Here is a 56,591-nt window from a genome sequence, read left to right as displayed (position 1 = left end):
GAGCAATTGCTTCGTATGCTCGGCGATTTCGCTCGCGCGGGGGGAAAGTTCCATATTCATCGGCAATAGGGCTGGATGGTGGAATACGCATGCAAGACATCGCTGATTCGGCTGCCGGGATGCTGTGCTTTGCATTCAACGTTTTGACCAATCTACTAGTTGGTCGGTTGTGTTGTCAAGGCTTTTCGCCCACCCGGCATGGGATGACGCGTGCGACAACGGGACGCCTATTCAGCGGCGTTGGCCGCCTCGCCGAGCTGGGGAGTGCCGGTTCCGCTCCCGATCCGCCACCTCGCGAGCCAACGCGAGGAATGCCTTCATGCCGGCGGAGTGATTGCGCCGGCCGGGGTAGTAGAGGCAAAGCCCCGGCAATGGCGGCGTCCAATCTGCCAGCACGCGAACCAGGCGTCCTGCCTCGATGTCGGCCAGCACGTCCTGCTCCATGAAAAAGCCCAGGCCGATACCCTCGATGACCGCGGCCCGCGCGAGGCTCGCTTCGTCGAGCGTGATCTGGCCGCGCACGTCCACCTGCACCGTCTCGCCGGCCTTCTCGAATCGCCACCGATACAGCGTCCCGTCGGGCAGCCGTACACGCACGCATTGGTGCTTCAGCAGATCGGGAGGGATGCGAGGCTTCCGATGATTCTCGAAGTACACGGGTGAACCCACGACGGCATAGCGTTGAGGCCGTCCGAGTGAAACGGCGATCATGTCGCTCGGCACGAGGTCGGCGACCCGCACGCCGAGATCGAAGCCTTCGGCGACGATATCCACCAATCGGCCTTCGGTGACCAGGTCGACGTTCATCTCCGGGTAGCGGCGGAGGAATTCCAACACCAGCGGGGAAATGATCTCCCGCGCTGCAAATGCGGCGGCATTGATCCGTAGCGTCCCGGCAGGCGTTTCGCGTTGCGAGCCCACGGCCGCCAACGCGCCCTGCATATCCTGCAGCACAGGCCCAACGTTGCCGACGAATTGCCGACCGGCATCCGTCAGCGAGACGCTGCGGGTAGTGCGATTGAACAGGCGAACGCCGAGATTCGCCTCGAGCTTGCCAATGGCATGGCTCAGCGCCGTCGTCGATATCCCGAGATCGATCGCGGCTGCGCGGAACGTTCCACGGCGCGCAATCGCGATGACGGCTTCCAGGTCTTGAAGGGAGGTCCGTTCCATTGTCCCGAATTTTTCATCATGGCATCCGGTTTTATCTTCTTTGTCTGCACAATGGTCAAGCCCTAAACTTCATCCCGAACTTTGCCAGCAAGCAGGAACAGGAGTGAAACGATGAATATTCCGGCCGTTGTGAACGCGTATTTCGAGGCGGACAGGGGCAACGATGCCGAGGCCATCGCACGGGCCTTCGCGACTGATGCGGTGCTTGAAGATGAGGGCACACGGCATCAGGGCGTCGGCGCGATACGCGCGTGGTGGCTGGCGGCCAAGGCGAAATATCGCCACGTCGCCGAGCCGATCGAGATGTCGCGCACAGGCGACGAGATCGCCGTCCGTGCGAGGGTGTCCGGCGAATTCCCGAACAGTCCGATTACGCTGGAATTTCTCTTTACCGTGGAGGGCGACAAGATCGTCGGGCTTCGGATTCATTGATGCCCGGGTTGCAGCGTTCACGTAGGAGCTGCGGGCGGAGCAGCGAAGAAACGGCCTCCCGGGAGGCCTTTTTATCCTCCTGCCGACTCGCTGCTGTCGGCGTACTCAGCCAACGAGAATAGAAGGGTGGCGAAATCGGACAGCCCGAGATCTCTCGTGGTCAGATCCACCATGGCGTCTTCGAGGTCATCGTTCTTCTGCACGGTGACGCCATGCAGTTCGAGAAACGTCAGGCATGTGACAAGACCTGTCCGCTTGTTGGCATCCACGAAGCAGTGCCCTTGGCCAATGGCCCTCGCATAGTGAGCCGCCAGATCGAAGAGGTCATCGACGCCTTCATAGAACTGTGCAGCGGCGACGCGATGGAGCGCACCTTCCAGATATCCCGGGTGCTCGCCGGCCAGCCCGATCTCGGTCTCGAGAATCAGGTCGTGAATCTCACGTACCTGATCTGCAGTGATCGAGATGAAACCTTTGTTCATCGCTTGGCGAGGCGCTTGATCACTTCGTGATGTTTCTGGATGACCTTGCGAGCGGCTTCCTGAACGGTGGATGAGTCAGCGTTCTCGATCACGACGATGCGCCCATCAAGCGAATGTTCGGTCTTCGTGCTTGGTGCGACCTTGTCGGGGCTGGGCGCGCTAGTGACCTTGATTCGTTCCTTGATAGGGACGTTGTATTTGGATAGGGAGACCTTGCTCATTTGAAGCTCCGTCGTATTGCCGGAGTATATCGGCACGATGCCTTCGCCGTGACGACACTACGAGGCCATATCGATGGGGGACGGAAGAAGTGAAGCATTCGCGCGGATTTCCTCAATTTGTTTGTGGAACCTTCACCACCGTCTCCCAAGCCCGCACCACCTCCCCATCCACCGACCGCGGCTCCATCGGAGCCAGCGGTTTTCCGGTGCGCTTGTCGACCAGCACCGAGCGCGCATCCCGCGATCCGAACAGATGCTGCTCGCCCCATTGGCGCAGGGCCACGATCACCGGAAATAGCCGCTCGCCCTTCGGGGTCAGCACATATTCCTGATACGACGTGCCGTCCGATGCCGGGCTGATCTCGAAGATGCCGGCTTCGACCAGCAGGCGCAGGCGATCGGCCAGGATGCTGCGTGCCACGCCGAGCCGCCGCTGGAATTCGCTGAAGCGGCGTACGCCATCGAAGGCGTCGCGCACGATCAGCAGGCACCAGCGATCGCCGACCAAATCCAGCGAGCGGGCAACCGGACAGGTTTCCGTCTGGTTGTCGCGACGTTTTGCCATGGGTACTCCTTCGGTAGGGGGCTGAGTCAGGTCATCTTTTCGTCTTGGTGGTTTCATTTTAAGACCAGTCTGCCTATAATCAAACCAGTCTTGATTTGAGACCACCTTGAGCGCACGTGGGAGGCCACCTTCGAGGCCACCTTCGAGGCCCCCTTCGAGGCCACGTTTGAAGCCAGGCTGGAAACCACGTTTGAACCCACCTCGACGAAAGGAGAAACCATGCCGGGCGAACCGCCGACAGGCCCTGTACCCACGCAACCAACGTCGTCCACGAGCCCGATGCCGAGCGCATTGGTGGCGCTGTTTGCCTGTGCCTGCGGGCTCAGCGTGGCCAACGTCTACTACGCGCAGCCCTTGCTCGACGCGCTCGGCGCGCAGTTCGCGCTGGACCATGCCGCGGTGGGCGGCGTGATCACGGCCACGCAGGTCGGCTGTGCCCTGGCCTTGTTGCTGCTGGTGCCGCTGGGCGATCGCATGGATCGGCGGCGCTTGATGCTGGGGCAGGCCGCTGCACTGGTGGGTGCGCTGATCGCGGTGGCCGCGGCCGGATCTGCGCCGGCTTTGCTGGCCGGCATGCTGGCCGTGGGCTTGCTCGGTACCGCGATGACGCAGGGTTTGATCGCCTACGCCGCGACCGCCGGCGCGCCATCGGAGCGCGGAAGGGTAGTGGGGGCCGCGCAGGGGGGCGTCGTGATCGGCCTGTTGCTGGCGCGCGTGCTCGCCGGCCTGATCGCCGATGTGGCCGGATGGCGCGGCGTGTATCTGTTCTCGGCGCTGGCGATGCTGGCGCTGTCTCTGATCCTGTGGCGTCGTCTGCCGGCACAGACGCCCGCGACAACGCGGCTGAGCTATCCACGACTGATCCTGTCGATGCTGACCTTGCTGCGTCAGGACCGCGTGCTGCAGATCCGGGGCGCGATCGCGATGCTGATGTTCGCCGCGTTCAGCGTGTTCTGGAGCGCGCTGGTCTTGCCGCTGAGCGCGCCGCCTTATGCGCTGTCGCACACGGCGATCGGGGCGTTCGGACTGGTCGGCGTGGTGGGCGCGCTGGCGGCCGCGCGTGCCGGCCGTCTCGCCGACCGTGGCATGGGTCAGCAGGTCACCGGCGGCGCGCTGCTGGTGCTGCTGCTCTCATGGCTGCCGCTGTGGTGGTTCGATTCGCACGGCCTGTGGTGGCTGGTGATCGGCATCGTTGCGCTAGACCTCGGCGGGCAGGCCATCCATGTCGCCAACCAGAGCATGATTTTCGCGGCGCAGCGCGACGCGCACAGCCGTCTCGTCGGCTGTTACATGCTGTTCTATTCGGTGGGCAGCGGGCTGGGCGCCATCGCATCGACATGGGTCTATGCGGCCGCGGGATGGCCGGCGGTCTGCCTGCTCGGCGGTGGGATCAGTGCCACGGCGCTGGCGTTCTGGGCGTTGACGCTGCGCCATATGCCACGGGCTTCGGCGGCCTGCGCGCAACCGGCCTAAGCTGAAGGTTTCGGAGAGGGCGCCGCAAAGGAAATCGCTACGCGTGGCGTCTTCTCCGGCCCACGGAAACGCAGCACACGCAGGACACGCACGCCACGCAGGAGGACGCCATGGACGACGACATCAAGACGATGAGCCGCGAGCAGCTGATCGAAGAAGTGAAGCGATTGCGAGCCGGCATCCGCCGCCATCGGGATGCCTCGGGCCACGACCTGTGCTGGCATCACCCCGACCTGTGGGCCTTGCTGCCCGATGCCGCCACGCATACGCCCGCGGTCCCGGACTGGCCGCAGTTCCTGCGCGGCTGCGTCAGGTACCGCGAGTCGCTGGACCGGCAGTGCCCGCAGGCGCCGCGCATCCAGCAGGAATTTGGCGAGTAGGCCGCGAGTCCGTCAGCACTGCGCCGATCCAAACCAGCGCGCCAGCAGCGTATTGACCTCGCGATGGCGCTCGTACTGGACCCAGTGTCCCGCGCCCGGAACGAGGCACCAGTCCCGATGCGTCGCGGTCCCGGTCAGCCGGCTGGCCGCATCGATCGGCGAGGCGGTGACATCGTGCTCGCCCCACATCAGCAGCGTGGGGCCATGGAACGCGTCCAGCGCGGTTTCCAGCAGCGCCTGCCGCGAGATCGCCTTGCTGCGAAAGCGCGTTGCGCGGCAGGCAAGCTCGTGCACCAGCATGGCGGTCTCGTCGATGCCGCCTTCCTCATGCAGCATCAGCGCGAGCAGGTTATGCCGCAGCGCGACTCGCATGGCGTGCGGATCGTCCTTGCGCCAGTCCATCATCTCCATGCGCTGGCGCCGCGTGCCGCCGTGTCCGGCAGGCCCCAGCAGGGCGAGCCGCGCCGTGCCGCCGCGCCTGGCCGCGACTTGGGCGGCCACCAGTCCGCCGAAGGAAAAGCCGGCGAGCGAGACGATCGCATCCGCACCGACCAGGCGGTCCAGCGTCGCGATGACGGTGCCGACCAGGCGATTGAGCCGATCGGCGGCGTGGGGATCTCCCGGCAGCGCATCGGACTGGCCGAAGCCCGGCAGATCGGGCACCCACAGCGTGTGGGTTGCCGACAAGGGCTCGATATTGCGGACCCAATGCATCCAGTTGCCATGGCCGCCATGGATCAGCACCAGCGGCGGCCCGCCGCCGAACTTGCGCCAGACCATCGCGCGGTCGGCATCGTGCACGACGCAGGTCTCGGCGCGTCGGTCCAGGCGGATCAGTTCGGCGTTCATCGCGGGGGCGAGGGGAAGGGCGGGGGAACTCACGATGTCAGCACGAGGGCATCGACGGCGAGCACACCTTGCCCCTCGGGCAGCACCATCATCGGGTTGACTTCGGCTTCGGCGATGCCGAGCTCCGGGCGCACCGCCAGCTGGGACAGCGCGCAGACGGCCCTGGCCAGCGCCTCGAGGTCGCCGCGGGCCTTGCCGCGCAGCCCCGACACCGTCTTCAGGGCCTTCACTTCGGCGACCATGTCGCGCGCGACCTCGACCGTCACCGGCGCCAGCCGGATGCTTCGATCGCGCGCCACCTCGGCCCAGATGCCGCCGGCGGCCAGCATGACGATCGGGCCGGCGTCCGGATCGATACGGTAGCCGACCAGCACCTCGGTCAGGCCCTTGGTCATCGGCTGCACCAGGACTTCATCGCATCGCACGGTCGGCGCGCGCTCGGCCACGTTGGTCTGCAGCGCCGCCAATGCGTTTTCCAGTTGACGGGCGTCCTGAATGCCGAGCACCACGCCGCCCACTTCGGTCTTGTGCGGAATCTCCGGCGAGCAGACCTTGGCGACCACCGGATAGCCGAAGGGCAGCGCCGGCACGGGGCCGTCGATCGGCAGCGTGATCGCCGGCGCGTACGGCACGCCGAGCCGTTCCAGCACGGCGTAGGCCTGCGCTTCGCTGAGCCCGCGCGGCGGCCGATTGCGCTTCGGTTGCGCCGCGGGTTGAATGCCGGGAGCGCGTCGTGCCAGCACCGCGGCAATGGCATCGGCACACGGTTCGGGCGAACGGAAGCATGGCACGCCGGCGGCCGTCAGCGCGGCCAGCGCCTCGGGTGCGTCGGGCACCAGCATCGCGGCCAGCGGCTTGGCGCTGTCGGCGCTGTCGATGATCGGCTTGACCGCGAGCTGCGGCTGGAAGCGCGCCGAGGAGCCGACGACGGCCAGCACGATATCGAACTCCGGTGCCTCGAACATGATGTCGAGCGCCGTCTTCATGACCTTGTAGTTGGTGCCGGCCAGCGTCAGGTCGAGCACGCGTCCCGGCGAGACCGCGATACCGGCTGCGGCCAGCTTGTCGAGCGTCGCCGGGGAGGCCGGTTCCACCACCACATCGCGGATACCGAGCTGATCGACGACCATCGCCGCGCCGCCGCCCGTGGTGGTGACCACGCCCACGCGGCGTGGCTGCGGGCGTGGCGGGCTGTGTGGCGGGCTGTGTGGCGTGCTGCGTGGCTGGCTGTGTCGCTCGCTGTGTGGCTCGCTGTGTGACGGCGTACCCGGCTGCGCCAACGGAATGCGCCGTGCCAGCGGAAACGCTTCCAGCAGCGCTTCCAGCACGCCGACGCGCGCAATGCCGAGATCCTTCAGGAAGGCATCGGCGATATCGTCCTCGCCGGCCAGCGCGCCGGTATGGGTCGCGGCCATTTCGGCGGCGGCGGCCGATCGCCCGAGCTTGTAGGCAATCACGGGTTTGCCGCGCCGGGCGGCCTCGATCGCGAAGGCACGCAGCTTGTCGCCGTGGCGCAGGCTCTCGAGAAACAGCAGGTAGCCGTCGATCGAAGGATCGTCCAGCGTGGCGGAGCAGATTTCGCCGATGCACAGGTCGGCCTCTCCGCCGACCGACACCAGTCCCGCAAAGCCGACGCCGCGCGCCTTGCCGCGCGAGACCAGCGAGCCGATCATGCTGCCGCTGTGCGAGGCGACGAACACCCGTCCCCGCGGCAGTTCCGGCTCGGCGAAGGCCGCATTGGCGGTCAGCACGACGCCGGCCCGCGGATGGATGACACCGAGGCTGCTGGGGCCGAGCACGCGGATGCCGGTCTGCCGGCTCAGGGCATGCAGTTCCGCTTCCCTGGCCGCGCCTTCGGGCCCCGACTCGGCAAAGCCGCTGGCGAGGATGGTCACCACCTTGACGCCGAGGCGGGCGCTCTCGCGCACCACATCGAGCACGGTCTCGGTCGGCGTCAGCACGAACACGTGGTCGGGCACCTGCGGCAGCGAAGCCAGGCTCGGGTAGGCGGTTTCGCCCTGCACCGTATCGCGATTCGGATTGATCGGATAGATCGTTCCGCGATAGCCGGCGGCACGCAGGAATTTCAACGGCCGTCCCGCGGTCTTGGCCGGGTCGTCGGAGGCGCCGAACAGCGCCACGCTGCGCGGAGACAGCAGCGCCTGCGCGAGGGCGGAGTCGATGTGGCCGGATGCTGCAGAGGTTGAATTCATCGCAACTGGAAACGGGGTATGAGGAAAGTCGGTGCGGTCGGCTGGCCTGCTCAGTTTGTGGCTGGCCTGGGCGGGCGCTGCGGGAACGATCGGCCGAACACGCCCTCGGCGATGCGATTTTTCAGCATCTCGATCGAGCCGCCGGCGATCATCCATCCGCGGATGCGGCGCAGGCAATATTCGACGATCGATTCCTGGCTGTAGCCCATGCCGCCCATGATCTGCAGCGCCTCGTTGGCGACGTCCCAGCCTGCCTGGTTGCAGGCCAGCTTGGCCATTGCCGTGCTATGCGCGGACGGCAGGCCGTGCTCGCCCTCCATGGCCGCGCGATACAGCAGAAGCTGGGCGGATTCGAGCTTCATAGCCATCTCCGCGAACTTCCATTGAATCCCCTGGAATTCGCACAATTCGCGACCGAACTGCTTGCGCACCATCGCATGTTCGCGCGCGACGTTGAAGCAGTGGCGGCCGAGCGCGAGGGCGCGCGACGAGTTGCCCAGCCGCTCGACGTTGAAGCCGGCGATCTGGCGCTTGAAGCCGCCTTCGCCAAGCAGCAGGTTGTCGGCGGGAATGCGGCAGTCCTCGAAATAGAGCTGGCACCATTGCTCGCCGCTCATGAATTTCGACGGCTCGCCGACCTGGAAGCCCGGCGCGCCGCGTTCCACCAGCACCGAACCGATGCCGTTGACGCCGGGGCCGAAGCGTACGTAGATCAGGAACAGCTCGGCCTCGGGGCTGTGCGTGGAGAAGATCTTGCTGCCGTCGATCACGTAGTGGTCGCCGTCGCGGCGCGCGGTGGTGCGCAGCTCGGTGACGGCGGAGCCGGCCTCCGGCTCGGTCATGCCGAGCGCGATCAGTTTGCGGCCGGCGAGCAGATCGGGCAGGAAGCGCGCCTTCTGTTCGGGCGTCGCGTATTCGACGAAGGTGCGGATCGGCCCGAAATTGCCGGCCTGCACGATGTCCGCGCTCTTCGGGCAGACCAGCGCGATTTCCTGGATCGCGATGACCGCGTGCATCAGCGTGCCGCCCTGGCCGCCGTCCTCTTCGGGGAAGGCGATGCCGAGCAATCCCTGCTCGGCCAGCATGCGTGCCGCGTCCCACGGGTACTGGGCGGAATGCGCGCGCTGCAGCGCGCCGGGCGCGAGCTTGTCCTGGGCGAACCGGCGCACCGATTCCGCAAATGCCTGATGCTCTTCGCTGAGTTCAAAGTTCATGTCGATGTCTCGGGATGGGGCGGAAGCCAGGCATCAGCTTCCGCTATCCCGAGACGGTTGTGAACTTCGTGTTTGGAGGGCAGGTAGAACTTATCGTCATACCTGGAGCCGCGTGCGGCCGCGTCGGGCGATGCGCGGCGCTCGACGCGCGTCCTTCATTTCGCCGCACGCTGTTCGCGCGCCACGGTGTCGAGCAGCCAGTCCCGGAATGCCGTCACCTTGCGGGACTCGCGCTGCACGGCCGGCCGGACCAGATAGTAGGACTTGCTGCGCACCAGCGGCCGCGCGAATGGCCGGATCAGGCGGCCGGAGGCCAGCTCGGCCTGCAGCATGGCCGCCTGTCCGATCGCGATGCCAAGCCCATCGAGGGCGGCCTGCCAGGTCAGCACCGAACTGCCGAAGCTCATGCGTTCGGTGCGCTCGGCCATCTCGGTCAGGCCCGCGAACGCCAGCCAATCATCCCAGTCGTTGCGGCGATAGTGCGACACCAGCAGGCGGTGGCGCAGGAGCGCTTCGGGCTTGCCCCGGCTGCCGCCGCGATGCGTGCGCAGGTACTCGGGCGTGCAGACCGGTTCGATCTCGTCGTGGAACAGGAAGTCGGCGCTGACCCGGGGCCAGCGGCCGTCGCCGAACTGGATGGCAAGATCGGCGGGATCGCGATCGAAGTCGACATCGGGAATCGCGTTGTCGATGCGCACTTCGACGCTGGGATACTGGGCCTGGAAGTCCGGCAGCCGCGGGATCAGCCATTTCGCCGCGAAGGTCGTGTAGGTGCGCACGCGCAGTGCGCCCTGCGAGGTGTTCTTCAGCAGCCGCGCCGTCGCGGTGGCAATGGCATCGAAGGCCGGGACGACCTCCTCGGCATAGGCCTGGCCGACGCGCGTCAGCGAGACGCCGTGGCGTTCTCGCCGAAACAGCTCGACGCCCAGGTAGCCCTCGAGTACCGCGATCTGCCGGCTGACCGCCGACTGGGAAACGTGCAGTTCCTGCGCGGCAACGGTCAGGTTCTGACTGCGTGCCACGACTTCGAAGACCCGCAGCGGGTTCAAGGGGGGAATACGCCGAGCCATGTTGTCGCGTCCGAGCAATGACTTTTCATTATATCTATGCCATCGGACGCACCATCCCCTCAGGGCAACGAGACCGCGCTGTCGAGCGCCCACAGCTGCCGCAGCAGCGTGCGCGTTCGGGCCGGGCCCAGCACCGGCTCCACCAGCTCGACGAACTTGTCGTCGAGGTCGGCATCGCTCAGCGGCTCTTCGGGATCGCCCTTGCGGTTCGGCTGCAGATGGGTCAGTTCGCGCCCATCGCGCAGGCGTACCGTGACGCGCGCCGCGCGTTGTCCCGGGAAGGCGGCATCGAGCTGGCCGTCGACCGACAGTTCGATGCGCGACATCAGGGCGCGGATCGCCGGATCGGCCAGCCGTTCCGCGGAGAACGCGGCCAGCCGCACGCTGCCATGGATCAGCGCCGAGGCCACGACAAACGGCACGCTGAAGCGGGCCTCGGCCGCGGTGCGCGGGTCGGGGTTGCCGGCAACATCGAGGGCCGGGCGATAGGTGCCGATCCGCACCGCGGCGATATCGTCGACGGAGAACCCATGCGCGCGCTGCAAGGCCTGGGCGCCGTCGATCGCGGCGAAGGTGTGGCCGCAGCAGGCGTGGTTCTTGAAGGTGATCTGCGTGATATGGAAATTGCGGCCCAGTGTTGCGGCGGCCGCCTGCCAATCCGGCCCGTCGCTCATCGCGCGTCCCAGGCCCGCTTCGCCGTCGATCACGTCGAGCGAACCGGTGACCCCGGCCTCGGCCGCCATCGCGGCCAACAGTCCCGCCTCGGCGGCCCGGCCCGAATGCAGCGGCTTGGACATCGAGTCCATGCGAAACGCCTGCTGCAGGCCCGCGGCGAAGGTGGCGCTGGTGGCAAGCGCATGCGCAAAGCGCGCGGCATCGAGCTGGAACAGGGCAGCGGCGGCCGCGGCGGCGCCAAAGGTGCCGACGGTGCCGGTGTTGTGCCAGTAACGGTAATGCGTGCGGCCAAGCGCCGCGCCGATCCGCGTCGAGATCTCGTAGCCGATCACCACCGCGTGCAGGAATGCCGCGCCGCTTGCCCGGCGTTGCTGGGCGGCGGCAAGCGCGGCCGCGATCGTGGGCGCGCCCGGATGGTAGATCGCGTGCTTGTAGATGTCGTCGACCTCCACCGTATGCGCGGCGGTGCCGTTGATCAGCGCCGCGGTTCGCGCGGTGGCCGGGCGCCCCAGGGCCAGGCGGGCATCGCCGCGATCGAGATCGTCGGCGCAGGCGCGCTCCAGCAGCGTGCAAGGCGCGACGACCGCGCCCGGCAGCAATGCCGCATACCAGTCGATCACCGCACGCTTGGCGTGGTGGATCACTTCGCTGGAGCGCGCGCCGGGGCCGGGCTGCTGGGCGAAGGCGGAAAAGGTCTCGATGATGGTCATGGGGTCCGTTCACGTTGGCAGGCTGGCGCCGATGCTCGTGCAGGGCGGTGCGGATGGCAACTTCCAATTGATCGTGCAGGTATGACATACAGGAATGCCAGGGCGGTGCGGGACCGGTGGCGCTGTATTGAGTTTTTCTCATGGCAGCGGGCCGAATCGGAAGTTCTCAGGGGCGAGCGGTTCACACACCATGGCGATGGTTCGACCGGACACGTGCGGTATGTCGCGGTTGCCATGCGGAAAACGGCGGGCACCAGCCGGTCGTTGCCGACGAACAGAGCGCAGCCATGCGGCAATGCGCCATCCCTGATGCCATGACGGAGACATCCATGAAGACATTCGGTCCGATCGCCGGCGCGCTCGCCGCCGGTGCGCTGATCCTTTCCTTTGCCACCGCGGCACATGCCACGCCGTCCGGCTATCCCACCAAGCCGATCCGCATCATCGTCGGCTACCAGGCCGGCGGCCCCACCGATCTGACGGCGCGCTTGCTGGCCGGCAAGCTGCAGGCGGGGCTGGGGCAGCCGGTCATCGTCGAGAACAAGGTGGGCGCGGGTTCCAACATCGCCTCCGACTATGTCGCGTCGGCGCCCCCGGATGGCTACACGCTGCTGCTGGCCGCGGCGCCGATCACGATGACCAAGTACCTTTACAAGGGGCTGAAGTTCGATGTGCTCAAGAGCTTCGAGCCGATCGCCAACGTGATGACGGCGCCGGCCGTGCTGGCGGTATCGACCAGGCTGCCGGCGCACGACCTGCGCTCGCTGATCGCACTGGCGAAGAAAAAGCCGGGGACCTTGACCTTCGGCTCGACCGGCGCCGGCGGATCGCAGCACCTGGCCGGCGAACTGCTGAAGCAGCGCGCGGGCATCGACATGCTGCATGTTCCTTACAAGGGAGCGTCGGCCGCGCTCACGGACCTGATGGCAGGCACCGTCGACATGGTGTTCATGACGTCGATGTCGGCGTTGCCCACGTTGAAGTCCGGCAATCCGCGCGCGATCGCGGTGGCATCGAAGAAGCGCATGCCGCAGATGCCGCAGCTGCCGACGATGGAGGAGGCGGGGCTGCCCGGATTCGAGGCCGATTCGTGGAACGGCCTGCTGGCGCCGGCGGGAACGCCCAGGGAAGTGCTCGACCGCCTGAACGCCGAAGTCAACAAGGCGCTGGCCTCGCCCGACGTGCGCGACACGCTGGTATCGCAGGGGGCCATTGTCGTCGGCGGCTCGCGCGAGCAGTTCCGGCAGTACCTGGTCGAAGAGGTCGATCGCTGGGGCAAGGTATTCCAGACGGTGCACATCTCGCTGCAATGAACGCGGGCCGACTGCGATGGCTGCGATGGCCAGGCGGATTGATCGATGTTTGACTATCTTGTCCGAAGGGACCGGGGAGGGGAAACACCCATCGAGGAGCAGACCCATGCGGCAAGACATCGAGCAGCTATTCGAGCGATACCAGCAGTGCTTCGTGCAGGGCCTGCGCGGTGAGGCTGACCTGGAAACGGTCGCCGGATTTTTTTGCCGAGAGTTTTATCACGGCGTGGCCCGGCGGCGTGATGACCGGCACCAACGACGAGCAACTACGCGGCGTGATGGGCAAGGGCTTCGATCACTACCGCGCGATGGGCATGCGCGATATGGCCGTCGACCATGTGGCGGTGCACCAGATCGACCCGATGCATGGCGTCGCCAGCGTGGCGTGGGCCTCCACCTTCGAGCGCCCCGGCGAGGCCCCTCGCGTGGTGCGGTTCAGCGTCCACTACCTGGTCCAGCTGCGCGAGGGCGATGCCAGGATCTTCGGCTGGATCGCCGGCGACGAGGAAGCGGAACTGCGCGCGCAGGGGATCACGTCATAGTGCTTCGCGGTTGAGCCGGTCTTGCCGCGGTGCCAACGCTGGCGCCTCGATAGGCGCCGACGAGCCGCGCGGTGGCGGAGACAGCGCCGCGATCTGCTGCGCGATCCACGCGTCGGCCAGGGCCTGCGCGCGCTCGAGACAGGCGGGGCCGCGCCGCAGATTGTCCAGCCGCAACACCGACAGGTCGTGCAGGCCGGCGGTGGCCAGCGCGTGACGCAGATACGGCGTCAGGAAATCCGGCTGCCCCTTGCCGTCATCGCCGAGCGGCCCGCCGCTGCCGACGATCAGATAGACCGGGCGGTCGGGCAGCATTCCCTTCTTGCCTTCCGGCGTGCGCGCGAAGGTGCGGCCGGGGCGCAGAATCTGATCGATCCAGGCCTTGAGCGTGGCCGGTACCGTGAAGTTGTGCATCGGCGTGGAGATCACGATGCGATCCGCGGCCCGCAATTCGGCGATCAGCGATGCCGAGAAGGCAAGCACGCCCGTATCGCTGGCCGCATCGGTAGACTCCGCCGCGAGGCTGGCATGCGCGAATGCGCCATCGACCAGGGGCGGCGGACGACGCGCCAGGTCACGCTCGACCACGCGCAGCGTTTCCCGCTGCCGCATCCGCTCGATCAACGCGGCGCCTGTGGCGCGGCTGGTCGACGCCTCCCCATTGGGGCTGGCGCTGACATGAAGCACGGTTTTCATCGTGGCTCCCGATGGTTTATGCCGCAGGTCAGCTCACCGCCTCGGAGAATCGCAGCCCGATGATCCCCACCACCGTCAGCGTCAGGAACAGCAGCCGCTGCCATTGCATGCCCTCGCCGAAGCTGACGATGCCGATCGCGACCAGCCCCAGCGTGCCGATGCCGGTCCAGATCGCATAGGCGGTGCCCACAGGCAGATTGCGCAGCGCCTTGGCCAGCAGGTAGATGCTGGCCAGTCCAGCGGCAACGGCCACCACGCTCGGCAGCAGCCGTGTCCAGCCCTGGTTCAACTTCAGCGCGACGCCCATCACGATCTCCAGCGCGGCGGCGGCAAACAGAAAGGTCCACGCCATCGCTCACGCCTCCGCCCGATCCTGCGTCGCCGCCGCGGGCCGGCGCAACGCCGCGAGACCGCGTTGTACCGCCGGCCGCTCGGCGATGCGCTCGAGCCAGCGGGCCACATGCCGGTATTGCCCGATGTCGAGCCGCAGTTCGTCATGGCTACGCAACCACGGAAAGGCGGCGATGTCGGCAATGGTGTAGCGGTCCAGCGCCAGATAGTTCGATTCCGCCAGCCGTCGGTCCACCACCCCATAGAGCCGATGCGCTTCCTTCGTGTAGCGCTCGATCGCTTCGCGATTTCCGCTCTGCGAGCCATGCAGGAACCACCACAGCTGTCCCAGCATCGGCCCGATGCCGCCGACCTGGAAATGCAGCCATTGCTGGACCTGCCACTGCTCGTGGCGCTGCGTCGGATGCAGGGGGCCGTACTGGCTCGACAGATAGCCGAGGATCGCCCCGGACTCGAACACGGTGATGCCTTCGCCGTGATCGACCAGCGCCGGGATCTTGCCGTTCGGGTTGATCGCGAGATAGTCGGGGTGGCGCTGTTCGCCCTTGTCCAGGGCGACATCCACCTGCCGGTAGGGCAATCCGGCTTCCTGCAGATAGATGCTGACCTTCTGGCCATTGGGGGTGTTGGCGGTGTAGAAGGTCAGGTCTGGCGTGGTCAGCCTTGATGGGATGACGGATGACATGGTGGTTCCTCCGATGATGTCCTGCGATATGGCTATGAGTTGCATCTGCAATCGTTGCAGATGCAACTGTAGTCGATGGAGGCGGCCTCGGCAAGCACGGCCATCGGTGGAGCGATCGAAGAGGGCGGCAGGCGGATTGCCGGCGGCACCGGCGTGCTGGCACGGCAGCGGTCGACGCGCGCGTGCCGTCGCCGGGCCGGCGACAGTCACGGCGTGGTGCGCGAGTGTGATGGTGGGAGGGCGGGTTGGTCCCGGTGGTGGGTCGTCAGCCGGTTCCCACCTGGGACAGGGACCGGCGCAGCGGCGTCAGGAAGGGCGCGATGCGGCCGCGGCAGCGCGCACGGCCTGCGCGGCGCGCTCGAGCGCGTCGGCGAAGCGCCGCTCGTCGGTGGGATCGAATTGGGACAGGAACAGATCGGCGATCGTGGCCTGGTAGATCTTCCACATCTTCTTGCGCAGCGCGCGGCCTTCGCGCGTGATCGTGAGGAAGGCGGCGCGGCCGTCGTCGGCCGAGCGAGTGCGCGTGACCAGGCCCTCGCTCTCCAGCCGGTCGACCAGACGGGTCAGGTTGTAGCGCTCGATGACAAGCGCGTCGGCCAGCTCGTGCATGCGGCGCGTGCCGCCCGGACCGCTCTCCAGGCCCCACAGCACGTCGTACCAGGCATAGGTGGGCAGCCCGGCGTCGGCAAGGCGCCGTTCCACCTCACGGATGATCAGCCGGTGCGCCCGCACGAAGGAGAACCACAGGTCGGGCCCGTTTGTCGTCATGATGCTCTCCGGTATCGTTGCAGTTGCAATTATGCCGGCGATCGATGCCGCGGGCCAGAGCCGGGCAGGGGACCGATCCTGTCCCGGCTCGCCGTCGCTTACCAGCGGTGCTGATACATCGCCGTCAGCGTGATACCCGCCGCCGGCAGCCGGCTGGTATTGCTGCTGTTGCGCAGCAGCTGGCTGTACAAGGGGTAGTAGTCGCGATTGAGCAGGTTCTCGATGCCGATCGTGATGGTGTCCTTGCGCGTCAGCTGGTAGCGGCTGATCAGGTCGAGCGTCGTATAGCCGCCGGTATCGCGCCGCCCGAAGCTGTTCTGGCCATTGAGCCGATAGTCGCGCCCGGCGTAATAGCTGACCTGCAGCCGGTTCGTCCATTGGCTGATCGGCCGGTATTGCAGATAGCCGGTCAGCTTCAGCGGCGGAATGCGATAGCCGGTCATGTTCTGGAAGCTGCTGCTGCCTTGCGGCTGCTCGCGGCCGCGCATCCAGGTGAAGGTACCGCCGACACCCCACTTCTCGTCGTCGGTCAGATAGTCGGCCGCGGCCTCGACGCCGAAGATGCGCTCCTTGGTGCGGGTCAGGATCAGCCCGTTGTTGAAGCTCTGCACGTCCCCGAGCTTCGAGGTGGTGTAGAACACCGCCACGTTGGCCAGCGTGTTGCTGCCCAGCGCGCCGCGCCAGCCCAGTTCGTAGTTGTTGGTCTTGACCGGCTCCAGGCTCGACGAGTTGATGTCGAAGCCCGGACGCGCGTTGCGGATCTGCAGGCCGATGTCCGGCAGCTGGAAGCCCTGGCTGAAGGCGCCATAGAACTCCTGGCCCTTGACCGGCGCAAAGGCGGCGCCGATGTTGAACAGCCAGGCGCCGTAGTCGACGGTGCCGCCCTTGACGCCGACCGGGTTGGCCACCTTCGATTGCGACAGCGGCACGAAGTCGTCGAAGCTGGCGCTGGCGCGCTCGTAGCGCACGCCGCCTTCCATCGACCAGCGCTCGTCGAACTTGTGCTGCAGCTGGCCGAATATGCCGCCGCTGCGGGTGGTCAGCGGCGGCATATAGGTCAGCTCGCCGGTGCGCTGGAACACCAGGCCGCCGCTGGAGTCGTAGCGCGCGGCGTTGAACACGTCGAGCGGCATGTCGCTGCGTTCCTGGTTGTAGTCCGCGCCCCACAGCAGCTTGGTCTGCTTGCTCGTGCCCAGCGGCGTGCCGATCGTGAGCCGGCCGCCGAATACGCTGCTGTTCTGGCTGATCTGGTCGACGTTGCCGCCGCGCGTGGCGACCGCGCGCGCGTCGAACGGGGGAAAGCGGGTGAAATAGTCGCGATAGTAAAACTGCGTCGACACCGTGCTGCCGAAGAAATCCTGGTGCTGGTAGTCCAGGTTCAGCACCGTGTTGCGCAGCTCGTTCTGGTTTTCGAGCTGCAGGCCGCGAATCGCGCGCGCCGTCGCCGAGCCCGGAGGCAGGCGTCCGACCGAGGGATCCGAAGCGTAGTCGGTGTTCTGCTTGGCGTGGTAGCGGCTCAGGCTGAGCTGCACGCGCTGCTGGCCGTCGATGCGCCAGCCGAGCTTGCCGCTGACGTTGTAGACGTTGGAATCGAACAGATCGCCCTGGCTCGGTTCCGGTGCAATGCGATGGCCGTGCGCGTCGTAGGGGCTGCCGATGCGCTGCGCGCCGATGTGGAAGGCGTAATCGATCGGTCCCTGGCTGCCCGAGAAGTGCTGCTGCACGTTGGCGCTGAGGCCTTCCTTACTGAGCCGTGTCAGCGGCGTGCCCAGCGTCACGGTGGTGTCGGCGCTGGGCGGGCCGCCCGCGGTGCGGGTCGTGATCGAGATGATGCCGCCGCTTGCGCCGGCGCCATAGAGCGCGCTGCTGCCGCGCAGCACCTCGATCCGCTCGATGTTGCTCGGATCGATCGTGGCGAGATTGCGGGCGGAATCGCGGTTGGTATTGAGCGGAATGCCGTCGACCAGCACCAGCGCGCTGCGTCCGCGCAGCGTCTGGCCGAAGTCCGTCACGGTGCGGCTCGAATCGGCCATGCCGGGAATCAGCTTGCTGAGCATCGTCGCCAGATTGGTGGAGCCGGTTTTCAGCTCCTCGATCTGCTCGCGCTCGATCACGGTGACCTGCCGCGTCGGATTGACCAGATCGCTCTTGATGCGGTCGACCCGTACCTCGACGGTGCTCAACTCATGCGCGGGTGCGGTGCCCGGGCTGTCGGACGGCGCCTGCTGCGCCAGCGTGGAAAGCGGGGCGCCGCCGGCGATGGCCGCGGCGATCAGGGCCGACGGCGTCAGCCGCGACGGTTGCAAACAGGCCAGTTTCTGTCTCATGGCGCGTGGGTCCGGGCTCTCTCGTAATCTACGGTTACAAAAAGCCGTCAATCATATTGATAACGATTCCTGTTTGCAACATATCTTGGAATCCAATCGGCACTCCACGACATAACTGGCCGGTCAGCCTTGCGCGGCGATGCGGCCCAGCGCTTCGCGGAACGCCTGTGCGGCCGGTCCGAGCGGCTGGTCGACGCGATGGGCCAGGTACGCTTCGTAGAGGACGCGGGCGTCGCGGCCCAGCGAGGTGGTGGCCACGCGCACCAGCCGGCCTTCGCGCAGATCGCGTTCGACCAGCCAGCGCGGCAGCCGGCCCCAGCCAAGGCCGGACAGGATCAGCGCGTATTTGGTGTCCTGCGTGTTGACGCGGCAGGTCTGCGGCGACAGCACGCCGAAGTCGCGGCCGGCGGACAGCGGCGTGGGATCGGACTGCACGATCTGCAGGTGATCGGCCAGATCGGCGAGGCCAAGCGGCGGGCCGCGCCGCCGCGCCGCCAGCGGGTGATGCGCGGACACGACCGCCACCACCTCCGTCGAGGACAGCGCCTGCAGAGCGACGCGCGGATCGCGGAAGCCCTCGCCGACCATCACCGCCAGCGTGGCGCGCTGCTCCAGCAGGGCGGCCAGCGGCCCGCCGAGCGGTTCGACCGCGAGCCGGATCGCCACCGAGGGATAGCGGCTGCGCATCGCTTCCAGCGCGGCACTGATCTGCGCCAGCGGGAACAGCGTATCGACGACCACCGACAGTTCCAGCTCCAGTTGCTGGCCGAGGCCGCGGGCACGCGCCCGCATCGCATCGACGCGCAGCAGGATGTCGCGCGCGTTGACCAGCAGGGCCTGGCCCTCCGCGGTCAATACCGGCCGCCGCCGGCTGCGGTCGAACAGCGCGACGCCGAGCTGCGCCTCCAGATTGGCGATCGCGTGGCTGACGGCCGATTGCACACGGCCGAGCTTTGCCGCTCCAGCGCGGAAACTGCCGGCCTCCGCGACGGTGGCGAAGGTGCGCAACTGGTCGAGGGTCAGGGCGTCGAGCATGGTGCGGAGCGGGTGGAGTCGGTGGCTCGGCTGGGCTTGATTGATCTATCTGATCGATCGTTTGGATCGAACTTATATCACTTCCGTCGATGTACTGCCGGTGCGATGCTGTGCGCCATCGTGAGGTTTCGGTGCAGGGGAGCGAGATGACGGATTGCGTGAACGATCAGGCGAACGATCGGGCGAACGATTGTGCCAACGGAGAGCGGTCATGGGCCGCCGGCGAAGGGCGGCGCCAAGGGGAGCTGGTACCCGCCGCGTCGTCCGGCGAGGCGGCGCCGATCGCCGCCGCACCGTTCGGCAGGACGGTGCCGAGACCCGCCACGCCGTCCGGCAAGCCGGCGCCGCTGCCCGCCGCGCCGCCCAGCCAGGCGGCGATGTGGCTGACCGTGGCGGTGGTGGTCAGCGCCGGTGTCGTGGCAGCGTTGCAGGTCGGCAAGGCCGCGATCGCGATGCCGATGCTGCAGGCTGACCTTGGCGCGACCCTGGCGCAGGCCGGCTGGCTGATGGCGATCGTCGCGGTGCTCGGCTCGCTGGGCGGGATTCCGGCCGGCGCGCTGGTGCCCGCCTTCGGCGACCGGCGGGTCTTGCTGGGCGGTCTGCTCGCGGTGGTGGTGGGCGCCTGCGCCGGCGCGCTGGCGCCGACGCTGCCGGCCCTGATGGCGTCGCGTTTCGTCGAAGGGCTGGGCTTCCTGCTGATCGCGGTGGCCGGGCCCGCGGTGCTGCAACGCGTGGTGCCGCTGCAGCGCCGCGATTTCGCCTTTGCGCTGTGGAGCTGCTTCATGCCGGCCGGCATGGCGCTGGCGATGCTCGCCGGTCCGCTGTTCGGCAACTGGCGCGGACTCTGGTGGGGGAGCGCGGCGCTGGCCGTCGTCGCGATGGCGGCGGCGCGGCTCGCGATACCCGCCTGCGCGCGGTGGCAGGCATTGACGCAGCGATCATCGCCATCGCAATCGCAATGGTCACCGCAATCGCAATGGCAGTCACAGTCGCCATTGCAATCGCAATCGCAATCGCAGTCCCGGTCGCAGTCGCCGTCGCCGTCACAGTCGCAGTCGCAGTCGCAGTCGCAGTTGCAGTCGCAGTCGCAGTCGCAGTCGCAGTTGCCAACGCCAACGCCAACGCCAACGCCAACGCCAACGCCAACGCCAACGCCAACGCCATCGCCATCGCCATCGCCATCGCCGTCGCCATCGCCGTCGCCATCGCCGTCGCCGTCGCCGTCGCGCGGCGTTGCCGGCATGCGCGCCGATATGGCCGCGGTGCTGCGCGCCGCGCAGCCGCTGCGGCTGGCCGCCTGCTTCGCGCTCTACAGCCTGATGTTCTTCGCGTTGTTCAGCTTCCTGCCGGTGCTGCTGATCGAGCGGATCGGCGCCTCGCACCGCATGGTGGGGCTGCTGACCGCGCTCGCGATCGGCGCCAACATGATCGGCAATCTGGCGGCCGGCTATCTGCTGGCGCGCGGCGTGTCGCGGCCCGTGCTGGTGGGCGGCACCTGCGCGACGATGGGCCTGGCCGCGCTCGGCATCTTCCTGCCGGTGTTCGGCGATGTGCCGACCTTCCTGCTGTGCCTGCTGTTCTCGGCGGTGGGCGGCCTGATTCCGGCCACCTTGCTGTCGAGCGCGCCCGTCGTCGCCCCGACCGCCGCGCTGGTGCCGGTGGTGGTCGGCCTGCTGATGCAGGGCAGCAACCTGGGGCAGGTGGTGGGGCCGGTCACGGTAGGCGCGGCCATCGAGACCTGGGGCTGGCACGCCGCCGCAGCCGTGGTGGCGCTGTCGGCGTTGGCCGCCATGCTGCTGGCGCGCGGCATGCGATTCCCACGCGATGCGGCGGAGTGATCCGCTCCGCCGAGGCGCGAGAAGCCCGGGTCAGAGCGTCTTTTCGGTCAGTGTGCCTGTGTTGCGCGCCAGTCTGTTCGCTTTGCGCTCGATGGTGGCGCAGCGCTTCAGAAGAGTTTCGAACGGCTCGCCTTCGTCTAGCAGGAGGCCGTCGTCGACCATGCGTTGATAGTCGGACGCCAATGCCGTGAGCGCCTTGTCGCCGGGCACCAACTGCAATCCTCCGGACACCGCCAAGCCATAGTCGATCGGGGCGCCATCAGGGGATTTCTCGGCGAAGAAGACGCCTTTGTGCTGTGCGACGGCGTGTGCAAGACCGCGATCGGCAATGGCGGCATCGGCGAGCCCGGCATCGTCGAGACGCACCAGATCATGCCAATGCCTGGCGAACCGTGCGGTGCCACGGAATTCGCCTTGAGCACAGAAGACGTGGATCGCCGTGGCCTTTTCCCAGAACGTGCGCTCGGCACGCATCACGCGCGCGGTGGTGCCGGGAAATGCGATCTCGGGAAGGTGCGTGGCCGCATCGCATTGGATCGGGCGTGAGTGACAAGGCTCGCCGGTACATCGTGCACCGAACTCAAGCATGACGATAGGGGAAACGTAGCCTGTTCCCCCGGACAACGGCTCATAGGCGATGAAGACCTTGTCGCCTTCCGCGCGGGCGATCGCAGGCAGCCGCTGCCGGGCCAATTCATGCTGGATCGACGGAAGGACCTCTGCCGCGACCCAGGTCGACAGGCGCGCACGAATTGCCTTGCTCCATCGCTTCTCCTGACTCCGGTTTGGCGGCAGCGGTTCGCCGGCTTCTCCGATCAGATCGCTGGCGATCGCCCGGATGTCATAGGTCAGATCGATGTCTTCGGAGAAGCGCCGGATCGCGCCATATGCCTTCGACAGCGAGGTGCCGCCCTTGAAGACCAGATGATCGGAATAAGGGCTCGCAAAAAGATGCCGCAGCGACCAAACCACCCACAGGTCCTTTTCGAGCAAATGTGGTGGTCTGCCGGAACGCGTCGCGACCACTTCGAGGGCGTCCCGTTGCTCCGCCCGGGACAGGCTGAAGAATTCGGTCACGGTGCATCAATGCTGCAGCAGGGTACTGACTTCCTTGGCCATCCACGTCGGCAGCTGGCCGCGCGACGATGCGACTTCGGCAAGGTCCGATGCCGACAGCAGCGGCCGCAGTTTCCGGATCGCTTCATTGGCGTGCTGCGGCCCGAGCCAGGTCAAGGCACGCAAGATCTTGCCCGCCGGACGTTCCGCGAGGACCAGTTGCCATCGCGGCGCATGCCGGAACTCGATGGTTTGGGCCCCGAGATTAAGCGTGCGGCTGCGGCCTGAAGTCAAATACACGGCCCGCACGGGGACCTGCGTGGTCAATCCCAGTTCATTTGCCGCTGCGGCACCGTGCGGCACCACGGTTTCCCCGCGCTGTTGAGCCAATCCTTCCACTACGGCAGAGGCTGCAGGGGCGCGCGTACCGAATCGGGTGGACACCGGCACGGCGTAGATCCCACGTTCGACTCGCAGCAGGGCACCCCGGCGCGTCAGGCGGCAAAGGGCTTGGTCGAGCGCCGCCCGATTGCCAAGGTGCAGCAAGCCCTTGGCGACCAGCGGTGCGCCTTCCGGCAAGCCGGCTGCGTATTCGAGGATGCGTTGGGCAAGAGTCTGCATGGTGGTGTCCTTTAGGAGTGTCAGAAGTGTATATCGTTTTCTGACAAACGGCAAACAGAACGGCGAGACGGCCGGTAGCCACGGCCGCGAAGACACCGGTCAGGGATTACGTTTGACGGCCCGTCGACCGCTTCTTCGGCTCCGGCGAGAAGCTGTCCCACACCCGCATCGCGCAATCCACCACGCGATGCAGCCGCTGGCGTGACGCGCCGGTGCGGGCCTGGATCGACAGGCCCTGCAGCACCGTTTCGAAATACGCGGCAAGGGCGCCGACGTCGGTGTCGGCCGGCAGTTCGCCGGCCTCGACGCCTTGCTTCAGGCGCTGGCGTACCGACTCGCCGACCGTGCGCAGCTTGCTCGACAGCATGGTCTTCATCTCGCTGTCGTCGTCCGGGCAGGCGGCGGCCACCGATACCACCAGGCAGCCGCGCGGGGTCGTCGGGTCGCAATAGGCCTCGACGTTGTCGCGCAGCATCGCCTCGACCGCCGCGCGCGCGGTGGGGCGCGCCAGGGCCGGGGTGGTGAAGTTCATGGTGCGCTGGTACAGCGCCGTGGCCTCGCGGAACAGCTGCGCCTTGTCGCCGAAGGCGGCATAGAGGCTGGGGCGGTTGATCCCCATCGCGGCCGTCAGCTCGCTCAGCGACGCCTGTTCGTAGCCGCGCTCCCAGAACACGCGCATGGCGGCCTGCAGGGCGGTGTCGCGGTCGAAGGCGCGGGGTCTTCCTCGTTGGCTCATGGATGGAACGGTGAATTCTGTACTGACCGGATAGTAAATCCCTTGACCGTTGGCGACAACGTGCCAATAATTCGCTTTAAATTTGTACCGACAAGTACAGATTGTAGGTGGAACGCACGATGCCGGTCAGGCAGCCCGTCGGGCGACTGACCGGCGAACCGAAAGATCACGTTGAACACCACGTTCAAGGAGCAAGACATGGCATCCCTGCAAGGAAAAACGGCACTGGTCACCGGCGGCAGCCGGGGCATTGGCGCGGCGATCGCGCGCCGGCTGGCGGCCGACGGCGCGGACGTTGCGCTGACCTACGCCAGCTCGGAGCAGCAGGCCGAACAGGTCGCGGCCCAGGTGCGCGCGCATGGACGGCAGGCGCTGGCAATCCGCGCCGACAACACCGACCCGAAGGCCGTGGCCGACGCGGTGGCGCGCGCGGCCGCCCAGTTCGGCAAGATCGATATCCTGGTGAACAACGCCGGCATCTTCCGCGCGGGCTCGCCGGCCGAACTGACCGTCGACGACTTCGACGCCACGATGGCCGTGAACGTGCGCGCCGCCTTCGTCGCGATCAAGGCGGCGGCGGAGGTGATGCCCGATGGCGGTCGCATCATCTCGATCGGCAGCAGCCTGGCGGTGCGCGTGCCGGGGCAGGGGATGTCGATCTACAGCGCCAGCAAGGCGGCGCTGGTCGGCATGACGCAGGGCCTCGCGCGCGATCTCGGTCCGCGCGGCATCACGGTCAATGTGGTGCACCCCGGTTCGACGGCCACCGACATGAACCCGCCCGATGGCCCGCATGCGGACTGGCAGCGCTCGCTGATGGCGGGACAGCAGCGCTACGCCTCGCCCGACGAGGTCGCCGCGGTCGTGGCGTTGCTGGCCTCGCCGGAGGCGCAGGCCGTGACCGGCGCGGCCTGGACAATCGATAACGGCGCCAATGCCTGATCGATCGAACGACCGATCGAACGACCGATCGAACGATTGACCGACTCGATCGAGCGGGATCGAGCGCGATCGAGCGGTCAGGGGAAGGTGGGGCGCGGCAACGTCGCGTCCACGCTTCCCGCTTGACATCCGAATTTCCGCGGCGGTATAAAGGCGCCGTGGGTAGAAGCGGTCGATTGAACAAGCAGCGGCGCAATGCCGCGATCGTTCAACTGGAGATTGCTCACTGACGGAGTACCGTCGGTGGCGCATTCTTCCAACGCTCCCCTCGACAGTGCTCCCGAACGCAACGCGCGCTCGGCCCGTCGGCAACGACCGGCCCGGTCCCGCATGCCTTCAACCTGCAGCATTGCGAGGAGACTCCCGCATGATCATCGACACCAGTTGCTATCCGACCAATCTGGTCGATCTGGCATGGCGGCACGATGGCGAGCCCTTCACCGGCGAGCGCCTGATCCAGATGATGGATGGCCCATTCCTGATCAACGGCAAGCCGCGCCGCATCGATCGCGCCTTCATCCAGCCGCCGCAAGGCAACACCATCTACACCTGGACCGACGGCACCAGGTCGGGCAGCGAATCGATCGACGCCTATATGGCCTACACGGTCGAGATGGTGCGCAAATATCCCGACCGCTTCATCGGCTGCTTCGTCTACAACCCGCGCTGCGGCGTCGAGAACGGCGTCAATGCAATCGACCATTACGTGCGCAAGCTCGGCTTCAAGATGGTCCAGTTCCAGGCCAATATGCACGCCTATCGGCCCGACCGCGCGCTCGACTGGCTGCGTCCTGCGCTGCAGAAATGCGCGGAACTGGGCGTGCTGGTCAAGCTGCATACCGGCGACGGTCCCTACAGCATCCCGACCGAATGGGTGCCGATGATCAAGGAATTCCCGACGGTCAATTTCATCATGGCCCACTTCGGCGTGCAGACCGGCGGCGTCTATTGCTTCGAGCCGTTCCAGATGGCGATGGACATGCCCAACGTCTATTGCGAATCGGGCTGGTGCCTGCAGTCGCGCATCGTCGAATTCGCCAAGGTGTTGCCCAGGCACAAGATCCTGTTCGGCTCCGATACGCCGCCGAACGAGCCGGGCATGTGGCTGCGCCTGCTGGAGGTGCTGTGTTTCGAGCCGCCGCAGGGGCTCAATCTGGACGAGGACACGCTCGAGGACTACCTCGGCAACAACGTCGCGCGGATGATCGGCCTCGAACCGACGCCGGTGCCGCGCACGGTCGAAGAGGCCCGCGCCAGGCTCGCCGCCTGATGACGACCTGATGGCGCTCGGATGGCGCGACGATGGCGCGCCGATGGCGGCCCGCATGCCGCTCTCATCGCCGCTCCCATCGCCGCCCGATCCCCGCCCACGACCGCTTCCAGACCACGCAGCCCCGCACGGAGCCACTGCAATGATCATCGACACCCATCTGCATCCCACCAACCTCGTCGACGAGGCCTGGCGCCATACCGGCGAACCATTTACCGGCGAGCGCCTGCTCAAGATGATGGACGGCCCCTACATCATCAACGGCAAGCCGCGCCGCATCGATATGGGCTTTATCCAGCCGCCGCCCGGCAATACCGGCTATCGCGACGGCAATCGCCGCGGCCGCGAAGGCGTGCGCGACTACATGGCCTATGTGGCCGAGCTGTGCCAGAAATATCCGGACCGCTTCATCGGCAATTTCACCTTCAATCCGCGCTGGGGCCCGGAAGAGGGCGCGCTCGAGCTCGAATACCACGTCAAGGAATACGGCTTCAAGATGATGAAGCTGCATGCCAACATGCACGGTTATCGTCCCGACCGCGCGCTCGATTGGCTGCGGCCCGCCTTGAAGATGTGTGCCAAGTACAACGTCGTGGTGCTGATCCATACCGGCGACGGGCCGTACACGATTCCGACGATGTTCTATCCGATCATCCGCGAATTCCCGATGGTCAACTTCATCATCGGCCATTTCGGCATCCAGACCGGCGGCAATTATTCGTTCGAGGCGTTCTGGATGGCGATGGACACGCCCAATGTCTATTGCGAATCGGGCTGGTGCTTCCAGTCGCGCATCGTCGAATTCGCCCGCCAATTGCCGCGCAACAAGATCGTGTTCGGCACCGACACGCCGCCGAACGAGCCCGGCATGTGGCTGCGCGAGCTGGAGATGCTGTGCGGCCCCGCGCCGCAGGGCATGGACCTGGACGAGGACGGGCTCGAGGACTACATGGGCAACAACATCGCCCGCCTGATCGGCCTGGAGACCACGCCGCCGCCGCGCACGATGGAGGAGGCGCAGGCCCGCCTGACCGACACCTACGCCGGTCTTCGCTGAACGGGCCGCTGATCGGGCCGACAACGCGTCCGGGCCGGGCAGCGCCAGCGTGCGCCGCCCGGCCGGCGTGACAAGGAGAGATCGATGACATCGCGGCTCAATTCGGGGCTCAATTCGGCGCTCAATTCGGGGCCCGGTTCCGGGCTCCATCCCGGGATCACTCCCGGGCGCTATTCGTCCTCGCAGGACTTTCGCGACTTTCTGGCGGCCTATCGGGCCGCGCATCCCGACGATGTGCTGATGATCGGCGAGGAGATCGGCGCGGACCAGGATGCGACCGCCGTGGTCTGGCAGCTGGCCGCGCAGGGACGCCATCCGATGCTGGTGTTCGAGCGCGTGCGCGGCTTGGACGCGCCGCTGGTGACCAATGTGTTCGCCTCGCGCGAGCGCGTCGGCCGGCTGCTCGGCGTCGGTGCCGACGGCATCCATGCGGAATACCAGGCGCGCAGCCGCCGCCTGGTGCCGCCGCGCGAGGTCGACCGCGGACCGGTGCTGGAGGTCGTGCAGACCGACGGCATCGACCTGCGCACGATCCCGGCGATCCGGCATTTCGCCACCGACCGCGGTCCCTATATCACCAACGCGATCCTGATCGCGCAGGACCCCGAGACCGGCATCGGTAACGCCAGCTTTCACCGCTCGATGGTGCATTCGGCCACCGGCATCGCCACCAGCCTGCATTCGCGCGGCCATCTGTGGCGCATGCAGCAGCAGGCCGCCGCGCGCGACCAGCCCTTGCCGGTCGCGATGGTGATCGGCGCGCATCCGCTGTTCATGCTGGCTGGCGCGGCGCGCCTGCCGTACGGCGTGGACGAGCGCCACGTTGCCGGCGGCCTGTTCGGCGCGCCGCTGGAGGTCGTGCGCACGCCGCGCCATGGCATCGCGGTACCCGCCAGCGCCGAGATCGTGCTGGAGGGCGTGATCGATCCGGAGGCGCGCGTCGACGAGGGACCGTTCGGCGAGTTCACCGGCTATTCGTCGGACCGCTCGACCAACAACCTGCTGCGCGTCGAGACGATCCTGCGCCGGCGCGACGCGATGCTGATCGACGTGGTCGGCGGCAATTCGGCCGAGCACCTCAACCTCGGGCGGATTCCGCGCGAGTCCGAGATGGTCGAGAAGCTGAAGGAGCGTTTTCCCAGCGTCACCGCGGTGCACTACCCGAGCTCGGGCACGCATTTCCATGCCTATGTCGCGCTCAAGCCGATGCGCGCCGGCGAGGCGCGCCAGGTCATGCTGGGGCTGCTGGGCTGGGATCCGTACCTGAAGACGGTGATCGCGGTCGACGAGGATGTCGACATCACGCGCGACGAGGAGGTGCTGTGGGCGGTCGCCACGCATCTGCAGCCGCATCGGGACGTGGTGGTCGTCGACGGCCTGCCGGGCAGCGCGCTCGATCCCTCGGCCTCCGGCGCCGGCACCACCTCGCGCATGGGGCTCGATGCGACGCGCGGCCCGCAGTTCGACGGCATCCGCGCGCGCATCGGCGACGATGCGATGGCACGCGCGGCGCGGCTGCTCGGCGAAGCGATGGGGCGCCCATGAGCCGGCGTCTCGTGGTCGCCATCACCGGCGCCAGCGGCGCGATCTACGGCGTGCGCCTGCTGCAGTGGCTGGCGCAGCAGCCGGACTGGCGCACCGATCTGGTGGTGACGCCGTCGGGATGGCTGACGATCCAGCACGAGCTCGGTCTGCGCCGCGCCGAGGTCGAGGCGCTGGCCGACGTCGCGCACAACGTGCGCGATATCGGCGCCACCATCGCCAGCGGCTCGTACCGCTGCGCCGGCATGGTAGTGGCGCCGTGCTCGATGCGCACGCTCGCGGCGATCGCGCATGGCCTCGCGGACAACCTCGTCACGCGCGCCGCCGACGTGATGCTGAAGGAAAGGCGCCGGCTGGTGCTGCTGCCGCGCGAAACGCCGCTGCATCTGGGCCATCTGCGCAATCTGACCGCGGTGACCGAGATGGGCGCGATCGTGCTGCCGCCGGTGCCGGCGTTCTACCACCGGCCCAGCACCATCGACGATCTGGTCAATCATACCGTCGGGCGCACGCTCGACCTGTTCGATATCGACCATGCCGGTCTGGTCGCGCGTTGGCAGGGGATGCGTCCCGCGCCCGCCGACGCGATGCCAGCGGCAATGGCGCAGGAGGAGACACGATGAATGCCCTTACGTCCCTTGATTCCCGGACGTCCCTGACGTCCCTTGCATCGGAAGCGGTCCGCCCGGCCACCGCCGAGCAAGCCGCCGCACATCCTGCCGAGCGAGCCGCCGTGCCGGTGCCGGTGACGATCCTGACCGGTTTTCTCGGCGCGGGAAAGACCACGCTGCTGAACCATATCCTGACCGAGCGGCACGGCCACCGCATCGCGGTGATCGAGAACGAGTTCGGCGAGGTCGATGTCGATTCGGATCTGGTGCTCAGCTCGGACGAGGAGATCTACCAGATGACCAACGGCTGCATCTGCTGTGTGGTCGATGTGCGCACCGATCTGGTCCGCATCCTGCAGAAGCTGCTGGCGCAGCCCGAACGCTTCGACCACATCATCGTCGAGACCAGCGGCCTGGCCGACCCCACGCCGGTCGCGGCGACCTTTTTCATGGACCACGAAGTCGCGCGCGAGGTCGCGCTCGACGGGGTGGTGACGCTGGTGGACGCGCTGCATATCGAAAGCCATCTGGACGATCCGCGGCTGCGCGGCTTCGACAACCAGGCGGTCGACCAGATCGTCGCCGCGGACCGCATCGTCATCAACAAGACCGACCTGGCCGATCCGGCGGCGGTCGACGCGCTGGAGGCGCGCCTGCGCCGGCTCAACGAGGGCGCGGGGATCCTGCGGTCGAACTATGCGCGCGTCGATCTGCGGCAGATCCTGGGGATTGGCGGGTTTACGCCGGGGATGGCGGTGCTCGACGACAGCGAGGACGAGTACGGGCATGACCACGACCACGACCACGACCACGACCACGCCCCCCACGGTGCCGACCATGGCCACGTCTGCGACGAACATTGCGGCCATGACCATGGCGACGGCTACGATCATGACCAGGATCATGGCCACGCTCATGACCACGCGCACCGGCACGACCCCTCGGTGTCCTCGGTCTCGCTGGTATTCGACCGGCCGTTCGACGGAGACCGTCTCGCCAGCGCGATCCGCGCCTTGCTGGCGGCGCAAGGGGACGACCTGTTCCGCATCAAGGGCATCGTCGCCGTCGCCGGCAGCGAGCGGCGCCATGTCCTGCAGGCCGTGCACCGGCAGCTCGACCTGCATGCGGGCGAGCCGTGGCTGGACGCGCCGCGCGACAGCAAGCTGGTCTTCATCGGCCGCAACCTGGATCGCGGTCGGCTGCAGACGATGCTGGGGATCTGCCTGGCACGTTGAGGCGAGGGCGTAGCGGCGCATCGGCGCCGTGGCGGCGGGCGTAGAGCGTAGGGCGTAGGGCGTAGGGCGTAGGGCGTAGGGCGGAGGGCGTAGGGCGGAGGGCGTAGGGCGGAGGGCGTAGGGCGGAGGGCGTAGGGCGGAGGGCGGAGGGCGGAGGGCGCCCTGGATCACCGTCATTTCGCTCCCCGCATAAGCGCCGCTATCCGCGCCGCTACCCGTCGCCCCGCCATTCTCCGCGCCGCTATTGCTTCGCGCCGCTATCCTTCGCGACACTGCGCCCGGCGCAAGGTATCCGACGGCAACTCGCCGAATTCGCGCCGATATTCACGCGAGAACATGCTCAGATGCGCGAAGCCGTGCCGCAGCGCGATCGCGGTCACCGCGCCGGGCTGCTGCGGCGCCCGCAGCAGGCTGTCGCGCGCGCCCTGCAGGCGCAGCAGCCGCAGATATTCCATCGGCGTCGCGTTCTTGCTGCGCCGAAAGCCCACCTGCAGCGAGCGCTCGGACACGCCGCAATGGTCGGCGAGTTCGCGCATCGTGATCGGGCGATCGAGATTGCGGCGCAGATACTGGATCGCGCGCCGGACATAGGCAGGCAGCGTCGGCTGGAAGCGCCGCGGCAGCGTGGCGCCGTCGCCGGAGAACTGGTCGAACAGCAGCGTCGACACCACCATATCCTCGATGCTGGCGTCGATGGTTGGATTGGCGGCGCCGGCCCGGCGCGTGCGCATCTCCGCGCGCAAATATCCGACCAGCGCCTGCCAGCGCTCGGCCAGGCCATTCCCTCCATTGCCATTCGGTCCATCATCGCTGGCCAGTCGCGGCGCGAACGCGATCGGCGCCGGCGGCTCGAAGCCGAAATGCTCGCGGAACGCATGTTCGATCGCGCGCCGGCGCAGCACCACGCAGAAGCGTTCGCAATCCTCATCGAGCAGCAGCCGCGTGCGCAGCGTCGGCGAGGCGACCAGCGTGCTGCCGTGCGGATAATGCTGCGACTGGCCGTCGGTGAGCGCCTCGCAATGGCCCGCCAGCGTGGTCTGAATCACGTACTCATCCTTGCCGGGCTGCGGCTCGATCTCCATCGCCGTGCTGTAGCGGATATCGACCAGCGACAGCTGCCCGATATGGCATTGCTCGGCGTCGACATGCAGCGGCGCGCGCGCGTCGAGCGGCCGCACCCGCGTGGGTCCGAACAGCCGCGCGCACAGCGCTTCCACATGCGGCAGTTCGCTGGCATGGAATCGATGGACGGCGCCAAGGCCGGGCGCGGAAACGTCGGAAGGCGGCTGCATGGAAGGGCGGAGCAGAGGTTGCGATGACAGGCACCCGCAACGGCGGTGCGCGCTATCGTAAGGGCCGCCCTTGCCGACGGCAAAGCCGGGACAAACCCGCAGCGCTCGGCGGCATCGCGGTCGTCTTCGGGCAGCCATCGCATGTCCATCGCACCACCACCGCATCACCGTTGCACCACCCGCACCAGCACCACCCGCACCAGGACCACCCGCACCAGCACCGCCCGCACCAGCACCGCACGCACCAGCACCGCGTGCCTCACATCGCTGCGCTTTGCGCCTATCGCCTTCGCAATTGCGCTATGACCGCCCACCCGCGGCCGCTACTGTGGCTGCAGGCGCCGCTTCGAGCGCCTTCAGCCACCACCAAGGAGACGACGATGGCTTCGCCCCAACACCCGGTCGACGCGGTGCTGCCGCCGCGCGCCATGCTCACGCTGGGCTTCCAGCACATGCTGGTCAGTTATCTTGGCGCGATCACGGTGCCGATGATCGTTGCCGCCGCTTTGAAGATGACGCCGGCGCAGACCACGCTGCTGATCAGCACCGCGCTGTTCACCTCGGGCATCGCCACGCTGCTGCAGACCGTGGGCTTCTGGAAGTTCGGCGTGCGGCTGCCGATCATGCAGGGCGTGGCCTTCAGCTCGGTCGGACCCGTGATCGCGATCGGCACCGATCCTTCGCTGGGCTTCCAGGGCGTCTGCGGCGCCATCATCGGCGCGGGCGTCATCACGCTGCTGCTGGCGCCGGTGATCGGGCGGTTGCGGCAGTTCTTTCCGCCGGTGGTGACGGGGTGCATCGTCACCGCGATCGGGCTGTCGCTGTTTCCCGTCGCCTATCAATGGCTGGGCGGCGGACGCGGTGCGCCGCAGTTCGGCGCGCCGGTGTTCTTCGCGGTGGCGATCGGCGTGGTCGCGCTGATCCTGGCCATCAATCGCTACGGCAGCGAGTTCCTGCGCAATCTGTCGGTGCTGATCGGCCTGCTGGCCGGCGCGGCGGTGGCCACGGCGCTCGGCATGGGCGACTTCGCCGAGGTGCGGCGCGCGCCGTGGTTCACGATGGTGCAGCCGTTCGCCTTCGGCCTGCCGGTGTTCGATATCGGCGCGATCGTCACGATGACCATCGTGATGCTTGTGCAGATGGTCGAGTCGATGGGGCTGTTCATCGCGATCGGCGATCTGGTCAAGCGCCCGGTCAGCGAACGCGCGGCGACCAACGGCCTGCGCGCCAACGGCCTGGCCAGCGCGATCGGCGGCATGTTCGCGGCCTTTCCGTATATCGCTTTCATGGAGAACGTGGGGCTGGTGATCGTGACCGGCGTGCGCAGCCGCTGGGTCGTCGCCACCTGCGGTGTGCTGCTGTGCGCGGTCGCGCTGGTGCCGAAGATCGGGGCGCTGTTCGCGTCGATTCCGGCCGCCGCATTGGGTGGCGCCGCGCTGGTGATGTTCGGCGTGGTCGGCGCGGCGGGCATCAAGACGCTGGGCCAGGTCGACTACGAGAACAACCGCTCGAACCTGACCATCGTCGCCATCACGCTGGCCTGCGCGCTGATGCCGGTGATCATGCCTTCGGTGCTGGAGAAGCTGCCCGAAGCGCTGCAGCCGTTCGTGCACAGCAGCGTGATCATCGCCTGCGTGGTGTCCGTCTTCCTGAACCTGCTGCTCAACGGCCTGCCGGGCCGTGACGCACCGCTGGCCCATGCCGGCGAACATGCCCCGGAGATCTGATCTTGACTGAAGTCCAATCCATCAACGAAAACCCGTGCGAGAACCTGCTCGACAACCTGCTGATCCGCGGCGCCGCTGCGGTGATGACCGGCCAGGCGGGCCCCGCGGCGCGCGCCGGCGCGGCCGATATCCGCATCCGCGACGGCCGCATCGCCGAGATCGCAGTCGGACTTGCGCCGCTGCCGGGCGAACGCGTGCTCGATGCCACGGGCTGCGTGGTCTATCCGGGCTGGATCAATACGCACCACCATCTGTTCCAGAACCTGCTCAAGGCCGTGCCCGCCGGCATCAATGCCGATCTGCAGGCCTGGCTGGCGGCGGTGCCGTATCCGCGCCTGGCGGCCTTCACGCCCGAGGTGCTGCGTGCCGCGGTGCGGCTCGGCATGGCCGAGCTGCTGCTGGCGGGCACCACCACCTGCGCCGATCATCATTACCTCTATCACCACGGCCATGGCGCCGAGACCGGCGACCTGCTGTTCGACGTGGCCGAGGAAATGGGGCTGCGGCTGGTGCTGTGCCGCGGCGGCGCGATCCAGTCAGCCGCCGATCATCCCGGCATGTCGAAGACCGCGCTGGTGCCGGAGACGCTCGACGAGATGGTTGCCGATATCGAACGGCTGAAGGCGCGCTATCACGACCCGGCCGGCGATGCGATGCGGCGCGTCGCGGTGGCGCCGACCACGCCGACGTTCTCGCTGCCGCCCGCGATGCTGCGCGAGCTGGCCGAGTTCGGCCGCGGGCTCGGCCTGCGCCTGCACACGCATCTGTCGGAGACCGACAACTACGTGCGCTTCTGCCGCGAGAAATATCGCTGCACGCCGGTGGAATTCGTCGGCGAGCATGGCTGGCTCGGCCCCGACGTCTGGTTCGCGCATCTGGTCACGCTCTCGCCCGACGAGATCCGCATGCTGGCCGCGACCGGTACCGGCATGGCGCACTGTCCGGTCAGCAACGCGCGGCTGGGCAGCGGCGTGGCACCGGTGCGCGCGCTGGCCGACGCCGGCGTGCGGATCTCGCTCGGGGTGGACGGCGTCGCCTCCAATGAATCGGGCAGCATGGTCAACGAGGCGAACTTTGCCTGGCTGGTGCACCGCGCGGTCGGCGGCGCCGCGCAGACCACGGTGGAGGAGGTGATTCACTGGGGCACCGCCGGCGGCGCCGCGGTGCTGGACCTGCCGCGGATCGGCACGCTGGCGCCGGGGCAGTCGGCCGACCTGGCGATCTACGACCTCAAAGGCCTGCGCTTTCACGGCTTTCACGATCTCGCCGCCGCGCCGGTGGCGGCGGGCGAGCCGACGCCGGTGCGCCACGTGTTCGTGCGCGGACGCCAGGTCGTGCAGGATGGCGCGATCGTGGGACTGGATCTGGAGCAACTGCGCCGCGAGGCGTACGACGCGATGCAGGTGCTGCAGCGGATCGCGGCTTGAATGTCGGGCGTGCGTGCGGCCCGAGCAGGGACCCGGCGGGGCGCCAGTAGCGCGCCAGTAGGGCGCGCGCAGAGCCCGAGTGGGGCTCGAGTAGGGCTCGAGTAGGGCGTGAGTGGGGCGTGAGTGGGGCGAGAGCAGGGCGCGAAGTACGTCCCAAGTACGGCCTCGGTACGGGTCTGGAGGCGCGCCGTCGCCGGCGCGCCTCAAACGGGCTTAGCGACCGCTGGAGCCGCCGGTCCCTCCCGAACCGCCGGAGCCGCCACTGGTCCCGCCCGAGCCACCGGCGCCGCCGGAACCCATGCCCCCGGTACCGAGGCCGCCGGTTCCCGTTCCGGTGCTGCCCGAGCCAGAGGTGCCCGTGCTGCCCGAACTGCCGGGGCTTCCGGGGCTGCCCGAACCGGTGCCGGTTGAACCGCTGCCCGACCCGCTGGTGCCGCCGCTACCAGAGGTCCCACCCGTGCCGCTGCCGGAAGTGCCACCGCTGCCGCTGCCCGAGCGCCCGCGCGGAGCGCTGGCGCCGCTCTTGCTGCCCGAGCCGCCGGACTGATAGCCGGAGGTGCCACCGCTGCCGCTGGTGCTGCCACTGCCGGAACCGGTCGCACTGGTGCCGCTGCCCGTTCCCGTGCCGGCGCTGCCGCCACCGCTGCTGCTCCCGCTACGGGTCCCGCCGCCGCTGCCGCTGCCGCCGCTTTGCGCCAGCGCCGCACCGGCGGCCAGCGCCAGGCAGGAGGCGAGCGCCGCTGCCAAGGTCGTTGCTTTCATGCTGTCTCTTCGAGATGTGTGATGTCGCCGGGCGTCGCCCGGCGTTCTGTCTTTGCGCGCAGACGGGCTAGCGGAACGCAAGTTGCATGCCGTGGTGGCATGGATCACATGCGCGGGGCGGGATGGAGACAGGCTTGAAGCCTTGGTCGGCAAGCCCGGGAAGCGGTGCAGATTTCGCGCGTGGCGGCGGGCTTGCCGGCGCCGCCACGCACTGCGGGATGACGGATCGGCCCGGATGCGCGATCGGCTCGGATCGCCGATCGGCTCGGATGGCGATCGGCCCGGATGCGCGATCGGCTCGGATCGCCGATCCGCTCGGATGGCGTTCGGCCCGGATGCGCGATCGGCTCGGATCGCCGATCCGCTCGGATGGCGATCGGCTCGGATGGCGTTCGGCTCAGATGGCGATCGGCTCGGATGGGCAATCGGTGAGGATCGCTGATCAGCCCGGATGGCTGACCAGCGCCGATGGCCGATCAGTGCGACATCGCGCCGGCGGTGCGGCCACCGCGATGGACCACGCCGTCGGCGCGGTCGAGGCGGCCGCTCCAGACCGTCAGCGCCAGCGCGACCAGCACCACCGCCGCGCCGATCCACGGCGTATGCATCAGGCCAAGGTGCGTCACGATCAGGCCACCCGCCCACGCGGCGCCGGCGATGCCGAGATTGAACGCCGCGATATTCAGGCCGGAGGCGACGTCGACCGCCTGCGGCGTGAAACGCTCGGCCTGCTTGACGACATAGACCTGCAGGCCCGGCACGTTGCCGAAGGCGACCGCGCCCCAGGCCAGCACCGTCGCCACCACCAGCCAACGATGCGGCGCGGTGAAGTTCAGCACCAGCAGCACCGCGGCCAGCAGCACGAACATCGTCTTCAGCGCCGGAATCGGGCCGTGGCGGTCGGCCAGGCGGCCGCCCCAGATATTGCCCGCGGCGACCGACAGGCCGTACACCAGCATCACCAGGCTGACGGCGCCGGCGTCGAAGCCGGACACGTCCTGCAGGATCGGCGCGAGGAAGGTGAAGGGGATGAACGAGCCGCCGTAGCCGATCGCGGTCTTGGCATAGACCAGCAGCAGCCGCGGTTCGGCCAGCACGCGGGCCTGCTGCATCAGCGAGGCCGGCGGCGTATGGCGGATCCCCGAGGGGACGAACAGCAGGCTGCCGACGAAGGCGATCACACCCAGCGCCGAGACGGCCAGGAAGGTCTCGCGCCAGCCGAAATGCTGGCCGATGAAGGTGCCCAGCGGCACGCCGGTCACCAGCGCGACGGTCAGGCCGGTGAACATGATGGCGATTGCGCTGGCCGCCTTCTCGCGCGGCACCAGACCGGTCGCGATCGTCGAGCCGATCGAGAAGAACACGCCGTGGGCGAGGCCGGTCAGCACGCGGGCCAGCACCAGCGAGCCGTAGCCGGGCGCCTGCCAGGCCAGCAGGTTGCCGAGCGTAAACAGCGCCATCAGCGACAGCAGCAGGGTCTTGCGCGGCAGCCGGCCGGTCAGCGCGGTCAGCAGCGGGGCGCCGACGGCGACGCCGAGTGCGTACAGCTGACCAGCAGGCCGGCCGAGGGGAGCGACACGTTCAGATCGGCCGCGACAGTGGGAATCAGGCCGACGATGACGAATTCGGTCGTGCCGATGGCGAATGCGCTGATCGTCAGCGCCAACAAGGCGAGGGGCATGAGGGCCTCCAGGATCAGGTGTCAGGTATCAGGGATCGGAATGGCACGCATTGTGACCCTGGCAGGCTTGCCGATTAATCCGTTAATATGCAGAAAATATTTGATCCGCAGTCAATAATTGCGGCCCCCGGCTCGCCATGCCGGCGCCCCGGCTGGACCCGCCGGAGCGGTCCCGCTCGATCCCGCAGGAAAACCCGCCATGAAAATGACCCTGGAAGAATTGCTGGCCTTCGTCACCGTGGTCGACAGCGGCTCGATCACCGCCGCGGCCGACCAGCTGGGCCAGACCGTGTCCGGCGTCAGCCGGGCGCTGGCGCGGCTCGAGGACAAGCTCGCCACCGCGCTGCTGCGCCGGACCACGCGCCGGCTCGAGCTGACCGAGGAGGGCGCCGCGCTGCTGGCGCATGCCCGCGCGATCCTTGGCGCGGTCGACCAGGCCGAGGACCAGATCGCGCTGCGGCGGCAGAAGCCGGCCGGCAAGCTGCGCATCAACGCCGCGTCGCCGTTCATGCTCCATGTGGTGGTGCCGCTGGTCGACGACTTCCGCCGCGCCTATCCCGAGATCGAGCTGGAGCTGCACAGCAGCGACCAGATCATCGATCTGCTGGAGCACCGCACCGATGTCGCGATCCGCATCGGCGCGCTGCGCGATTCGACGCTGCATGCCCGGCCGCTGTGCCACAGTCGCCTGCGCGTGCTGGCCAGCCCCGCCTACCTGAAGGCGCACGGGCGGCCGCGCTCGGTCGGGGAGCTGGCCCGTCACAGCCTGCTGGGCTTCACGCAGCCCGACAGCCTGAACCGGTGGCCGCTGCGCGACGAGGCCGGCAACGAGTTCGAGATCACGCCGGCGGTGTCCGCCTCCAGCGGCGAGACGCTGCGCCAGCTGGCGCTGGCGGGCCAGGGCGTGGTGTGCCTGGCCGACTTCATGACCGCGCAGGACCGCGCCCGCGGCGACCTGGTGCAGCTGTTTCCCCGCGAGACGCTCGACGTGCGCCAGCCCATCCACGCGGTCTACTATCTGAATACCCAGCTGTCGGCGCGGATTGCCTGCTTTCTGGACTTCCTGGCGGCGCGGATGCAGGACGACGCCCCGAGCCAGGTCGCGGAACGGCCGCCGGCCATGCGCCTGCGGCATTAAGGCGTCTTTGGTATACTGTCGCGTTTCCCCGCGCGACCGGGAACGCCCCCGCCAGGGCCAGCCGCACGGCATTCGCCCCCTGCCCGGCAGGGACAGCCAGGGCACCATCCCGTCGCCAATCTTCCAGGTCGAACCGACCGCAAGCATGACTTACGCCGTCAAGGAAATCTTCTACACGCTGCAGGGCGAGGGCGCCAACGCGGGCCGCGCCGCCGTGTTCTGCCGCTTCGCGGGCTGCAATCTGTGGACCGGCCGCGAGCAGGATCGCGAGCAGGCGATCTGCCGCTTCTGCGATACGGATTTCGTCGGTACCGACGGCACGCTGGGCGGCAAGTACCGCAGCGCCGAGGAACTGGCCGCGCAGGTGGCCTCGCAATGGCCGCAAGGCGCGGGCGGCCGCCCGCTGGTGGTCTGCACCGGCGGCGAGCCGCTGCTGCAGCTCGATGCGCCGCTGATCGACGCGCTGCACGCGCAGGGCTTCGAGATCGCGATCGAGACCAATGGCACGATCGCGGTGCCGGACGGCATCGACTGGGTCTGCGTCAGCCCGAAGATGGGCGCCGAACTGGTGGTCACGCGCGGCGACGAACTCAAGGTCGTGATCCCGCAGCCCGGCCAGGACTTCGCGGCATACGAGGCGCTGGATTTCCGCTATTTCCTCGTGCAGCCGATGGACGGCCCGCTGGCGCGCGAGAATACGGCCCTCGCCGTCGATTTCTGCCAGCGCCATCCGCGCTGGCGCCTTTCGCTGCAAACCCACAAGCTGCTGGGCATCCGCTAGGCGTCTGCCGCACGGGTCCCGGCACCGGTCTTCATGAACAAGCAAGTCTCGATCACGCGCCGCCTCGAATTCGACGCCGGCCACCGCATCCCCAACCATGGCGGCCAATGCCGCAATATCCATGGCCACCGATATCGGCTCGACCTGACGCTGTCGGGCGAGGTGCTGCATCGCGAGGGCGCGGCGGACGAGGGCATGATCCTGGACTTTGGCGACATCAAGGCGCTGGCGAACCGGCATCTGGTCGACAAGTGGGACCACGCCTTCCTGATCCATCGCGGCGACACCGCGCTGCTCGAATTCCTGCGCGGCATGGAGGGGCACAAGACGGTGGTTCTCGACGCGATTCCGACCGTCGAGAACCTGGCGCAGATCGCCTTCGACATGCTGGCGCCGGTGTTCAAGGACTGCTTCGGGCATCATCTGCAGCTGACCCGGCTGGTGCTGTTCGAGACGCCGAACTGCTGGGCCGAGGTGACCGCGCCCGCCGTGGCGCCGGCGCAGGACTGAGGGCGTCCCGGCGTCTCGCGGATTTGATTGGCGCAAACTCTCCGCAAACTTGCCGCCAGTCAGCACCAAATCAACGCCGATTCAACGCCGATTCAACGCCGACCCGCTGCCTCAACTCACCACCAAATTCACCACCGACGCGCCGATGACCGACACGCCGCCGCCATCGTCCACCGCCGCCGCCACGCCGCCCTTCGAAGGACCGCAGGCCGACGAGCGCGACCAGCGCTTCATGCGCGCCGCGCTGGAGGAGGCCCGGTTGGCGGAAGCCGCGGGCGAGGTGCCGGTGGGCGCGGTGGTGGTCTGGAACGACGCGATCATCGCGCGCGGCCACAATCTGCCGATCCGCTCGCGCGATCCGTCGGCGCATGCCGAAATGCAGGCGCTGCGCGCGGCCGCGCAGGTGGTCGGCAACTACCGCATGCCCGAGTGCGAGCTGTACGTGACGCTGGAACCGTGCGCGATGTGCAGCGGGGCGATGCTGCACGCGCGGCTGCGCCACGTGGTATTCGGCGCGACCGATCCCAAGACCGGCGCCGCCGGCAGCGTGCTGGACCTGTTCGCCGAGGCGCGGCTCAATCACCAGACCACGATACGCGGCGGCGTGCTGGCCGACGAATGCGGCCAGCTGCTGCGCGACTTCTTCCGGGCGCGGCGACGCGCGCAGAAGGCGGACCGTGCCACCGCGCCGCTGGGCATCGAGCGTGGCGTTGGCCCCGGCGCCGAGCCCAGCATCGAGCCCACCAGCATCGAGCCCACCAGCACCGAGTTCATCAGCGCTGAGCCCAGCGCCGCGCCCGGCGCCGAACCGTCATCCGATTCGCAGGGAAAGACCGACGCATGAACGCGCCCATCGAAGTCCGCCTGATCGCTCCCTCCGGCTATCCGCACGACATGGCCGTCGCCACCCGCGGTTGCGACTGGCTGCGGGCGCACGGCTACCACGTTGCCAACCCGGAAGTGCTGGACCGCCGCCATCAGCGCTTCGGCGGCACCGACGACGAGCGGCTGGCCGACCTGCATGGCATCGGCATGGGCGCGCCAGGCGCGCTGACGCTGGCGGTGCGCGGCGGCTACGGCATGGCCCGTCTGCTGCCGCGCATCGACTTCGACCGCATCGCCGGGCAGGCCCGCCGCGCGGCCACGCCGATCGTCGGCCACAGCGATTTCACGGCCTTCCAGCTGGCGTACCTGGCCAGGGCGGGCGGCATCAGCCTGGCCGGCCCGATGCTGCTGGCCGACTTCGGCGCCGAGCCGGTGGACCCCTATATGTGGCGGCATTTCGAAGGGCTGCTGCGCGCCTCGTCCTATACCGTCGACATCGACGCGCCGCAGGAAGGCGGCCAGCCGTTCTCTGGCGAGGTGGCGGGCACGCTGTGGGGCGGCAATCTGGCGATGCTGTGCAGCCTGTTGGGCACGCCGTACCTGCCGCAGGTCGACGGCGGCATCCTGTTCCTCGAGGACGTCAACGAGCCGCCTTACCGCGTCGAGCGCATGCTGCTGCAGCTCGAGCAGGCCGGCGTGCTGGGCGCCCAGCGCGCGATCCTGCTGGGCGACTTCTCCAGCTACCGCGTCAGCGACTATGACAACGGCTACGATCTGCCGGCCGTGGTGGCCTATCTGCGCGAGCGCCTGCCGGTGCCGATCGTCACCGGGCTGCCGTTCGGCCACTGCACGCGCAAGCTGACACTGCCGGTGGGCGGGCAAGGTGTGCTGCGCGCCTCGGCGGACGGTTTCACGCTGACGATGTCGGGGCATCCGCTGCTTGCCGGGGCGGCCTGAGCGCGCGGTGTGGGCGCCCCGCTGAGGGCCCGGCCCGGATCGCAGCATCCGATTGAAGGACCCGCCGCAGGATCCCACCGCAGGATCCGATCGCAGGCCGGCATCCCTACCCGCCGCCATCCTCGCGCCCGATTGCGCCAGGAATGGTAAAATCTCCGATTCTTCGCGAGGTGAAGGGCTCAGGCCTGTCCGGCCACGTGCCACGGTCGCTCCGTTGGCCCAGCCCGCCGCGCCATGCGGCACGCCTTCGGCGGCTTCGCCGATCTGTCGCGTCCACCGGGCCCCTTCACCGGCCGCCATCACCGCTACACCGCATTCCAAAAGGTTCTTCGACGTGCTATCTACCGCAAACATCACCATGCAGTTCGGCCCCAAGCCCTTGTTCGAGAATATCTCGGTCAAGTTCGGCGAGGGCAACCGCTACGGCCTGATCGGCGCGAACGGCTGCGGCAAGTCCACCTTCATGAAGATCCTCGGCGGCGACCTGGAGCCGAGCGCCGGCAACGTGATGCTGGAACCGGGCGTGCGCCTGGGCAAGCTGCGCCAGGACCAGTTCGCCTATGAGGACATGCGCGTGCTCGACGTGGTGATGATGGGCCATACCGAGATGTGGGCGGCGGCGCAGGAGCGCGACGCGATCTACGCGAACCCGGAAGCGACCGACGAAGACTACATGAAGGCCGCGGAGCTCGAGGCCAAGTACGCCGAGTACGACGGCTACACCGCCGAGGCGCGCGCCGGCGAGCTGCTGCTGGGGGTGGGCATCCCGACCGACCAGCATCAGGGCACGATGAGCAATATCGCGCCGGGCTGGAAGCTGCGCGTGCTGCTGGCGCAGGCGCTGTTCTCGAATCCGGACGTGCTGCTGCTGGACGAGCCGACCAACAACCTGGACATCAACACGATCCGCTGGCTGGAACATGTGCTCAACGAGCGCAATTCCACCATGATCATCATTTCGCACGATCGCCACTTCCTGAACTCGGTCTGTACGCACATGGCCGACATGGACTACGGCACGCTGAAGGTCTACCCGGGCAACTACGACGACTACATGGAAGCGTCGATGCAGGCCCGCGAGCGCCAGATGGCCGCCAACGCGCGCGCCAAGGAGCGGATCACCGAACTGCAGGACTTCGTGCGCCGCTTCTCGGCCAACAAGTCCAAGGCCCGCCAGGCCACCTCGCGCCTGAAGCAGATCGACAAGATCAAGGTCGAGGACATCAAGCCGTCGTCGCGCCAGAACCCGTTCATCCGCTTCGAGTTCGAGAAGAAGCTGCACAACCTGGCGGTGACCGCCGAGAACATCAGCAAGGCCTACGACCGCCAGATCCTGAACAACCTGTCGCTGTCGATCCAGGCCGGCGAGCGTGTCGCCATCATCGGCGAGAACGGCGCGGGCAAGACCACGCTGCTGCGCTGCCTGCTGGACGGCGCGGTGCAGACGGGCGTGCAGCGCGGCATCGAGGTCGATCACGGCACCGTCAAGTGGGCCGAGAACGCCAACGTCGGCTACATGCCCCAGGACACCTACGAGGAGTTCCCGGAAGAGACCAACCTGATGGACTGGATGACCCAGTGGACGCAGGCCGGCGACGACGACCAGTCGCTGCGCGGCACGCTGGGCCGGCTGCTGTTCTCGGCCGACGACATCAAGAAGTCCGTCAAGGTGCTGTCCGGCGGCGAGAAGGGCCGCATGATCTGGGGCAAGCTGATGCTGGGCCGCCATAATGTGCTGGCGCTGGACGAGCCGACCAACCACATGGACATGGAATCGATTGAGTCGCTGCAGATCGCGCTCGACAAGTTCACCGGCACGCTGATCTTCGTCTCGCACGACCGCGAATTCGTCAGCGCGCTGGCCACGCGGATCATCGAAATCCGCACCGACGGCACGGTGACCGATTATCTGGGCACCTACGACGAATATCTGGAGTCGCAGGGTATCGCCGGCTGACGGTTTCTGTCACGCCTGCTGCTCACCGCCCGCCACCGCGGGCAGGCTGGCGAACGAAAGGCCGCAAGAAGGCCGCAACGCATCGACGCGTTGCGGCCTTTTTTCATGCCGGCGAGCGGTACCGCGCGCGATTATCGGCGGGATATTGGCGAGCGGCGGCCGTGTGCCGGGCGGCGAAGCGATATCGCCGGACAAAATCGGCTCTACAATGTCGGCACAGAAAAGATTGATAACAACGGCAAACGCCCTGAAACACCTGAATCAGGTTGGAAACGCCGAAGGGTTTCACGCCTGACGGCTCACCGAGGAATTGTGGCTATGCAACAGCGAGACAAACTCTTTATCAATGGCAAATGGGTCGCCCCGCACGGCACCGGCCAGATCGACGTCATCCATTCCACCACCGAGGAGGTGATGGGTCGGATTCCCGAGGGCCATGCCCGCGACGCCGAGGACGCCATCCAGGCGGCCCGCGCCGCCTTCGACGGCTGGGCCGCCACGCCGCCGCAGCAGCGCGCCGACTATATCCGCAAGATCGCCGAGGGCCTGAAGGCGCGCACCGAGGAGCTGGCGCAGCTGATCGCCGCCGAGGTGGGCATGCCGATCAAGCTGGCCCGCGCGATCCAGGTCGGCGGCCCGGTCTTCAACTGGAGCCAGGCGGCCAAGCTGGTCGAGTCCTTCACCTTCGAGGAAGAGGTCGGCAATTCGCTGGTGGTGCGCGAACCGGTCGGCGTGGTCGCCGCCATCACGCCGTGGAACTACCCGCTGAACCAGATCACGCTGAAGGTTGCGCCCGCGCTGGCGGCGGGCTGCACGGTGGTGCTCAAGCCGTCCGAGGTGGCGCCGCTGAACGCCTTCGTGCTGGCCGAGGTGATCGAGGCCGCAGGACTGCCGCCGGGCGTGTTCAACCTGGTGACGGGCTATGGTCCGGTGGTCGGCGAGGTGCTGGCCAGCCACCGCGAGGTCGACATGGTGTCGTTCACCGGCTCGACCCGCGCCGGCAAGCGCGTCTCCGAACTGGCCGCGCAGACCGTCAAGCGCGTCGCGCTGGAGCTGGGCGGCAAGTCCGCCTCGGTGATCCTGGACGATGCCGACCTGCCGGCCGCGGTCAAGGGCACCATCAATGCCTGCTTCCTGAACTCCGGCCAGACCTGCTCGGCGCATACGCGGATGCTGGTGCCGCGCGCCCGTTATGACGAGGTCAAGGAGATCGTCAGGAAGGTGGTGGCGGGCTTCACCGTCGGCGATCCGCTGCAGGAGACCACCAAGCTGGGACCGCTGATCTCGGCTGCGCAGAAGGACCGCGTGACGGGGTACATCCAGCGCGGGCTCAACGAGGGCGCCGAACTGGTGGCGGGCGGTACCGAGCCGCCGGCCGGCCTGGACAAGGGCTTCTTCGTGCAGCCGACCGTGCTGGGCAACGTCGATCCCAAGGCCACCGTCGCGCAGGAAGAGATCTTCGGCCCGGTGCTGTCGATCATCTGCTACGACACCGAGGAAGACGCGGTGCGCATCGCCAACGACAGCGTCTACGGCCTGGGCGGCGGCGTGTGGTCGGGCGACGAGGCGCGCGCGATTCGCGTGGCGCGCCGCATTCGTACCGGCCAGGTCGATATCAATGGCGGCCCCTTCAACATGATGGCGCCGTTCGGCGGCTACAAGCAGTCGGGCAATGGACGCGAGGCCGGCAAGTACGGCCTGGAGGAGTTCCTCGAGTACAAGGCGCTGCAGCTGAAGAAGCCCGCGGCCTGAGCGCCGACCGATTGGAAGATGCCCGGCCTGTCCGGGCATTTTTACGTCGGCGATAATCGACAACGACACGACACCGCAACGAACGGTTGGACGGGGGAGGGGAAGGCGATGCATTGGCTCAAGCGGCTGGCATGGCTGACGGTGATCCTGGCGGGGCTGGCGCTGGCCGCGGCCATCGGCGGCTATGCCTGGTATCGGCAGGCGTCGCAGCCGACGGTGGCGGGCACCGTCGCGCTGGCGGGTTTGCACGGGCGCGTCACCATCGTGCGCGACCGCCATGCGATTCCGCGCATCGAGGCCGGCGATCCGCTCGATGCGTATTTTGGGCTGGGCTTCGTCCATGCGCAGGACCGGCTCTGGCAGATGCAGATGAACAAGCGCATCGCCTCCGGCCGGCTGGCCGAAATCCTCGGACCGAGCGCGCTGCCGACCGATCGCTTCCTGCGCACCATCGGCGTGCGCCGCAATGCCGAGGCCGCCTTCGCCGCCAGCACGCCCGAGACGCGCGCCGCGCTGCAGGCCTATGCCGACGGCGTCAATGCCGGCATCGACAGCCACCAGGGCCCGTTGCCGCCCGAATTCGCGATCCTGCGCACCGTGCCCGAACGCTGGGAGCCGGCCGATACGCTGGCCTGGCAGACCATGATGGCCTGGGACCTGAGCGCCAACTGGAGCCGCGAGGTGCTGCGCATGCGGCTGGCGCAGACGCTGCCGCTGTCGCGCATCAACGAGCTGCTGGCGCCGTATCCGGGCGAGCAGCCGCTGCGCACCACCGACTATCCCGCGCTGTACCGCCAGCTGGCCCCGCTGACCACGGCGATGGCCAGCGTCGAGGCCGCGGCGCCGCGGGGGCTGGTCGAAGGCATGGGATCGAACAACTGGGTCGTATCGGGCGCCCATACGCGCTCGGGCAAGCCGCTGCTGGCCAACGATCTGCATCTGGGCCTGCAGGCGCCGGCGCTGTGGTACTTCGCCACGCTGCGCGCGCCGGGGCTGGACGTGACCGGCGCCACCTTGCCGGGCATGCCGGTGGTCGTGATCGGCCATACGCCGCGCATCGCCTGGGGCTTTACCAATACCGCGCCGGATCTGCAGGACCTGTATATCGAGCGGCTTCGTCCCGGCCGGCCCGAGCAGTACCAGACGCCGAACGGCTGGGCCGATTTCGCGGTGCGCGAGGAGACCATCCGCGTCAAGGACCAGCCCGACGTGACGATCCGGGTCCGCTCGACCCGCCACGGGGCGGTGATCTCCGATGTCGCCGACCCGCTCGCGGCCGCCGTCGCGCCGCTGGGCGCCCAGTATGTGGTGGCATTCCAATGGGTCGCGCTGCGGCCGGACGACCGCACCGTGCAGGCCGGCCTGAAGCTGAACCGCGCGCACGACTGGACCAGTTTCACAGAGGCGCTGCGCGACTTCCATACGCCGCAGCAGAGCGCGGTCTATGCCGATGTCGACGGCAACATCGGCTTCATCGCGGCGGGCCGCGTGCCGCTGCGCCACGCCGCCAACGATCTGAAGGGGCTGGCTCCGGCGCCCGGCTGGGACGCGCGCTACGACTGGAACGGCTTCATTCCGTTCGAACGGCTGCCGCGCAGCTTCAATCCGCCCGGCGGCATGGTGGTGACCGCGAACCAGAAGATCGTGCCGGACGACTATCCGTACTTCCTGACCAGCGAATGGACCGTGCCGTATCGGCACGACCGCATCCGGGCCTTGCTTGGCGCGCGGCGGCAGCACACGCTCGATACGTTCGCGGCGATCCAGAAGGACGAGCTGTCGCTGGCGGTCAAGGACGCCTTGCCGCTGCTGCTCGGTGCGTCGATTGCCGCCGACGAAACGCGTCCGGCGCGCGAGCGTGAGCTGTTCGCCGCGCTGGCGCGCTGGGACGGCACGATGTCGGCGGACCGCGCGGAGCCGCTGGTCGCCACCGCCTGGCTGCGCGAGCTGTCGCGCGGCATGTTCGAGGGCAAGGTCGGCGATGGCGTGTTCGCACGCATGTGGGAGCAGCGCAATGTGCAACAGGCGATGCTGAACGTGCTGCGCAGCTCCCGCGGCCTGGGGCGTTTCTGGTGCGACGATCCGAAGACGCCGGCGCCCGAGGACTGCAACGACGCGATGGGCGCCGCGTGGATACGGGCCATCGCCGATCTGCAGCAGCGCTACGGCGACGATCCGCGGCGCTGGCGCTGGGGCCAGGCCCATGCCGCCCGCGCCGAACACCGGCCGTTCGCCAAGGTGCCGTCGCTTGCCGGGTTCTTCAACGTCAAGGTGCCGACCGGCGGCGACACCTATACCGTCAATGCCGGCCGCCACAACCTGGGCGACGAACAGGCGCCGTTCGAGAACGTGCATGGCGCCAGTGTGCGGGCGATCTACGACCTGGCCGATCTGTCGGCCTCGCGCTTCATCACGCCGACGGGGCAATCAGGCAACGTGTTGTCGCCGCACTATCGCGACTGGACCGAGCAATGGGCGCGCGGCGAGTACGTGACGATCCAGGGGGCCGGGCATCCGGCGGGGGCGAAGGCGTTCGAGACGCTGGTGCTGACGCCCGCGGCGCGCGATGGCGGCCGGACGAGCGGGGCAAGCCGGTGAGGGCTTGTCGGACCAAGGCTCTGCGGATCAGTGGACTCTGCTGATCAGGGCGCTCTGCTGATCAGGGCGCTCTGGATCAAGGCTCTCCGGATCAGAGGGGCCAGAGGCGCCAGAGCGGCCAGAGGGGCCAGAGGCGCCAGAGCGGCCAGAGGGGCCGAGGGGCCAGAGGCGCCAGAGCGGCCAGAGGGGCCAGAGGCGCCAGAGCGGCCAGAGGGGCCAGAGGGGCCAGAGGGGCCAGAGGGGCCAGAGGGGCCAGAGGGGCCAGAGGGGCCAGAGGGGAGCCCTAGTCGCGCTGGAAACGGCGCGCGCTGGCTTCGCGCGTGATGCGTTCCCACACCGCCTGCTTTTCCGCGTCGCTCATGAAGACCCAGTTGCTGACCTCCATCGCGGTGCGGCCGCAACCCTGGCAGACCTCGTCGAACAGCGTCGAGCAGATGCCGACGCAGGGGCTGTCGGGACGGTCGAACAGGCTGTCGTCGGTGGTCTCGGCGGAGTCGGGCAGGGCGAGCGGGTCTGGCGCGGAATCGGGACGGGTTTGCGGCATGGCGGCTGGGTGTGGCAAAGGCGGCCATTATAAGCGGCGGGGTCGGGCGGTGCCGCGGCGCGGTGTGGCGCCGATCGGCAATATTTTCCGCTCAGCGCGTCGACCACTGCATCGTCCACCGGCGTTGTCCACCGGCGTTGTCCACCGGTGTCGGCTACCGGCGTCGGCTACTGGCGTCGTCTACTGGCGTCGTCTACTGGCGTCGGCTGCCGCGTCGTCGATCGGATTACCTGCCGGGTAATTGAGCGTCGGCGGCGCCGGCTGCCATCATGGACTCACCACGACGCACCCACGATTCCCTCTCAGGAGCCCGCATGATGTCTTCTCTGACCCCACTGTCTGCTACCGGCACCTATGCCGAGGTCGCGCCCCGCGTTCGCGCGATGGTCGAGGAAATCCTGATCGGCTCGCCGGTGGCCCGCACGCTCGGCGTCGCGCTCGACGTGCTGGCGCCCGAGCATGTCGAGCTGGTGCTGCCGTTCAGCCCCGGCAATGTCACGGTTGGCAAGACGGTGCACGGGGGCGTGATAGCGACGCTGATCGATATCGCCGGCGCGGCGGCGGCGTCCGGCGCGGACCCGGACAAGGTGCGCGGCGGCGCGACCAGCGCGCTGTCGATCCAGTATGTGGCGCCGGCCGAGGCGGCCGCGCTGCGCGCCGTGGCGACGGTGGTGCGCCGCGGCCAGCGGCAGATCGCCACGGAGATCACGGTCTATGCCGAACAGCCGGAGGCGGGCACCGTGGTGGCGAAGGCGCTGATGAATAGCGTGTTGTTTGGTTGAGGGCCAGGGAGGCCCGGGCGCTGCCGAGACGTGCCGAAACGGGCCGAGACGGGACTGTCCGCCGCTGTGCGGTGACCGTCGTCCCGTTGGACATTGCATTGAAACGCAATTAACCGCCAGATTTCCCGCCCACCGCCATGACATGCCGGGCCGACAAGCGGCCCGGCATCCCTGCCATCAGGCAACCGGGTTCCAGTCGCCCGGCACCCGCACCCAGCCTTCCATCAGGATCCGGGCGCTGCGGCTCATGATGGCCTTCTTCACTACCCATTCGCCGTCCACCTGCTCGGCCTCGGCGCCGACGCGCAGCGTGCCGGACGGATGGCCGAAGCGCACGGCCTGGCGTTTGCCGCCGCCGGCAGCGAGATTGACCAGGGTGCCGGGAATGGCCGCCGCGGTGCCGATCGCCACCGCCGCCGTGCCCATCATCGCATGGTGCAGCTTGCCCATCGACAGCGCGCGCACCAGCAGGTCGATGTCTTCGGCGCGCACCGGCTTGCCGCTCGACGCGGTATAGCTGGCCGGCGGGGCGACGAAAGCCACCTTGGGCGTGTGCTGGCGCCGCGCGGCCTCGTCCACGTTCTGGATCAGGCCCATGCGCACGGCCCCGTAGGCGCGGATGGTCTCGAACATCGCCAGCGCCTTGGGATCGCCATTGATCGCCTCCTGCAGCTCGGTGCCGGTGTAGCCGATCGCGTCGGCGTTGACGAAGATGGTCGGAATGCCGGCATTGATCATCGTCGCCTGCAGCGTGCCGACGCCGGGCACTTCGAGGTCGTCGACCAGGTTGCCGGTCGGGAACATCGCGCCGCCGCCGCCTTCCTCCTCGGCCGCCGGGTCCATGAACTCGAGCATGATCTCGGCGGCGGGGAAGGTCACGCCGTCCAGCTCGAAGTCGCCGGTCTCCTTGACCATGCCGTCGACGATCGGCACATGCGAGACGATCGTCTTGCCGATATTGGCCTGCCAGATGCGCACGGTGGCGACGCCCTCGCGCGGGATGCGCGCCGGATCGATCAGCCCGGCGGAGATCGCGAACGGGCCCACCGCGGCGGACAGGTTGCCGCAGTTGCCGCTCCAGTCGACGAAGGGCTGGTCGATCGCGACCTGGCCGAACAGATAGTCGACGTCGTGGTCGGGCCGGCTGCTGCGCGACACGATCACCGTCTTGCTGGTGCTCGACGTCGCCGCGCCCATGCCGTCGATCTGCTTGCCGTACGGGTCGGGGCTGCCGATCACGCGCATCAGCAGCGCATCGCGGGCGGGGCCCGGCGACTGCGCCGCCTCGGGCAGGTCCTGCAGGCGGAAGAACACGCCCTTGCTGGTGCCGCCACGCATATAGGTGGCGGGGATGCGGATCTGGGGAAGGGAAACCATGGATGCCTCGTGCTGATTCAGGGTGGAGCGCCGCGCCCGGTTCATGCGGCCGATGCGGCCGAGGCCGCCCGCGCCGCCTTGGTCGAATCGAGGAAGTCCTGCGCGAAGCGCTGCAGCACGCCGCCGGCTTCGTAGATCGACACTTCCTCGGCGGTATCGAGCCGGCAGGTCACCGCGGTCTCGATGCGCTCGCCGTTCCTGCGGTGGATCACCAGCGTCAGGTCCGCGCGCGGCTTGCGCTCGCCGATCACGTCGAAGGTCTCGGTGCCGTCGATCTGCAGCGTCAGGCGGTTGGTGCCCGGCTTGAACTCCAGAGGCAGCACGCCCATGCCGATCAGATTGGTGCGGTGGATCCGCTCGAAGCCTTCGGCGACGATCGCCTCCACGCCGGCCAGCCGCACGCCCTTGGCTGCCCAGTCGCGCGACGAGCCCTGGCCGTAGTCGGCGCCGGCGATGATGATCAGCGGCTGCTTGCGCTCCATGTAGGTCTCGATCGCTTCCCACATGCGCACGACCTTGCCCTCCGGCTCGATGCGCGCCAGCGAACCCTTCCTGACCTTGCCGTCGACCACCGCCATTTCATTGACCAGGGTCGGGTTGGCGAAGGTGGCGCGCTGCGCGGTCAGGTGGTCGCCGCGGTGGGTCGCGTACGAATTGAAGTCTTCCTCGGGCAGGCCCATCTTCGCCAGGTATTCGCCGGCGGCGCTGTCGGGCAGGATCGCGTTGGACGGCGACAGATGGTCGGTGGTGATGTTGTCGCCGAGCACGGCCAGCGGACGCAGGCCCTTGAGCGTGCGCTCCCCGGCCAGCGCGCCTTCCCAGTACGGCGGGCGGCGGATATAGGTGCTCTGCGGCCGCCAGTCGTACAGCGGGCTGATGGTCTCGGCGTTGGCAGCCTGTACGGCGAACATCGGCTCGTAGACCTTGCGGAACTGCTCGGGCTTGACGCTTTGCGCGACGATCGCGTCGATCTCCTCGTCGCTCGGCCAGATGTCCTTCAGCGTCACCGGCTGGCCGTTCGCGTCGTGGCCCAGCACGTCGCGCTCGATGTCGAAGCGGATGGTGCCGGCGATCGCGTAGGCGACCACCAGCGGCGGCGAGGCCAGGAAGGCCTGCTTCGCGTAGGGATGGATGCGGCCGTCGAAATTGCGGTTGCCCGACAGCACCGCGGTCGCATACAGGTCGCGCTCGACGATCTCCTGCTGGATCGCCGGATCGAGCGCGCCCGACATGCCGTTGCAGGTGGTGCAGGCGAACGCGACGATGCCGAAGCCCAGCCGTTCGAGCTCGGGCAGCAGTCCGGCTTCCTCCAGATACAGCTGCACCACCTTGGAGCCCGGCGCGAGCGAGGACTTGACCCAGGGCTTGCGCGTCAGGCCGCGCGCGTTGGCGTTGCGCGCCAGCAGGCCGGCGGCGATCACGTTGCGCGGATTGCTGGTGTTGGTGCAGCTGGTGATGGCGGCGATGATCACGGCGCCGTCCGGCATCTGTCCCGGCACTTCCTGCCATTGGCCGGCGATGCCCCGTTCGGCCAGCGCGGTGGTCGGCAGGCGCTTGTGCGGGTTCGACGGGCCGGCCATGTTGCGGACCACGGTCGACAGGTCGAACTCGAGCACGCGCTCGTATTCGGCGTCCTCCAGCGTATCGGCCCACAGCCCCGCCGTCTTCGCGTAGGTCTCGACCAGACGCACCTGCTCGTCGCTGCGGCCGGTCAGGCGCAGATAGTCGATGGTCTGGCCGTCGATGAAGAACATCGCCGCGGTGGCGCCGTATTCGGGGGCCATGTTGGAGATGGTCGCGCGATCGCCCAGCGTCAGGCTGGCCGCGCCTTCGCCGCGGAATTCGAGATAGGCGCCCACCACGCGCTGGCTGCGCAGGAATTCGGTCAGCGCCAGCACGATGTCGGTCGCGGTGATGCCCGGCTGCGGCTTGCCGCGCAGCTCGACGCCGACGATGTCCGGCAGCCGCATCCACGACGCGCGGCCCAGCATCACGTTCTCGGCCTCGAGGCCGCCCACGCCGATGGCGATCACGCCCAGCGCGTCGACATGGGGCGTATGGCTGTCGGTGCCGACCAGCGTGTCGGGGTAGGCGACGCCGTCGACGGCATGGATCACCGGCGACATCCGCTCCAGATTGATCTGATGCATGATGCCGTTGCCCGGCGGGATCACGTCGACGTTCTTGAACGCCTTGCGGGTCCACTCGATGAAGTGGAAGCGATCCTCGTTGCGGCGCTCCTCGATCGCGCGGTTCTTGGCGAAGGCATCCTTGTCGAAACCGCCGTGCTCGACCGCCAGCGAATGGTCGACGATCAGCTGGACCGGCACCACCGGATTGACCTGGGCCGGATCGCCGCCCTGGTCGGCGATCGCATCGCGCAGGCCGGCGAGGTCCACCAGCGCGGTCTGGCCGAGGATGTCGTGGCAGACCACGCGCGCAGGGAACCACGGGAAGTCCAGCTCGCGCTTGCGTTCGATCAGCTGGGTCAGCGCCGCGTTCAGCAGCGACGGGTCGCAGCGGCGCACCAGGTTTTCGGCGAGCACGCGCGAGGTGTAGGGCAGCTTGTCATAGGCGCCGGGCTGGATTGCATCGACCGCGGCGCGTGCGTCGAAATAGTCCAGGCCCGTGCCGGGCAGCGGTTTGCGGTAGGCAGTATTCATGGGGAGGGGATCAATACGGGTCGTGCTCGGCGCGCCGTGGTGTGTCGTGGGGACATGCGGACTGCGGGCGGAAGCGGAACGCGTGGCGCGGCCGCTCCCGCCCGGATCTGCCGCATCAGCGGCGCTTCTCGATCGGCACGAACTTCAGGTTGTCCGGGCCGATGTAGTTGGCGCTCGGGCGGATGATCTTGTTGTCGATGCGTTGCTCGATGATGTGCGCGGCCCAGCCGGAGGTCCGCGCGATCACGAACAGCGGCGTGAACATCGCGGTCGGCACGCCCATCATGTGGTAGCTGACGGCGCTGAACCAGTCGAGATTGGGGAACATCTTCTTGATGTCCCACATCGTGGTCTCCAGGCGCTCGGCGATGTCGAACATCTTCATCGAGCCGGCGTCCTTCGACAGGCGGCGCGCGACTTCCTTGATCACCTGGTTGCGCGGATCGCCGGTCGTGTAGACCGGATGGCCGAAGCCGATCACGACTTCCTTGTTCTCGACGCGGCGGGTGATGTCGGCCTGGGCCTCGTCGGGCGTGTCGTAGCGCTTCTGGATCTCGAACGCGACCTCGTTGGCGCCGCCGTGCTTCGGGCCGCGCAGCGCGCCGATCGCGCCGCAGATCGCCGAATAGATGTCGGAGCCCGTGCCGGCGATCACGCGGCCGGTGAAGGTCGACGCGTTGAATTCGTGCTCGGCGTACAGGTTCAGCGAGGTGTGCATCGCGCGCTCCCACAGCTCGCTGGGCCTGCGGCCGTGCAGCAGATGCAGGAAGTGGCCGCCGATCGAATCGTCGTCGGTCTCGACCTCGATGCGCCGGCCGTTGTGGCTGTAGTGGTACCAGTACAGCAGCATCGAACCGAGCGAGGCCATCAGGCGGTCGGCGATGTCGCGCGCGCCCGGCAGATTGTGGTCTTCCTTCTCGGGCAGCACCGTGCCGAGCACCGACACGCCGGTGCGCATCACGTCCATCGGATGGGCCGAGGCCGGAACCCATTCCAGCGCGGCCTTGACGTTGGCGGGCAGGCCGCGCAGCGCGCGCAGCTTGGCCTTGTAGCCGTTCAGCTCGGCCTGGGTCGGCAGCTTGCCGTGCACCAGCAGATAGGCGATCTCTTCGAATTCGCAGGTCTCGGCAACGTCGAGGATGTCGTAGCCGCGATAGTGCAGGTCGTTGCCGCTGCGGCCGACCGTACACAGCGCGGTATTGCCGGCGACGACGCCGGACAGCGCGACGGATTTCTTGGGCTTCGGGGTGGCTTGCGCCGGAGTGGCTTCGGACATGTCGTCTCCTTGCTTCGCTCTGTTCTGATTACTTGGCCTTGGCTTGCGCGAACAGCGCATCCAGCTTCTGTTCGTATGCATGGTAGCCGATGCTCTCGTAGAGCTCGGCGCGCGTCTGCATGGTGTCCAGCACGTTCTGCTGGGTGCCGTCGCGGCGGATCGCCGCGTAGACGTTCTCGGCGGCCTTGTTCATCGCGCGGAACGCCGACAGCGGGTAGAGGATCATCGCGACGCCGGCGCCGGCCAGCTCGTCGCGCGTGAACAGCGGCGTGGCGCCGAACTCGGTGATGTTGGCCAGCACGGGGACCTTCACCGCGTCGACGAACTTGCGGTACATCGACAGGTCGGTCATCGCCTCGGGGAAGATCGCATCGGCGCCGGCCTCGACGCAGGCCACCGCGCGTTCGATCGCCTTGTCCAGGCCCTCGACCGCCAGCGCGTCGGTGCGCGCCATGATGACGAAATGCTCGTCGGTGCGCGCGTCGACCGCGGCCTTGATGCGGTCGACCATCTCGTCCTGCGAGACGATCTCCTTGTTCGGCCGGTGGCCGCAGCGCTTGGCGCCGACCTGGTCCTCGATGTGCATTGCCGCGGCGCCGAACTTGATCAGCGAGCGCGTGGTGCGCGCCACGTTGAAGGCCGAGGCGCCGAAGCCGGTGTCGACGTCGACCAGCAGCGGCACGTCGCAGACATCGGTGATGCGGCGGATGTCGGTCAGCACGTCGTCGAGGTTCGAGATGCCGAGATCGGGCAGGCCCAGCGAGCCGGCCGCGACGCCGCCGCCGGACAGGTAGATCGCGCGGTAGCCGGCGCGCTTGGCCAGCAGGGCGTGGTTGGCGTTGATGGTGCCGACGACCTGCAGCGGCTGCTCGTCGGCCAGGGCCTGGCGGAAACGGGCGCCGGCCGAGCGGGCCAGGTCTTGGGAGGTCAGGGTCATGATGGCGTCCTGGGTGAGCGGAATGCCGGCAGAGCGCAAGCGGCGTGCCAACGGCGTGGCGGGTTGCGGAGCGGCGTGATTTGGCCAGTCCGGACAAGGGCTAGCGGGTGTTTTCGCCGCATCAGGTGGCGTGTCCGACGCTTGAGTTGCATTTCAAGTTTGAATTCCATATCCGTGACTTGAAATGCAGCGCCGGTGGGCGCAGAATGCAGCGGCGGCGCGTAACGTGCTGGCGTCAACGTCCTATTGTGGCCGGTTTTGTTCGTCCGCTGACTGCGGTTTGCAGCGTTCGCCGCCTTGTTTCGCGTTGGCCGTGGCTTGCGGCGTTCGCCATTTTCCTTCGATCCATGACTCCCGCTACCCCGATTCCTCCTGGCCGGCCTCGCATCTGGGCGGTCGGCATCAGCCGGCTGTCGCGTGCCTTCGCCGATCTGATTCCTTCCTATGCCGCCCAGGCGGACTTTCGGCTCGTCGGCAAGGGCTACGAGGCGGCCGCCAGTGCGATCGCCCGGGAGGCCAGGGAAGGGCGGCTCGATGCGGTGGTCGCGGCCGGCTCGAACGGCGCCTATCTGCGCCAGCATGTGGACGTGCCGGTCACGCTGGTCAAGGTAACGGGGTTCGACGTGCTCAGCGCGCTCGCTACCGCGCGGCGCATCTCGCCGCGGGTCGCGCTGGTGACCCACGCCGCCACGTATCCCGAAGTCGACGAGTTTGCGAGGGAGTTCGGCCTGCCGATTCCGTCGTATACGTATTTGACCGAGGACGACGCCACGGTGCGCGTCAAGGCGCTGCGGCAGGAGGGCATCGAGGTCGTGGTCGGACCCGGGCTCGTGACGGAACTCGCGGATCGGCTCGGGCTGACGGGGGTGTTCCTGTACTCGGGGCAGTCGGTCAAGCTCGCGCTCGAGGACGCGATCGAGGCGGCGCGGCTGCGGCGCATCGAGTCGAGCCGGCGCGAATACGTCAATACGATCCTGGCGCATCTGAACGAGGGCGTCGCGGCAGTCGATGCCGACGGGCGGATCCAGTCGTTCAATCCGGCGATGGAGCGCTTCCTCGGCACGCCAGCCGCCGATGCAGTCGGCCGCAAGCTGCAGGGCCTGGCTCCCGATCTGTCGCTCGACAGCGTGATGCGGACCGGCGCCAAGGAACTCGAGGCGATCCACAAGCTGGACGACCGCATGGTGGTGGTCAACCGGATTCCGATTCTGATGGAAGGCAGTCCCGCGGGCGCGGTGTTGACGATTCAGGATGCCAATGCGATCCAGCGGGTCGACCGTCATCTGCGCCGGCGCGCCGGCGCGCGCACGACCGGGGTCCGCTATCGGCTCGACGATCTTGCGGGGGAATCGCCGGCAATGCGCCAGCTGCGCGAACTGGCGCGGCGCTATGCGGCCGTAGATTCCACCGTGCTGATCAGCGGCGAGAGCGGCACCGGCAAGGAGGTGCTGGCGCAGGGCATGCACGATGCCAGTCCGCGCCGCGCGTTTCCGTTCGTGGCGATCAATTGCGCGGCGTTTCCCGAG

50 protein-coding genes and 1 pseudogene (2 of these 51 running past the window's edge) are annotated in these 56,591 nt (G+C 67.9%); 24 read left to right on the top strand and 27 right to left on the bottom strand.

The annotated features are described in order from the left end of the window. Together KZ686_RS12190 and KZ686_RS12185 are read right to left on the bottom strand one after the other, a co-directional pair. Nucleotides 1–60 carry the start of a TetR/AcrR family transcriptional regulator gene (locus KZ686_RS12190; protein ID WP_226108878.1) on the bottom strand. Its footprint begins 528 nt before the window's first position, so only the first 60 of its 588 coding nucleotides appear in the window; the start codon lies at nt 58–60; its stop codon lies off the left edge, out of view. A 171-nt stretch (nt 61–231) separates the two neighbouring features. Then, a complete protein-coding gene (locus KZ686_RS12185; RefSeq protein WP_150081547.1) occupies nt 232–1,173 on the bottom strand; it encodes a LysR family transcriptional regulator in 942 nt (313 codons plus the stop codon). 111 nt (nt 1,174–1,284) lie between these two features. Between KZ686_RS12185 and KZ686_RS12180 the strand changes: the two genes are divergently transcribed. Beyond that, entirely contained in the window at nt 1,285–1,605 is a 321-nt protein-coding gene (locus tag KZ686_RS12180; RefSeq protein WP_226108880.1) for a nuclear transport factor 2 family protein, read from the top strand. A 71-nt stretch (nt 1,606–1,676) separates the two neighbouring features. Here KZ686_RS12180 and KZ686_RS12175 read toward each other — a convergent pair whose 3' ends face one another. The 3 genes from KZ686_RS12175 to KZ686_RS12165 all read right to left on the bottom strand — a co-directional run bounded on the left by KZ686_RS12175 (nt 1,677) and on the right by KZ686_RS12165 (nt 2,873). Further along, on the bottom strand, nt 1,677–2,087 hold the full coding sequence (locus KZ686_RS12175) for a type II toxin-antitoxin system death-on-curing family toxin (RefSeq protein ID WP_149318998.1): 411 nt from the start codon (nt 2,085–2,087) through the stop codon (nt 1,677–1,679). Then, nucleotides 2,084–2,308 (bottom strand): hypothetical protein, encoded by a 225-nt coding sequence (locus KZ686_RS12170; RefSeq protein WP_149318997.1) that lies wholly within the window; start codon nt 2,306–2,308, stop codon nt 2,084–2,086. Before KZ686_RS12170 ends, KZ686_RS12175 begins: the two co-directional genes overlap by 4 nt. Before the next feature lie 112 nt (nt 2,309–2,420). Then, on the bottom strand, nt 2,421–2,873 hold the full coding sequence (locus KZ686_RS12165) for a winged helix-turn-helix transcriptional regulator (RefSeq protein ID WP_226108881.1): 453 nt from the start codon (nt 2,871–2,873) through the stop codon (nt 2,421–2,423). A 219-nt stretch (nt 2,874–3,092) separates the two neighbouring features. Between KZ686_RS12165 and KZ686_RS12160 the strand changes: the two genes are divergently transcribed. Both KZ686_RS12160 and KZ686_RS12155 read left to right on the top strand, forming a co-directional pair. Beyond that, nucleotides 3,093–4,346 carry an MFS transporter gene (locus tag KZ686_RS12160; RefSeq protein WP_370639582.1) on the top strand — a complete coding sequence of 418 codons (1,254 nt, stop codon included), beginning with the start codon at nt 3,093–3,095 and terminating at the stop codon, nt 4,344–4,346. Between the two features lie 110 nt (nt 4,347–4,456). Next, nucleotides 4,457–4,726, top strand: coding sequence for a hypothetical protein (locus KZ686_RS12155; RefSeq protein WP_265632502.1), 270 nt, complete (start codon nt 4,457–4,459; stop codon nt 4,724–4,726). 12 nt (nt 4,727–4,738) lie between these two features. Here KZ686_RS12155 and KZ686_RS12150 read toward each other — a convergent pair whose 3' ends face one another. The 5 genes from KZ686_RS12150 to KZ686_RS12130 all read right to left on the bottom strand — a co-directional run bounded on the left by KZ686_RS12150 (nt 4,739) and on the right by KZ686_RS12130 (nt 11,457). Beyond that, nucleotides 4,739–5,608 (bottom strand): alpha/beta fold hydrolase, encoded by an 870-nt coding sequence (locus KZ686_RS12150; RefSeq protein WP_265632501.1) that lies wholly within the window; start codon nt 5,606–5,608, stop codon nt 4,739–4,741. Continuing rightward, entirely contained in the window at nt 5,605–7,788 is a 2,184-nt protein-coding gene (locus KZ686_RS12145; protein ID WP_265632500.1) for an acetate--CoA ligase family protein, read from the bottom strand. Before KZ686_RS12145 ends, KZ686_RS12150 begins: the two co-directional genes overlap by 4 nt. A 50-nt stretch (nt 7,789–7,838) precedes the next feature. Further along, complete coding sequence (locus tag KZ686_RS12140; RefSeq protein WP_265632499.1) at nt 7,839–9,002, bottom strand: acyl-CoA dehydrogenase family protein; 1,164 nt, start codon at nt 9,000–9,002, stop codon at nt 7,839–7,841. A 155-nt stretch (nt 9,003–9,157) separates the two neighbouring features. Continuing rightward, on the bottom strand, nt 9,158–10,072 hold the full coding sequence (gene gcvA, locus KZ686_RS12135) for a transcriptional regulator GcvA (protein WP_149318991.1): 915 nt from the start codon (nt 10,070–10,072) through the stop codon (nt 9,158–9,160). A gap of 59 nt (nt 10,073–10,131) precedes the next feature. Beyond that, complete coding sequence (locus KZ686_RS12130; RefSeq protein WP_226108889.1) at nt 10,132–11,457, bottom strand: MmgE/PrpD family protein; 1,326 nt, start codon at nt 11,455–11,457, stop codon at nt 10,132–10,134. A 329-nt stretch (nt 11,458–11,786) separates the two neighbouring features. On the opposite strand from KZ686_RS12130, the gene KZ686_RS12125 reads away from it, so the two are divergent. Next, nucleotides 11,787–12,770, top strand: coding sequence for a tripartite tricarboxylate transporter substrate binding protein (locus tag KZ686_RS12125; RefSeq protein WP_265632498.1), 984 nt, complete (start codon nt 11,787–11,789; stop codon nt 12,768–12,770). 242 nt (nt 12,771–13,012) lie between these two features. After that, nucleotides 13,013–13,312 carry a hypothetical protein gene (locus tag KZ686_RS12120; protein ID WP_265632497.1) on the top strand — a complete coding sequence of 100 codons (300 nt, stop codon included), beginning with the start codon at nt 13,013–13,015 and terminating at the stop codon, nt 13,310–13,312. Here the strand turns inward: KZ686_RS12120 and KZ686_RS12115 are convergent. The 6 genes from KZ686_RS12115 to KZ686_RS12090 form a co-directional block, all read right to left on the bottom strand. Continuing rightward, nucleotides 13,307–14,005, bottom strand: a complete 699-nt coding sequence (locus KZ686_RS12115; RefSeq protein WP_265632495.1) for an FMN-dependent NADH-azoreductase — start codon at nt 14,003–14,005, stop codon at nt 13,307–13,309. The two genes, KZ686_RS12120 and KZ686_RS12115, sit on opposite strands and share 6 nt — an antisense overlap. A 28-nt stretch (nt 14,006–14,033) precedes the next feature. Continuing rightward, a complete protein-coding gene (locus KZ686_RS12110; protein WP_053821695.1) occupies nt 14,034–14,357 on the bottom strand; it encodes a DMT family transporter in 324 nt (107 codons plus the stop codon). A 3-nt stretch (nt 14,358–14,360) separates the two neighbouring features. After that, nucleotides 14,361–15,041 (bottom strand): glutathione S-transferase family protein, encoded by a 681-nt coding sequence (locus KZ686_RS12105; protein ID WP_053821696.1) that lies wholly within the window; start codon nt 15,039–15,041, stop codon nt 14,361–14,363. 306 nt (nt 15,042–15,347) lie between these two features. Next, nucleotides 15,348–15,809, bottom strand: a complete 462-nt coding sequence (locus KZ686_RS12100) for a MarR family winged helix-turn-helix transcriptional regulator (protein ID WP_149318984.1) — start codon at nt 15,807–15,809, stop codon at nt 15,348–15,350. A gap of 98 nt (nt 15,810–15,907) precedes the next feature. After that, on the bottom strand, nt 15,908–18,136 hold the full coding sequence (locus KZ686_RS12095; protein WP_265632494.1) for a TonB-dependent receptor: 2,229 nt from the start codon (nt 18,134–18,136) through the stop codon (nt 15,908–15,910). A 123-nt stretch (nt 18,137–18,259) separates the two neighbouring features. Further along, nucleotides 18,260–19,171: a LysR family transcriptional regulator gene (locus tag KZ686_RS12090; protein WP_149318982.1), complete on the bottom strand. Its 912-nt coding sequence runs from the start codon at nt 19,169–19,171 to the stop codon at nt 18,260–18,262. 308 nt (nt 19,172–19,479) lie between these two features. Here KZ686_RS12090 and KZ686_RS12085 point away from each other — a divergent pair, with 308 nt between their 5' ends. Beyond that, the gene (locus KZ686_RS12085; protein ID WP_265632493.1) at nt 19,480–21,009 is read left to right on the top strand and encodes an MFS transporter; all 1,530 of its coding nucleotides are present in this window, start codon (nt 19,480–19,482) and stop codon (nt 21,007–21,009) included. 30 nt (nt 21,010–21,039) lie between these two features. On the opposite strand, the gene KZ686_RS12080 is transcribed toward KZ686_RS12085, so the two are convergent. The 3 genes from KZ686_RS12080 to KZ686_RS12070 all read right to left on the bottom strand — a co-directional run bounded on the left by KZ686_RS12080 (nt 21,040) and on the right by KZ686_RS12070 (nt 23,422). Then, nucleotides 21,040–22,086 carry a nucleotidyl transferase AbiEii/AbiGii toxin family protein gene (locus KZ686_RS12080; protein ID WP_226108899.1) on the bottom strand — a complete coding sequence of 349 codons (1,047 nt, stop codon included), beginning with the start codon at nt 22,084–22,086 and terminating at the stop codon, nt 21,040–21,042. 6 nt (nt 22,087–22,092) lie between these two features. Continuing rightward, the gene (locus tag KZ686_RS12075) at nt 22,093–22,686 is read right to left on the bottom strand and encodes a DUF6088 family protein (RefSeq protein WP_265632492.1); all 594 of its coding nucleotides are present in this window, start codon (nt 22,684–22,686) and stop codon (nt 22,093–22,095) included. Nucleotides 22,687–22,792: 106 nt separating this feature from the next. Continuing rightward, nucleotides 22,793–23,422, bottom strand: coding sequence for a TetR/AcrR family transcriptional regulator (locus KZ686_RS12070; protein ID WP_187829246.1), 630 nt, complete (start codon nt 23,420–23,422; stop codon nt 22,793–22,795). A gap of 198 nt (nt 23,423–23,620) precedes the next feature. Between KZ686_RS12070 and KZ686_RS12065 the strand changes: the two genes are divergently transcribed. The 6 genes from KZ686_RS12065 (at nt 23,621) to KZ686_RS12040 (ending at nt 30,079) form a co-directional block, all read left to right on the top strand. Further along, complete coding sequence (locus KZ686_RS12065; protein ID WP_149318978.1) at nt 23,621–24,364, top strand: SDR family NAD(P)-dependent oxidoreductase; 744 nt, start codon at nt 23,621–23,623, stop codon at nt 24,362–24,364. Nucleotides 24,365–24,731: 367 nt separating this feature from the next. Then, nucleotides 24,732–25,634, top strand: a complete 903-nt coding sequence (locus KZ686_RS12060; protein ID WP_006578676.1) for an amidohydrolase family protein — start codon at nt 24,732–24,734, stop codon at nt 25,632–25,634. A 142-nt stretch (nt 25,635–25,776) separates the two neighbouring features. Beyond that, nucleotides 25,777–26,691 carry an amidohydrolase family protein gene (locus tag KZ686_RS12055; protein WP_006578677.1) on the top strand — a complete coding sequence of 305 codons (915 nt, stop codon included), beginning with the start codon at nt 25,777–25,779 and terminating at the stop codon, nt 26,689–26,691. Nucleotides 26,692–26,847: 156 nt separating this feature from the next. Then, nucleotides 26,848–28,236 (top strand): UbiD family decarboxylase, encoded by a 1,389-nt coding sequence (locus KZ686_RS12050; RefSeq protein WP_407648547.1) that lies wholly within the window; start codon nt 26,848–26,850, stop codon nt 28,234–28,236. Beyond that, a complete protein-coding gene (locus KZ686_RS12045; RefSeq protein ID WP_265632490.1) occupies nt 28,233–28,856 on the top strand; it encodes a UbiX family flavin prenyltransferase in 624 nt (207 codons plus the stop codon). Before KZ686_RS12050 ends, KZ686_RS12045 begins: the two co-directional genes overlap by 4 nt. A gap of 110 nt (nt 28,857–28,966) precedes the next feature. Further along, complete coding sequence (locus tag KZ686_RS12040) at nt 28,967–30,079, top strand: CobW family GTP-binding protein (RefSeq protein ID WP_265633475.1); 1,113 nt, start codon at nt 28,967–28,969, stop codon at nt 30,077–30,079. 257 nt (nt 30,080–30,336) lie between these two features. On the opposite strand, the gene KZ686_RS12035 is transcribed toward KZ686_RS12040, so the two are convergent. Further along, the gene (locus KZ686_RS12035) at nt 30,337–31,371 is read right to left on the bottom strand and encodes an AraC family transcriptional regulator (protein WP_265632489.1); all 1,035 of its coding nucleotides are present in this window, start codon (nt 31,369–31,371) and stop codon (nt 30,337–30,339) included. Between the two features lie 380 nt (nt 31,372–31,751). On the opposite strand from KZ686_RS12035, the gene KZ686_RS12030 reads away from it, so the two are divergent. Both KZ686_RS12030 and KZ686_RS12025 read left to right on the top strand, forming a co-directional pair. Next, nucleotides 31,752–33,098, top strand: a complete 1,347-nt coding sequence (locus KZ686_RS12030; RefSeq protein ID WP_265632488.1) for a nucleobase:cation symporter-2 family protein — start codon at nt 31,752–31,754, stop codon at nt 33,096–33,098. 2 nt (nt 33,099–33,100) lie between these two features. Next, nucleotides 33,101–34,525, top strand: a complete 1,425-nt coding sequence (locus tag KZ686_RS12025) for an amidohydrolase family protein (protein ID WP_265632487.1) — start codon at nt 33,101–33,103, stop codon at nt 34,523–34,525. Between the two features lie 213 nt (nt 34,526–34,738). Here KZ686_RS12025 and KZ686_RS12020 read toward each other — a convergent pair whose 3' ends face one another. Together KZ686_RS12020 and KZ686_RS12015 are read right to left on the bottom strand one after the other, a co-directional pair. After that, on the bottom strand, nt 34,739–35,287 hold the full coding sequence (locus tag KZ686_RS12020) for a hypothetical protein (RefSeq protein WP_265632486.1): 549 nt from the start codon (nt 35,285–35,287) through the stop codon (nt 34,739–34,741). A gap of 476 nt (nt 35,288–35,763) precedes the next feature. Next, nucleotides 35,764–36,968, bottom strand: a pseudogene (locus KZ686_RS12015) (MFS transporter). A gap of 199 nt (nt 36,969–37,167) precedes the next feature. Here KZ686_RS12015 and KZ686_RS12010 point away from each other — a divergent pair. The 8 genes from KZ686_RS12010 (at nt 37,168) to KZ686_RS11975 (ending at nt 47,486) form a co-directional block, all read left to right on the top strand. Next, nucleotides 37,168–38,106, top strand: a complete 939-nt coding sequence (locus tag KZ686_RS12010; RefSeq protein ID WP_265632485.1) for a LysR family transcriptional regulator — start codon at nt 37,168–37,170, stop codon at nt 38,104–38,106. A gap of 145 nt (nt 38,107–38,251) precedes the next feature. After that, on the top strand, nt 38,252–38,887 hold the full coding sequence (queE, locus tag KZ686_RS12005; RefSeq protein ID WP_064577063.1) for a 7-carboxy-7-deazaguanine synthase: 636 nt from the start codon (nt 38,252–38,254) through the stop codon (nt 38,885–38,887). A gap of 33 nt (nt 38,888–38,920) precedes the next feature. Next, nucleotides 38,921–39,397 carry a 6-carboxytetrahydropterin synthase QueD gene (queD, locus tag KZ686_RS12000; protein ID WP_149318970.1) on the top strand — a complete coding sequence of 159 codons (477 nt, stop codon included), beginning with the start codon at nt 38,921–38,923 and terminating at the stop codon, nt 39,395–39,397. Between the two features lie 145 nt (nt 39,398–39,542). Then, complete coding sequence (gene tadA / locus KZ686_RS11995; RefSeq protein WP_407648488.1) at nt 39,543–40,241, top strand: tRNA adenosine(34) deaminase TadA; 699 nt, start codon at nt 39,543–39,545, stop codon at nt 40,239–40,241. Beyond that, nucleotides 40,238–41,179 (top strand): muramoyltetrapeptide carboxypeptidase, encoded by a 942-nt coding sequence (ldcA, locus tag KZ686_RS11990; protein ID WP_265632484.1) that lies wholly within the window; start codon nt 40,238–40,240, stop codon nt 41,177–41,179. Before tadA ends, ldcA begins: the two co-directional genes overlap by 4 nt. A gap of 334 nt (nt 41,180–41,513) precedes the next feature. Then, nucleotides 41,514–43,136, top strand: a complete 1,623-nt coding sequence (locus KZ686_RS11985) for an ABC-F family ATPase (RefSeq protein WP_149318968.1) — start codon at nt 41,514–41,516, stop codon at nt 43,134–43,136. 318 nt (nt 43,137–43,454) lie between these two features. Then, nucleotides 43,455–44,888, top strand: coding sequence for an aldehyde dehydrogenase family protein (locus KZ686_RS11980; RefSeq protein WP_149318967.1), 1,434 nt, complete (start codon nt 43,455–43,457; stop codon nt 44,886–44,888). 108 nt (nt 44,889–44,996) lie between these two features. Next, on the top strand, nt 44,997–47,486 hold the full coding sequence (locus tag KZ686_RS11975) for a penicillin acylase family protein (protein ID WP_265632483.1): 2,490 nt from the start codon (nt 44,997–44,999) through the stop codon (nt 47,484–47,486). Nucleotides 47,487–47,769: 283 nt separating this feature from the next. Here KZ686_RS11975 and KZ686_RS11970 read toward each other — a convergent pair whose 3' ends face one another. After that, nucleotides 47,770–48,030: a DUF1289 domain-containing protein gene (locus KZ686_RS11970; protein WP_149318966.1), complete on the bottom strand. Its 261-nt coding sequence runs from the start codon at nt 48,028–48,030 to the stop codon at nt 47,770–47,772. A 314-nt stretch (nt 48,031–48,344) separates the two neighbouring features. Between KZ686_RS11970 and KZ686_RS11965 the strand changes: the two genes are divergently transcribed. Further along, nucleotides 48,345–48,812, top strand: coding sequence for a PaaI family thioesterase (locus KZ686_RS11965; protein WP_265632482.1), 468 nt, complete (start codon nt 48,345–48,347; stop codon nt 48,810–48,812). 177 nt (nt 48,813–48,989) lie between these two features. Here the strand turns inward: KZ686_RS11965 and prpF are convergent, their stop codons facing one another. The 4 genes from prpF to prpB all read right to left on the bottom strand — a co-directional run bounded on the left by prpF (nt 48,990) and on the right by prpB (nt 55,065). Beyond that, on the bottom strand, nt 48,990–50,189 hold the full coding sequence (gene prpF / locus KZ686_RS11960) for a 2-methylaconitate cis-trans isomerase PrpF (RefSeq protein WP_265632481.1): 1,200 nt from the start codon (nt 50,187–50,189) through the stop codon (nt 48,990–48,992). A gap of 41 nt (nt 50,190–50,230) precedes the next feature. Next, nucleotides 50,231–52,852 carry a Fe/S-dependent 2-methylisocitrate dehydratase AcnD gene (gene acnD / locus KZ686_RS11955; protein ID WP_265632480.1) on the bottom strand — a complete coding sequence of 874 codons (2,622 nt, stop codon included), beginning with the start codon at nt 52,850–52,852 and terminating at the stop codon, nt 50,231–50,233. 115 nt (nt 52,853–52,967) lie between these two features. Continuing rightward, on the bottom strand, nt 52,968–54,128 hold the full coding sequence (prpC, locus tag KZ686_RS11950) for a bifunctional 2-methylcitrate synthase/citrate synthase (RefSeq protein ID WP_265632479.1): 1,161 nt from the start codon (nt 54,126–54,128) through the stop codon (nt 52,968–52,970). Nucleotides 54,129–54,156: 28 nt separating this feature from the next. Further along, nucleotides 54,157–55,065, bottom strand: coding sequence for a methylisocitrate lyase (prpB, locus tag KZ686_RS11945; RefSeq protein WP_043438308.1), 909 nt, complete (start codon nt 55,063–55,065; stop codon nt 54,157–54,159). Nucleotides 55,066–55,412: 347 nt separating this feature from the next. Here prpB and prpR point away from each other — a divergent pair, with 347 nt between their 5' ends. Beyond that, nucleotides 55,413–56,591, top strand: partial view of a propionate catabolism operon regulatory protein PrpR gene (gene prpR / locus KZ686_RS11940; RefSeq protein WP_265632477.1) — the 5' portion only. The gene runs 783 nt beyond the window's last position; the window shows 1,179 of its 1,962 coding nt (coding positions 1–1,179); the start codon lies at nt 55,413–55,415; its stop codon lies beyond the right edge, outside the window.

It is taken from the genome of Cupriavidus cauae (genome assembly GCF_026210475.1).
Taxonomy (GTDB): Bacteria; Pseudomonadota; Gammaproteobacteria; order Burkholderiales; family Burkholderiaceae; genus Cupriavidus; species Cupriavidus cauae.
This window is presented reverse-complemented; position numbering and strand designations above follow the sequence as displayed.

Excerpts from the sequence above, each read along its gene's own strand:
- KZ686_RS12115 (WP_265632495.1), bottom strand. The coding sequence starts at position 14,005 with ATGAAAACCGTGCTTCATGTCAGCGCCAGCCCCAATGGGGAGGCGTCG.
- prpC (WP_265632479.1), bottom strand. The coding sequence starts at position 54,128 with ATGTCCGAAGCCACTCCGGCGCAAGCCACCCCGAAGCCCAAGAAATCC.
- KZ686_RS11975 (WP_265632483.1), top strand. The coding sequence starts at position 44,997 with ATGCATTGGCTCAAGCGGCTGGCATGGCTGACGGTGATCCTGGCGGGG.
- prpF (WP_265632481.1), bottom strand. The coding sequence starts at position 50,189 with ATGGTTTCCCTTCCCCAGATCCGCATCCCCGCCACCTATATGCGTGGC.
- KZ686_RS12180 (WP_226108880.1), top strand. The coding sequence starts at position 1,285 with ATGAATATTCCGGCCGTTGTGAACGCGTATTTCGAGGCGGACAGGGGC.
- KZ686_RS12090 (WP_149318982.1), bottom strand. The coding sequence starts at position 19,171 with ATGCTCGACGCCCTGACCCTCGACCAGTTGCGCACCTTCGCCACCGTC.
- KZ686_RS12170 (WP_149318997.1), bottom strand. The coding sequence starts at position 2,308 with ATGAGCAAGGTCTCCCTATCCAAATACAACGTCCCTATCAAGGAACGA.
- KZ686_RS12060 (WP_006578676.1), top strand. The coding sequence starts at position 24,732 with ATGATCATCGACACCAGTTGCTATCCGACCAATCTGGTCGATCTGGCA.
- KZ686_RS12055 (WP_006578677.1), top strand. The coding sequence starts at position 25,777 with ATGATCATCGACACCCATCTGCATCCCACCAACCTCGTCGACGAGGCC.
- gcvA (WP_149318991.1), bottom strand. The coding sequence starts at position 10,072 with ATGGCTCGGCGTATTCCCCCCTTGAACCCGCTGCGGGTCTTCGAAGTC.
- tadA (WP_407648488.1), top strand. The coding sequence starts at position 39,543 with ATGACCGACACGCCGCCGCCATCGTCCACCGCCGCCGCCACGCCGCCC.
- KZ686_RS12110 (WP_053821695.1), bottom strand. The coding sequence starts at position 14,357 with ATGGCGTGGACCTTTCTGTTTGCCGCCGCCGCGCTGGAGATCGTGATG.
- KZ686_RS12185 (WP_150081547.1), bottom strand. The coding sequence starts at position 1,173 with ATGGAACGGACCTCCCTTCAAGACCTGGAAGCCGTCATCGCGATTGCG.
- KZ686_RS12175 (WP_149318998.1), bottom strand. The coding sequence starts at position 2,087 with ATGAACAAAGGTTTCATCTCGATCACTGCAGATCAGGTACGTGAGATT.
- KZ686_RS12105 (WP_053821696.1), bottom strand. The coding sequence starts at position 15,041 with ATGTCATCCGTCATCCCATCAAGGCTGACCACGCCAGACCTGACCTTC.
- KZ686_RS12010 (WP_265632485.1), top strand. The coding sequence starts at position 37,168 with ATGAAAATGACCCTGGAAGAATTGCTGGCCTTCGTCACCGTGGTCGAC.
- KZ686_RS12070 (WP_187829246.1), bottom strand. The coding sequence starts at position 23,422 with ATGAGCCAACGAGGAAGACCCCGCGCCTTCGACCGCGACACCGCCCTG.
- KZ686_RS12075 (WP_265632492.1), bottom strand. The coding sequence starts at position 22,686 with ATGCAGACTCTTGCCCAACGCATCCTCGAATACGCAGCCGGCTTGCCG.
- KZ686_RS12035 (WP_265632489.1), bottom strand. The coding sequence starts at position 31,371 with ATGCAGCCGCCTTCCGACGTTTCCGCGCCCGGCCTTGGCGCCGTCCAT.
- KZ686_RS12030 (WP_265632488.1), top strand. The coding sequence starts at position 31,752 with ATGGCTTCGCCCCAACACCCGGTCGACGCGGTGCTGCCGCCGCGCGCC.
- acnD (WP_265632480.1), bottom strand. The coding sequence starts at position 52,852 with ATGAATACTGCCTACCGCAAACCGCTGCCCGGCACGGGCCTGGACTAT.
- prpB (WP_043438308.1), bottom strand. The coding sequence starts at position 55,065 with ATGACCCTGACCTCCCAAGACCTGGCCCGCTCGGCCGGCGCCCGTTTC.
- KZ686_RS12020 (WP_265632486.1), bottom strand. The coding sequence starts at position 35,287 with ATGAAAGCAACGACCTTGGCAGCGGCGCTCGCCTCCTGCCTGGCGCTG.
- KZ686_RS12125 (WP_265632498.1), top strand. The coding sequence starts at position 11,787 with ATGAAGACATTCGGTCCGATCGCCGGCGCGCTCGCCGCCGGTGCGCTG.
- KZ686_RS12145 (WP_265632500.1), bottom strand. The coding sequence starts at position 7,788 with ATGAATTCAACCTCTGCAGCATCCGGCCACATCGACTCCGCCCTCGCG.
- KZ686_RS12140 (WP_265632499.1), bottom strand. The coding sequence starts at position 9,002 with ATGAACTTTGAACTCAGCGAAGAGCATCAGGCATTTGCGGAATCGGTG.
- KZ686_RS12095 (WP_265632494.1), bottom strand. The coding sequence starts at position 18,136 with ATGAGACAGAAACTGGCCTGTTTGCAACCGTCGCGGCTGACGCCGTCG.
- KZ686_RS12130 (WP_226108889.1), bottom strand. The coding sequence starts at position 11,457 with ATGACCATCATCGAGACCTTTTCCGCCTTCGCCCAGCAGCCCGGCCCC.
- KZ686_RS11980 (WP_149318967.1), top strand. The coding sequence starts at position 43,455 with ATGCAACAGCGAGACAAACTCTTTATCAATGGCAAATGGGTCGCCCCG.
- KZ686_RS12120 (WP_265632497.1), top strand. The coding sequence starts at position 13,013 with ATGACCGGCACCAACGACGAGCAACTACGCGGCGTGATGGGCAAGGGC.
- ldcA (WP_265632484.1), top strand. The coding sequence starts at position 40,238 with ATGAACGCGCCCATCGAAGTCCGCCTGATCGCTCCCTCCGGCTATCCG.
- KZ686_RS12100 (WP_149318984.1), bottom strand. The coding sequence starts at position 15,809 with ATGACGACAAACGGGCCCGACCTGTGGTTCTCCTTCGTGCGGGCGCAC.
- queD (WP_149318970.1), top strand. The coding sequence starts at position 38,921 with ATGAACAAGCAAGTCTCGATCACGCGCCGCCTCGAATTCGACGCCGGC.
- KZ686_RS12155 (WP_265632502.1), top strand. The coding sequence starts at position 4,457 with ATGGACGACGACATCAAGACGATGAGCCGCGAGCAGCTGATCGAAGAA.
- KZ686_RS12045 (WP_265632490.1), top strand. The coding sequence starts at position 28,233 with ATGAGCCGGCGTCTCGTGGTCGCCATCACCGGCGCCAGCGGCGCGATC.
- KZ686_RS12160 (WP_370639582.1), top strand. The coding sequence starts at position 3,093 with ATGCCGGGCGAACCGCCGACAGGCCCTGTACCCACGCAACCAACGTCG.
- KZ686_RS12065 (WP_149318978.1), top strand. The coding sequence starts at position 23,621 with ATGGCATCCCTGCAAGGAAAAACGGCACTGGTCACCGGCGGCAGCCGG.
- KZ686_RS11965 (WP_265632482.1), top strand. The coding sequence starts at position 48,345 with ATGATGTCTTCTCTGACCCCACTGTCTGCTACCGGCACCTATGCCGAG.
- KZ686_RS11970 (WP_149318966.1), bottom strand. The coding sequence starts at position 48,030 with ATGCCGCAAACCCGTCCCGATTCCGCGCCAGACCCGCTCGCCCTGCCC.
- KZ686_RS12165 (WP_226108881.1), bottom strand. The coding sequence starts at position 2,873 with ATGGCAAAACGTCGCGACAACCAGACGGAAACCTGTCCGGTTGCCCGC.
- queE (WP_064577063.1), top strand. The coding sequence starts at position 38,252 with ATGACTTACGCCGTCAAGGAAATCTTCTACACGCTGCAGGGCGAGGGC.